This is a genomic window from uncultured Winogradskyella sp., assembly GCF_937958655.1.
Lineage (GTDB): Bacteria > Bacteroidota > Bacteroidia > Flavobacteriales > Flavobacteriaceae > Winogradskyella.
The window spans coordinates 1-57,671 of record NZ_CALGNH010000013.1 but is presented as its reverse complement, the minus strand read 5'-3'; the positions used below and the strand labels follow the sequence as shown (position 1 = coordinate 57,671).

Sequence of the window (57,671 nt, the reverse complement as noted above, 5' to 3'; positions counted from 1 at the left end):
ATATTCAGCCAGTGTATTTAGCACCCAATCTGTAATTTCTGGAGTTGGGCCATCATCAAAAGTTAAGTATATCTCTTTTTGAGTCGATTCAATACTCCAGATCAAATTTGGAAATAAGGATTTTATAAATTTTGGTGTTTTGGCCGGTATAATCTGCATGTTCTACTCTTCTGGCGCTATACTATCTTCAATGCTATCACTTAAAATGGTTTTAATATCTATATCTTCTCTAGGTTCAGCGATTTCTTCTTCAGAAGGCCCTAATAAATCCTTAAGTTCCTCTAAGTAACTATTAAAAGTTTGGGTTTCTTTGAGCGCAAAATGATTATCGTTATATAAAATTAAGACATCTACCAAAGCTCTATAGCGTTGTATGTCTAAATAGATGTCTTCAATTAAGCGCATTTTATTCCTTTTGTCCAATCCGCTGTAATACAAGATTTTTTCTTGATATTTTTTAGACACATCTTTATAAAGCGCTCTTCCTTTGTCTACATTTCCTATTTCGTAATAGGCGCTAATATAGGGTTCTAAAAGTGAGTAGTAGCCAAAGGTGTCTACAGGCATTTTTTCCATGGCTAAGTCGGCAATTTCTTCGGCTTTGTCTAATTTATCTTCATTAATAAGGGCTTCGATTAAACGTGCTAAATTTCCTCTGTAGGTAATACCATTTCTGCGTGTTTCAATATCGTGGTAAATAGCATTACCGCTTCCGCCCCAATCCCATGTTTTAACCATATTATACATTAAATCGGCATCAATTCTACCCATATCATAAGGGTTGGCTTTGTCAACAGCTGTTTTTATTGGCACCAACTTGTAACACATGCCGTCTAACTGTAAATAATCTTTAAGCCACACATAATCATCAGCACCAAATGCACCACCAGTAAAATATATTGGGCGCTCCCAGTTGTTATTAGCAATAATGTCTAGCATTAATAAACGGTTTTTGTAAATGTAACTTCCCTCAATAGTTGCATGTAATTGATCTTCAATTTTATCTGCATCTTTCTCCTTTACAATACCATTTTTAAGAACGGTTTGTTTGTCTACAGGGACACTAATATGACGCGTTGGGAAATAGTTTGTGTTTAGTAGATAACTTGGATATTGCGTTGGATCTTCACCTTGTTTTTCAAGGACGTATTTAAATTTTGTTGTTGGCTTCTCGCTAGATACAAAGTCCATAAAATCTTTAATATTTAGCGTGTCTTGAGCAATTTGTTTACTAATTTCTCTATATATTATAACATCTCTTGTACTGCCTCTATATTGATTGTGCTCTAGTTGCGAAGGAATTGGGTCACTTTCGTAAGTCTTTCTTTTCATTTGATCGATGTACCAGTCGGTTTGAAATAAACTGGTGTTAACAACACGTACATCGGTACGCACACCTTCAATTTCTTGTAAGTACCAAAGTGGGAAGGAATCATTATCTCCAATGGTAAATAATATGGCGTTAGGTGCACAAGATTCTAAATATTTACGAGCCATAGCATTGGCGGTGTATTTTCCGGAACGATCATGGTCATCCCAGTTATTTGCTGCCAATACACCAGGAACTACGATAATACAAAGTACCGTAATGGCTGGTGCCAAAAATTTAGAGCTAACACTAGTTTTTAATAAATCGTATAGCGCATAAACGCCAAATCCTATCCATATTGCAAAGACATAAAAAGAACCAACAACAGAGTAGTCCCGCTCGCGAGGTTCAAATGGTCTTATATTAGTATAGAATTGAATTGCTAATCCTGTTAATAAAAAGAACACTAGTAAGACCCAAAAGCGTTTAGCATCGGTAGACATTAAAAAGAAAAAACCAATTAGGCCTAGTAATAACGGTAAAAAGTAATACGTGTTACGCGCATTGTTTTCTAAAACATCAGTCGGTAGATTTTCTTGAGAAACACCAAGATGTAACTCGTCTATTAATTTAATTCCAGAAATCCAATTACCATTAAAATCATCGTATTTACCTTGGATGTCGTTTTGTCTTCCAGTAAAATTCCACATAAAATAACGCCAGTACATGTACCCAAACTGATACTGAAACATGTATGCTAAATTATCGCCAAAGGAAGGTTTTTCTATTTCGAGATATTGTTGCCCATAGGTTCTTAAAAATCGGTCATAATCTTCATAATCTACCTCGCCATTTCTTATACGCATTCTAAAATCATTTACAACGCGGTCTACTCTAAGTTTTTCTTGTAGAGCATACTGACTGGCTTCTTCTTCTGATAGTCCGTAATTAAGCGCCTCATTGTAAGCACGTCTTTGTAGGTTAGGGTTTACTTTAAAATTAATAAGGCCAGTAAACATCATATAATTAGCAGCATGTTCGCTACTCCACATTCTTGGTAATACCGACGCGTGCTCATGGTTGTAGTTTTGTTTTGTACCTTCCCAATCGTTAATAATTACATATTTACCAAGTTCTTCATCGCGTTCGTAATTCTTCTTGTCATTTACAAAGGGATTGTCTTTATCAGCTCCAGAATAAATTTCAGTAAACTGAGGACCATAAAACAAGTGTGTCTCTGGGTATTGCTCTAGGTTGTAATATGCCAGTAACTCACGTGCATCAGAAGGGTCGTTTTCATTAATAATAACATTAGCATTAGCTCTAATAGGTAGCATCATCCAAGAAGAAAACCCTATAAATATAAACATTAAACAAAGGACTAAGGTGTTGATGTGTATTAAGCCTTTTTGTCTTGTATAGCGCAATCCAAAATAGAATAAACCAATAACGATTAACCCAGTAATGATGGTTCCAGAGTTAAAAGGTAACCCAACAGAATTTACAAAAAACACTTCTAAGTAGCCAAATAACTTAAGTGTTGAAGGTAGAAGTAACTTAAATATAAATAACAAAATAGCTGCCGATACTACATTGGCAATTATAAAATTCTTTACCGTTATAGTTTTGTAATTTTTAAAGTAATAAATAAGCCCAATAGCAGGTATAGTTAATAAACCCATAAAGTGAACACCAAACGAAAGGCCAATAACAAATGCTATTAAAATCAGCCAACGATTCCCTCTTGGAGTATGCATATCTTGTTCCCAGCGTAAGGCTAGATAAAACATAACAGCCATAATGAGCGTTGCCATGGCATAAACTTCAGTTTCTACAGCGTTAAACCAAAATGAATCTGTAAATGTAAACGCTAAACTACCAACTAAAGCACTGCCTAATATGGCCATGCCTTTACCCGTACCAGAATTTTTATTGTGTTTTACTAATTTAACCAAAAGCATACTAATGGTCCAAAACATGAAGAGAATAGTAAAAGCACTAGCTGTAGCACTCATCATATTCATTATCATACCGATCTGAGAAGGTTCTAAAGCAAACATAGCAAAGAAGGCTCCTATCATTTGAAACAAAGGAGCACCAGGTGGATGACCAACTTGTAATTTTGCGGATGTTAAAATATACTCACCAGCATCCCAAAAGCTAACCGTAGGCTCTATAGTTAATGAATAGGTAACTAAAGCTATTGCAAATACAACCCATGCAAGGATTGTATTCCACTTTTTAAAGTTAAAATTTGTCATGAAAAAGGACTCTAATTGATGTGGGACGAATTTACTAATTATTATAATAATGCCTACACTTTTAAGTTAACGTTAAGTAAAATGAATTATTTTTCCATATTTTTTTTGCCTAAGACAAACTTTGTTTTAAATTTGCACCCTCATTTAAGAGATTGGCCTATGGTGTAACTGGCAACACGTCTGGTTTTGGTCCAGAAGAGTCTAGGTTCGAGCCCTAGTAGGCCAACAAAAATTTAAATCCTCATTCTAAACAGAATGAGGATTTTTCATTTAAGGTAGAGCTTGTGGCTCCCAGTTATTACAACTTTTAATGTTTATTTAGCTTTTAACTAGGATTATGGCTTTTGCTCTGCGGATTCATAAAAACAATTACAAGGTAAGTTACTTTGATAAGTCCTTTAAATAGTGTATATTTGCATCGTTATTTAAAGAAATAAATAAGCGAGAGGACAAAAAGTCCTCTCTTTTTTATCGTAGATGTTTAAAAGTAAGGTAGAGGATTTATTGCAAAACGCACTCAATGAGCGTCAAGATTTATTTTTGATAGACTTTACTATGTCAACTAGTAATGCTATTAAAATTGTAATAGATGGTGACCGTGGAGTTTTGGTAGAAGATTGTATTTTTATCAGTAGAGCTATAGAGCATAATTTAGATAGAGATGAGTATGATTTTTCTTTAGAAGTTTTATCATCAGGTGCGGCATCTCCATTACTTTTGCCAAGACAGTATAGTAAACATGTTGGGCGTAATTTAGAAGTTAAAACCAATAATAACACTATAGAAGGTACATTAAAAAGCATTGAAGATAACGGTATTACGTTGCAGTGGAAAACGAGAGAACCAAAACCAGTAGGTAAAGGTAAAGTAACGGTAAATAAAGAGGCATCGATAGCCTTTAATGATATTAAAGAAGCAAAAGTTAAAATAAAATTTTAATTCATAGGTATTATGGAAAATGTAGCATTAATTGAATCATTTTCAGAATTTAAGGACGATAAGTTAATCGATAGAGTAACGCTGATGGCGATACTTGAAGATGTGTTGCGTAATGCATTAAAGAAGAAATATGGCGATGATGATAATTTTGATATTATTATCAATCCAGATAAAGGTGATTTAGAAATTTGGAGAAACCGTATTGTTGTTGCGGATGGTGATGTGGAAGAACCAAATCAAGAAATTGAATTATCAGAAGCTCAAAAAATAGAACCAGATTTTGAAGTTGGTGAGGATGTGGCTGAAGAGGTAAAGCTTGTTGACCTAGGCAGACGTTCAATTTTAGCCTTAAGACAAAACCTAATTTCTAAAATTCACGAACATGATAATACTAATATCTATAAGCAATTTAAAGAATTAGAAGGAGAAATTTATACCGCTGAGGTGCATCATATCCGTCATAGAGCAATTATTTTATTAGACGATGATGGTAATGAAATTATACTTCCAAAAGACAGACAAATTCCATCTGATTTCTTTAGAAAAGGAGAAAATGTAAGAGGAGTTATAGAGAGTGTAGAATTAAAAGGAAGTAAACCATCGATTATAATGTCTAGAACATCTCCATTATTTTTGGAGAAATTGTTTGAACAAGAAATACCAGAAGTATTCGATGGACTAATAACCGTTAAAAAAGTAGTACGTATACCTGGAGAAAAAGCTAAGGTTGCTGTAGATTCTTATGATGATAGAATAGACCCAGTTGGTGCCTGTGTGGGTATGAAAGGATCTCGTATACACGGTATTGTAAGAGAACTAGGAAACGAAAATATTGATGTTATTAATTTCACCAATAACCTACAGTTATTTGTAACTAGAGCTTTAAGTCCAGCGCGCGTTACCTCTCTAAAATTAGATGAAGAAAATATGCGCGCAGAAGTGCTATTAAAACCAGAAGAAGTTTCTAAAGCTATTGGTAGAGGTGGGCATAACATTCGTTTAGCAGGCCAATTAACAGGGTACGAAATAGATGTATTTAGAGAAGGAGCAGAAGAAGATGTAGAGTTAAAAGAGTTCTCTGATGAAATTGATGAATGGATTATTTCAGAATTTAGTAAAGCAGGTTTAGATACTGCAAAAAGTGTTTTAGAACAAGATGTGAACGATTTAGTAAAGCGTACAGATCTTGAAGAAGAGACCATTTTAGAAGTTATTAGAATTCTAAAAGAAGAATTCGAAGATTAACAATCTTAACATTGAAACCACAAAGTTAGATTGATATAAACAGATTTAAGTATATTACGGCAATTTATGGCTCAAATTAGAATAAATAAAGTATTAAGGGAATTAAATATCTCATTAGATCGAGCAGTAGATTTTTTAGAATCTAAAGGCATAGAAATTGAGGCAAAACCTAATACAAAAATTTCACAAGAGGTTTACGATACGTTGTCTGATGAATTTCAGACGGATGCAACAAAACGTGAAAAAGCTCAAGAGGTTAGTGAAGCTAAGCTTAAAGAAAAAGAAGAACTTAGAATAAAGCGCGAGCGCGAAATTGAAGAAAAGGAAAAAGAAGAAGCCAGAAAAGAAGCCGTTGTAAAAGCTAAAGCAGATCTCAGTGGGCCTAAGCAGGTTGGTAAAATCGATTTAGAGAAAAAACCAACAAAGGCTGTAGAGCAAGAGAAAAATGAGACGGTTAAGGAGGAGAAAAACATAGCGTTACAGCCAGAGGAAAAACAATCAGAAAATCAAGGCCAAAAGCCTAAGTCTCTACCAAAGGTTGAAGCCGAAAATAAGGTTGAAACACCAAAAGCCGAGCAATCAAAAAAAGAAGAGAAAAAACCACTAACAAAACAAGAGAAGTTAGAAAAAGCAGATGCTTTAGGCGAACCTGCTGAAGAAACCTTAAAAACACAATATAAGAAGCTAACAGGTCCTACAACAACAGGTAAAAAAATTGACCTTTCTCAATTTAATAAACCTAAAAAGAAGAAGGACGATAAAAAAGAAACCTCAAACGATAATAATAAGCGTAAAAGACGTCGTATAAGTAAAGGCGGAAATGATGGAGGTGGAAGAAACTTTGATAATAGGCGTGGTGCTAAAGGACGCGGAAACACGAGGCCTAAAGTAGTTAAAGAGGAGCCTAGTGAAGAAGAAGTACAAAAGCAAGTAAGAGAAACGTTAGAAAAGCTTCAAGGAAAATCTAACAAAGGTAAAGGAGCCAAATACCGTAGAGAAAAAAGAGATCAGCACCGTCAGCAAACTGAGATGGATCAAGAGTTGGCAGCGGCAGAAAGCAAAACACTTAAAGTTACAGAATTTGTAACTGTAAGTGAGGTTGCTACCATGATGGACGTTGGTGTAACACAAGTAATTTCCGCTTGTATGTCTTTAGGTATGATGGTAACCATGAACCAAAGATTAGACGCAGAAACTTTAACTATAGTTGCCGAAGAATTTGGGTATTCTGTAGAATTTGTAACAGCAGATATTGAAGAGTCTATTGAGATTATAGAAGACGATCCAAAAGATTTAAAACCGCGTGCACCAATTGTTACCGTTATGGGACACGTAGATCATGGAAAAACATCGTTATTAGATTACATTAGAGAAGAAAATGTAATCGCTGGAGAGTCTGGTGGTATAACACAACATATTGGTGCTTATGGAGTACAATTAGAAGGAGGTCAAAAAATAGCGTTTTTAGATACTCCTGGTCACGAGGCTTTTACAGCAATGCGTGCTCGTGGTGCTCAAGTTACCGATATTGCTATTATTGTAGTTGCAGCAGATGATGCTATTATGCCACAAACTAAAGAAGCCATTTCTCATGCACAAGCAGCTGGTGTTCCAATTGTATTTGCAATTAATAAAATTGATAAGCCAGACGCTAACCCAGAGAAAGTAAAAGAAGGTTTAGCAAGTATGAATTTATTAGTTGAAGATTGGGGTGGTAAAATTCAGTCTCATGATATTTCTGCTAAATTCGGAACAGGTGTAAAGGAATTATTAGAAAAAGTACTTTTAGAAGCTGAATTGTTAGAATTACAAGCAAATCCTGAAAAACCAGCCAATGGTACTGTAGTAGAAGCCTACTTAGATAAAGGTCGTGGATATGTATCTACAATTTTAGTACAGTCAGGCACATTACGTGTAGGTGATTATGTATTAGCTGGTAAAAACAGTGGTAAGGTTAAAGCTATGCATGATGAACGTGGTAATGACGTAGAAGAAGCAGGGCCATCAACACCAGTTTCTATTTTGGGTTTAGATGGTGCTCCCCAAGCAGGTGATAAATTCAACGTATTTGAGGATGAACGCGAAGCTAAACAAATAGCAGCAAAACGTACCCAATTGCAGCGTGAGCAGTCTGTGAGAACACAACGTCATATAACCTTAGACGAAATTGGTAGACGTATTGCGCTTGGTGATTTCCAAGAATTAAATATTATACTTAAAGGTGATGTGGATGGCTCAGTAGAGGCATTAACAGATTCTTTCCAAAAGTTGTCCACTGAAGAAATACAAGTAAATATTATACATAAAGGAGTTGGTGCCATTACAGAAAGTGATGTGTTATTAGCGTCTGCTTCAGATGCGATTATCGTTGGATTTAATGTGAGGCCTGTAGGGAATGCAAGATCCATAGCAGATAAAGAAGAAATTGATATCAGAACATATTCCATCATATATGCAGCGATTAACGATCTTAAAGACGCTATGGAAGGCATGTTATCTCCAGAAGTTAAAGAGGAAGTTACAGGTACTGCTGAAATTAGAGAAACCTTTAAGATCTCTAAAATTGGTACCATAGCTGGTTGTATGGTAACAAATGGCAAAATTTACAGAAACTCTGGCATTCGTTTAATTAGAGATGGTGTGGTAGTACATACTGGTGAGTTATCATCGCTAAAGCGTTTTAAAGATGATGCTAAAGAGGTTTCCAAAGGTTACGATTGTGGATTGCAAGTTAAAGGCTATAATGATATAAAAGAAGGTGATATTATTGAAGCCTTCCAAGAAGTTGAAGTTAAAAAGACCCTTAAGTAAAATGGTGTTTATAGAACTAAAAAACCGACCAAAATGGTCGGTTTTTTTTGTTTAAAAATGCTTTAAATCGTATTATTTTTTGTCGAGCTTAGGTTGAAAAATAATGGCATTCATATACTTCTTTTTAATTTTAGCTAATGCTCTATCGGCTTCTAAACGTGTGGCAAAATTACCAACCCAAACTTTATAATTTGGTGTGTTCCATACAATTTCAACTGGCCATTGACCATAGGTATTAAGAAAATTAGATTTTTCGCGCTCTGCACGATCCGGATCAACACTTTGGTACACTTGGATACGGTACACTTTAGTCGTTTTTATATCCTTTTTATAGTCTAGTAATGTGTTAATATCGCTATGCTGATCTATGTTAACATCACCTTGTTGAGCATTTACCGAAAAACAAAATAATATTAAGACTAAGAGGATATTAAATGGTTTCATTTTTAGTGTCATAACTTAAGGTTTAAATGCAAAGGTATAGTATTAAACGTAAATGCTAAGAACATCTTATTTAGAATAATTATAAATTGATTATTAACAGTTCGCTAACATTTCTAAAATCGACTTTATATCTTACTTTTGCATGAGTTTTAAAAACATGTTTTTTCAGTTTTTTTATGAAAAAATCATACCAAAGTTTAGAAGTTAATTCAACTAACAATATGAAACAGGTGATCTACCGTAATTTAACCTCAAAGATTCTATATTTAGGTTTTATTTTATTATTCACGTTTTCGACATCATTAATCGCTCAAGAAGGCGATGCCGCTAATGGTAAATCATTATTTAATGCTAATTGTGCTGCTTGTCATAAGTTAGACAGGGATATGACAGGTCCAATGCTAAGGAATGTTGAGGCCAGATTAGCAGAGGAAGAAGGTTTAGATAGAGCATGGATTAATGCATGGATTAAAAACAGTGCAGGATTAATTAAGTCTGGTGACACTTACGCCAACAAAGTTTATAACGAGTGGAATCAAACGGCAATGACAGCCTTTCCACAATTAAGTGACCAAGATATTTCTGATATTTTGGCTTACACTGCTCAGCCAAAGCCTGAGCCAGTTGTAGTTAATGGTGGAGGCGGTGAAGTTGTTTCGAAAGAGCCTGGAGTAGGTAATAATTTAATCTTAGGAGCCCTAGTTGTTTTATTTGGGCTGTTAGCCTTGGCCTTAATTTTAGTAAGACGTACATTAAATCGTTTCGCCGAAGCTAAAGGTTTAGAGGTTGTTAAGGAAAAAGGTACGCCAATTTGGAAAGCCTTTATACAAAATCAATTTTTAGTATTAGTAAGTGCAATTTTTCTTTTACTAGCAAGTGGTTATTTTGTGTATGGTTATTTAATGCAGGTGGGTGTAGATCAAGGTTATGAGCCAGTGCAGCCAATACATTATTCGCATAGAATACATGCTGGTGATAACGCTATAGATTGTAAATATTGTCATTCTTCTGCGCGTGTTAGTAAACATTCTGGTATACCATCATTAAATATTTGTATGAACTGCCATAAGGCTATTGCTAATGTGGCACCAGAAACTTTAGCAGAAGGAAAAGAATATGGTGTGGATTACGATGCTGAAATACAAAAATTATACGATGCTGTTGGTTGGGACGGAACAGGATATACTGGTGAGTCAAAACCAGTAAAGTGGATTCGTATTCATAACCTTCCAGACTTTGCATATTTCAATCACTCGCAGCACGTTTCAGTGGCAGGTGTAGAGTGTCAAACATGTCATGGTCCTGTAGAGGAAATGGAAATTATGTATCAACATGCACCGTTAACTATGGGCTGGTGTATTAACTGTCACAGAGAAACCAATGTTAAAGTTAAGGATAACGAGTACTATACTAAAATTCATGAAGAATTATCAAAAAAGTATGGTGTAGATCAGTTAACGGCAGCGCAAATGGGAGGATTAGAATGTGGTAAGTGCCACTATTAAATTAAAGATACAGTTGAAGTTTAGTAATACTAATCATTATCAACTAACAACTATATAACTATAAAATATGTCATCAAACAAGAAATACTGGAAAAGTGTTGAAGAGCTAAACGAAAATAGCGCTCTTGTTGAGACGCTACAACAGAATGAGTTTGTGGAGGAAATTCCAACAGATGAATTTTTAGGTGATAAAGAAGCATTAGAGTCTTCGTCAACCTCGCGTCGTGATTTCTTAAAATACGTAGGTTTCAGTACTGCTGCGGCATCTTTAGCAGCTTGTGAAGGTCCTGTAATTAAGTCAATTCCTTATGTAGTGCAACCAACGGAAATTATTCCAGGAGTAGCTAATTATTATGCGACTACAATAGCTAATGGATTTGATTTTGCTAGTGTTTTAGTAAAAACTAGAGAAGGGAGACCAATTAAAATTGAAAATAATACAGATGCTGCTACTAATGGTATGGCAAATGCCAGAGTTCATGCTTCAATTTTAGGATTATATGATATTTTAAGAGTTAAAACTCCAATGAAGGGTGATGTCCAAATTTCTTGGGACACTCTAATGTCAGAAACAACATCGGCATTTAATAAGTTAAGCGATGATAAACAAATCGTATTTTTAACAGCAACAATGCCAAGTCCTTCAACTCACAAGTTAATTGAAGAATTTTCTGCAAAATATGGTAATGTAAAGCATATATCTTATGATGCAGTTTCAGAGTCTGCTACTTTAGATGCATACCAAGCTAAGTATGGTAAACGTGGTATGGCAAATTATGATTTTTCAAAAGCCCAAACTATTGTTTCAGTAGGTGCTGATTTCTTAGGAGACTGGCAAGGTGGTGGTTTTGAGTCTGGCTATGCTAAGAATCGTATTCCAGAAAATGGTAAAATGTCCCGTCATATTCAGTTTGAATCTAATATGTCATTATCTGGTGCAAACGCAGATAAACGTATACCATTAACACCTAGCCAGCAAAAGAAAGTATTGGCATTATTAAGTAGTAAAATAACTGGTGGTGCGGTTTCAGTTGGTGATTTACCAGAGTATATTTCTGCAGCTGTTCAATCTGCAGCAAGTGAAATTAAAAAGGCAGGGAGTAATGCGGTAGTAGTTACAGGTATTCAAGATGTAAATGCTCAAACCGTAGCTTTAGAAATAAACACTTATTTGAATAGTAAAGCATTTGATGCTTCAACAACTATTAAAACAAGACAAGGTAGTAATAGTGCAATAAAGAAATTAGTGGCTGATATGAAGGCTGGTAAGGTTGGTGCCGTTATAATGAATGGTGTTAATCCAATGTACACGCTTCCTAATGCTTCTGAATTTAAAGAAGGTTTAGATAAAGTAGATGTATCTGTAGCCTTTTCATTAAAGAAAGACGAAACTGCTTCTAATTGCGATTATATTGCAGCGGCTTCTCATAATTTAGAATCTTGGGGTGATTTAGAATTAAAGTCTGGTCATTATTCATTAATGCAACCAACAATTCGCCCATTATTTAACACAAAACAATTTCAGGAAGCATTACTAGTGTGGAATGGAAATAGTGCATCATATAGAGATTATTTAAAATCAGTTTGGACAGCAGATATTTTAAATGGAAAATCATTTAATAAAGCGGTACAAGATGGTGTATATGTAAATGTAACATCTGAAGAGGTAGAATCACCAAGTGCTAACGAAGCTTCTGAAAATGATGGTACTGATGTACAGGCGCCTAGTAGTAATGCTGCAAGAGCCTTAGCGCGTTCAGCAAATGCTAGTGGCATGGAGTTGACACTTTACACTAAAACAGGTATGGGTGATGGTCAACAAGCGAATAATCCTTGGTTACAAGAGTTTCCAGATCCAATTACAAGAACAACTTGGGATAACTATCTAACAGTGTCTAGAGCTGATGCAGAAGCATTAGATTTAGAAAACTGGAATGTGGCTAATGGTGGCTTAAATGGTAGTTATGTAAATGTTACCGTAAATGGTACGACTTTAGAAAATGTGCCTGTTATTATTCAGCCAGGTCAAGCTAAAGGAACTGTAGGTTTAGCTTTTGGTTATGGTAGAACATCAGAAGCGCTTAAGGATGAAATGAAGACAGGTGTTAATGCTTATCCTTTATATCAAAACTTTAATACAGTACAAGAAGTTACTATAGAAAAAGCTTCTGGTGAGCATGAGTTTGCATGTGTACAGTTGCATAATACCTTAATGGGTAGAGGTGATATCATTAAAGAAACAACATTAGAAATTTTTAATACTAAGGATAAACACGTTTGGAATAAAGTTCCTGAGGTATCCTTAAACCATGTAGAAACTCCTGTGACATCTCCAGATGTGGATTTATGGGATGAGTTTGATCGTTCTATAGGACATCATTTTAATCTTTCGATTGACTTAAATGCTTGTACAGGATGTGGAGCATGTGTTATTGCATGTCATACAGAAAACAATGTGCCAGTAGTTGGTAAGACTGAAATGAGACGTAGTAGAGATATGCACTGGTTGCGTATTGATAGGTATTATTCGCATCAAGACACTTTTGAAGCAGATGATTCCAAAAAAGAAGGATTCTCTGGTTTATTTGGAGACAATGGGTCTTTAGGTGGGTTTGGTCAAATGGAAAGTCCTGCGGACAATCCACAAGTAGCATTTCAACCAGTTATGTGTCAACACTGTAATCACGCACCATGTGAAACCGTTTGTCCTGTTGCAGCAACTGCTCACGGACGTCAAGGTCAAAATCATATGGCCTATAACCGTTGTGTAGGTACGAGATATTGTGCTAACAACTGTCCTTATAAAGTGCGTCGTTTCAATTGGTTCTTATACAACAAGAATGATGAGTTTGATTACTTTATGAATGATGACTTAGGACGAATGGTTATTAACCCAGATGTTACAGTAAGATCGCGTGGAGTTATGGAAAAATGTTCTATGTGTATTCAAAAAACACAAAAAACAATCCTAGATGCTAAACGAGAAGGTCGTCTGGTTAAAGATGGGGAATTTCAAACAGCGTGTTCAGCTGCCTGTGGAAATGGAGCTATGGTCTTTGGTGATATCAATGACAAGGATAGTAAAATTGCTGAATTAAAAGAAGATAATAGAGCGTATCACTTATTAGAGCATGTAGGTACAAAACCAAATGTGGTGTACCAAACTAAAGTGAGAAATACAGCTGAAGCGTAAATAATAAATTAAAGAATCAATTATATAATTATGGCGTCTCATTACGAAGCACCTATTAGAAGACCTTTAGTTACCGGAGAAAAATCGTACCACGATGTTACTTTAGATGTAGTAAGACCGGTTGAAGGCAAAGCAAACAAGGCATGGTGGATAGTTTTCAGCATAGCTTTAGTTGCATTCCTTTGGGGAATAGGATGTATCATTTACACAATATCAACAGGTATTGGAGTTTGGGGTCTCAACAAGACTGTAAACTGGGCTTGGGATATTACTAACTTCGTTTGGTGGGTTGGTATTGGTCACGCAGGTACACTAATTTCTGCGGTACTTTTATTATTCCGTCAAAAATGGAGAATGGCAATTAACCGTTCTGCAGAAGCAATGACTATTTTCTCGGTTGTGCAGGCTGGTTTATTCCCAATTATTCACATGGGTCGTCCATGGTTAGCCTATTGGGTATTACCAATTCCAAATCAATTTGGATCTTTATGGGTTAACTTTAACTCGCCATTACTTTGGGATGTATTTGCAATTTCTACCTACTTATCAGTGTCTTTAGTATTCTGGTGGACAGGTTTATTACCAGATTTTGCAATGATTAGAGATAGAGCCGTTAAGCCTTTCCAAAAGAAGATTTATTCATTATTAAGTTTTGGATGGTCTGGTAGAGCAAAAGACTGGCAACGTTTTGAAGAAGTATCATTGGTACTTGCTGGTTTAGCAACACCACTTGTACTTTCTGTGCATACCATTGTATCATTTGACTTCGCAACATCTGTAATTCCAGGTTGGCATACCACGATTTTCCCACCTTACTTTGTTGCAGGTGCGATTTTCTCAGGATTTGCAATGGTAAATACACTTCTTATCATAATGAGAAAAGTATGTAACCTCGAGGATTACATAACCGTACAGCATATTGAGTTAATGAATATTGTTATTATGATAACGGGCTCTATAGTAGGTGTAGCTTACATTACCGAGTTATTTATAGCATGGTATTCTGGTGTAGAGTACGAGCAATATGCGTTCTTAAATAGAGCAACAGGACCTTACTGGTGGGCATATTGGGCAATGATGACTTGTAACGTATTCTCTCCACAGTTTATGTGGTTCAAAAAACTTAGAACAAGTATTATGTTTTCATTCTTTATCTCTATAGTTGTAAATATAGGTATGTGGTTTGAGCGTTTTGTAATTATTGTAACTTCATTACATAGAGATTATTTACCATCATCTTGGACAATGTTCTCACCTACATTTATAGATATAGGAATATTTATAGGTACAATAGGTTTCTTCTTTGTGTTATTCTTATTGTATTCTCGTACATTCCCTGTAATTGCGCAAGCAGAAGTTAAGACCATTTTAAAATCTTCTGGAGAGCGTTATAAGAAAATTAGAGATAGAGGTGATAGTTTAGTAGGTACAGGTGCTGATGCTAGAACATCTAACACCAATACTAATACTACAGTTGCAATAGAAAATACGATAGCAGATGCTAGCGATGAAAAGGTGAGCAGCTTACTCGAATCTATTGGTTCCTTTGATGCTACAACTGATACAGCAGATGACCTTAAGAAGATAAGTGGTGTAGGCCCTAAAATGGAAGAAGTACTTAATAGTATCGGTATTTATACATTCTTACAAGTAAGTAAGATGACCAAAACAGAATACGACTTGTTAGACTCAATTACGGGATCTTTCCCAGGACGAGCTGAACGCGATGATTGGGCAGCACAAGCTAAAAATTTATTAAACAACTAATATAGTTTATGGAAGCTTCAAAAGTAATTCATGCTATTTATACAGATGATGATGTATTAATGTCAGCCGTTAAAGCGGTAAAGGCAAAAAAACATCATATTGAAGAAATATACACTCCTTTTCCTGTTCATGGACTAGATAAGGTTATGGGTTTAGCACCGACACGTTTAGCAATTACCGCCTTCCTTTACGGATGCGTTGGCTTAACCGTTGCTATTACAATGATGAATTTTATAATGATTGAAGATTGGCCACAAGATATTGGTGGTAAACCAAGCTTTAGTTATTTAGAAAATATGCCTGCCTTTGTGCCTATTATGTTTGAGCTTACAGTATTTTTTGCGGCTCACTTAATGGTAATAACATTTTATCTAAGAAGTAGAATGTGGCCTTTTAAAAAGGCTGAGAACCCAGATCCAAGAACAACAGATGATCATTTCTTAATGGAAATTGCAGTTCATAATAATGAATCTGAATTAACATCATTATTACAAGAAACAGGGGCTGTTGAAATAAATATTGTTGATAAAGACGAAGATGCACATTAATATGAAGACATCATTAAAATATAGCTTAGCACTAGTTATCTTGGTAGGATTTGTGTCTTGCCAAAAGAATTCGAGACCAAACTACCAATACATGCCTAATATGTATGAGTCTGTTGGTTATGAAGCTTATCAAGAATCGGATGCCTTTGCAAACGGAATAGAAGCACAATTACCTGCTGAGGGCACAATTCCTAGAGGTGATTTTATGCCTTACGAAATAGAAAATACTAATGCTGGATATGATTATGCTAAAGCTAATTTAACAAATCCATTGGCAGACCCTATACCATTAGACATTGTAGATTCTATAAAAGTAGATCCAAATACTCCTAGAGTAGATTATTCAGTTGGTGGACCTTTATATAGTATTTACTGTGGTATATGCCATGGAGCTAAAGGAGATGGAAAAGGAAAGCTCGTACAACGCGAAAAAATATTAGGTGTTCCTAGTTATGATGACGCTGGTAGAGCTATTACAACAGGAAGTATTTACCATGTTATTTACTATGGTAAAAATACAATGGGCTCATATGCTAATCAATTGAATGAGCATGAGCGTTGGCAAGTTGTAGCTTATGTAGAAAAGTTAAAAGCTGATTTAGAAAAATAAGATTTAGATAAAGATTATATAGATGGAATATAAAATTTCAAATCGATTAAGAATAGGCGCGATAATTATGGTGGTTCTTGGACTGCTAGGTGTTGGGCTAGGCTTCATGGATTCTTTTAGTGTTAATGAAGATAATATTTCTGAAGTCTTAGCTGCAGAACATCATGGACATGGAGATGCGCATGCTACAAATAGCCATGACAACAATCATGGTGAATTAACGCATGAGGAAGACCATCATGGTGAAAGTGCTAAAAGTGGTTTAACACATCATGAGGAACATGCACTTCATCAAATTCATAATAGACCGTATGCGGCACTATATGTAGGAGCATTCTTTTTCTTTATGATTGCTTTAGGGGTGTTAGCATTCTATGCGATACAATATGCGGCACAAGCAGGTTGGTCTCCAGTGCTTTTTAGAGTAATGGAAGGTATTACATCTTATGTTTTACCAGGTGGTTTAATAGTATTAGCAATTGCTTTTGCAGCAGATAGCCACTTATTTGTATGGTTAAAAGATGGCGTAACCGAGGTTGGCCATGAAAATTATGACAAGTTAGTGGCAGGAAAATCTGGATGGTTAAATAAAACAGGTTTCTTCATTAGAGGTATAATTTTCTTAGGAGGTTGGGTTTTATACCGTCAGTTTTCAAGAAAATTTTCTATAGCTCAAGATAATGCAGAGGATAACAGATACTTTAAAAAGAACTTTAGAATTTCAGCAGCGTTCTTAGTATTCTATATTTATACAGAGTCTATGATGTCTTGGGATTGGATAATGAGTGTAGATCCTCATTGGTTTAGCACATTATTTGGATGGTATGTATTTGCGAGTATGTTCGTAAGTGGTATTACTGTTATTGCAATGGTAACAATCTATTTAAAGTCTAAAGGTTTATTGGAGTTTGTAAACGATAGTCATATTCATGATTTAGCAAAATTTATGTTTGGTATTAGTGTATTTTGGACCTATCTATGGTTCTCTCAATTTATGCTGATTTGGTATTCTAATATTCCAGAGGAGGTAACTTATTTTGTGACAAGAATAGAGCATTATAAACTGCCATTTTTTGGTATGTTAGCAATGAATTTTATATTTCCTCTACTTCTATTAATGAATAGTGATTATAAAAGAATCAATTGGTTTGTTGTAATGGCAGGGATAGTAATACTATGTGGACATTATTTAGATGTATTTAATATGATTATGCCTGCAACAGTTGTAGAAAGATGGTTTATAGGTTTACCAGAAATAGGTTCAATATTACTATTCGGCGGCATTTTCTTACTAGTAGTGTTTACAGCGCTTGGTAAGGCACCATTACTTGCAAAGCGAAATCCATTTATGAAGGAAAGTGAACATTTCCATTATTAATTATTAAAAAAGAACAGAAACGATAATGACTGCTTTATTAACGATTATAATTGTACTCTTTGTAGCGGTTGCGATTTGGCAACTTGTAAAGATTTTTGATTTAGCTCAAGCTGGTTCAGAAAGTTCACCAGTGGCAACAGATAAGGATAATAACATAAATGGTTATTTAATGATGGGATTCTTAATCTTCATCTATGTAATTACAATTGTTTGTTTTTATTATTTAGGAGACTTACCGTTGACTTCTAATGCTGCGTCAGAGCATGGTCCAGGTATAGATAATTTAATGATCATATCCATGGTTGTTATATTCTTTGTGCAAACAGTGACTCAGTTTTTATTACACTACTACGCTTTTAAATATAGAGGCGAAAAGGGTAAAAAAGCTTTATATTTCTCTGATAATAACACTTTAGAAGCCATATGGACAGGTATTCCGGTTATAGTTTTAGCGGGTCTTATCATATATGGGCTTTTTACTTGGAATGATATAATGGACTTAGACGATCAAGAAGATCCTCTAGTGGTAGAACTATATGCACAACAATTTAATTGGAAAGCTAGATATGGTGGTGAGGACAACGTGCTAGGTAAAGCCAACGTAAGACTAATAGATTTAGATAGAGCTAATATTTTAGGTGTTGCAGAAGATGACCCTAATGCACAAGATGATGTTATAGTAACAGAATTACACTTACCTGTAAACAGACCAGTTCTATTTAAAATGCGTTCTCAAGATGTATTGCACTCTGCATATATGCCTCATTTTAGGGCACAAATGAATTGTGTACCTGGTATGGTTACTCAATTTGGGTTTACTCCCACGGTCACCACAGAAGAAATGCGTCAGAACCCAGACATAATAGATAAAGTTCAAAATATTAATGAGCACAGGGTAGGAAGACAAGCGGAAATTGAAGAAGCTGGGCAAGATTTAACTTACCAGTTCGATTATCTTTTATTATGTAATAAAATTTGTGGTAGATCACACTACAATATGCAAATGAAGATCATCGTAGAAACTGAGGAAGAATTTAATGCCTGGATGGCAGAGCAAAAAACATTTGCTAATTCTTTAAACAAATAAAAAAATCATTTTAAGAAATAGATAAGCGATTATGTCAGCAACAGTAGATACACACGGTCACGACGATCACGACGTACATCATCATAAAGAAACTTTTGTAACTAAATACATATTTAGTCAAGATCATAAAATGATTGCTAAGCAGTACTTAATAACTGGTGTTTTAGTTATGGGTATTATTGGTATACTTATGTCTTTAATGATTCGTATGCAAATTGCTTGGCCAGAGCAAGCTAATATTGTATTTGAAGCCTTGTTAGGTAAGTGGGCACCAGACGGTGTGATGGATGCCGATATCTATTTGGCCTTAGTAACAATCCATGGTACTTTAATGGTGTTTTTTGTGCTAACAGCAGGGTTAAGTGGTACGTTTAGTAACCTTCTTATTCCATTACAAATTGGAGCACGAGATATGGCATCTGGTTTTTTAAATATGGTGTCTTATTGGTTATTCTTTTTGTCTTGTGTTGTAATGATTTCTTCGTTTTTTGTTGAGTTTGGACCAGCAGCAGCAGGATGGACAATCTACCCTCCATTATCTGCTTTGCCTATGGCTCAACCAGGATCGGGATCGGGTATGACCTTATGGTTGGTATCAATGGCTATATTTATTGCCTCATCCTTACTAGGATCATTAAACTATGTTGTTACCGTAATTAATCTACGTACAAAAGGTATGTCTATGACAAGAATGCCATTAACAATATGGGCCTTTTTTGTAACAGCTGTTATTGGTGTAATATCATTCCCAGTGCTATTATCAGCGGCATTATTACTTATTATGGATAGAAGTTTTGGAACTTCATTCTTTTTATCAGACATTTTTATTCAGGGAGAAGTTTTACACTATCAAGGTGGATCACCAGTATTATTTGAACACTTGTTTTGGTTCTTAGGTCACCCAGAAGTTTATATCGTATTATTACCAGCCTTAGGTATCACCTCAGAGGTTATAGCTACAAATTCTCGTAAACCTATTTTTGGATACCGTGCTATGGTGCTTTCAATTTTAGCCATTGCATTTTTATCAACTATAGTTTGGGGTCATCACATGTTTATTTCAGGAATGAACCCATTCTTAGGATCAGTATTTACATTTACAACATTGTTAATTGCTATTCCTTCAGCGGTTAAAGCGTTTAATTATATAACCACGTTGTGGAAAGGTAATCTACAAATGAATCCTGCGATGCTCTTTTCCATAGGATTAGTTTCTACCTTTATTACGGGTGGATTAACAGGTATAATTCTTGGCGATAGTGCCTTAGATATTAATGTACACGATACGTATTTTGTTGTGGCACACTTCCATTTAGTAATGGGAATATCAGCATTGTATGGTGTGTTTGCAGGTATTTATCACTGGTTTCCAAAAATGTTTGGTCGTATGATGAATAAAAACTTAGGCTATATTCATTTTTGGGTAACAGCAGTTTGTGCTTATGGTGTCTTCTTTCCAATGCACTTTATAGGTATGGCAGGTCTACCAAGGCGATACTATACAAATTCTAATTTTCCACTTTTTGATGATACTATAGATACACAATCTGTGATCACAATATTTGCATTATTAGCAGGTGCAGTACAGTTAGTATTCTTGTATAATTTTATTTACAGTATCTTTAAAGGCAAGAAAGCTGAGCAAAATCCTTGGAGATCTAATACTTTAGAGTGGACAACACCAGTAGAGCATATCCATGGTAATTGGCCAGGAGCTATTCCTCATGTTTACCGTTGGCCATACGATTATAGTAAACCAGGGCATGACGAAGATTTTGTACCTCAAAATGTTCCAATGAAAGAAGGTGAACAAGAACTCCACCATTAAATCTTTTTAAAAAAAGAGATCTTACAAAAGAATAGAAAAGACCTTTGGATAGCTGATAGTTTCCAAAGGTCTTTTTCTTTATATTTGTTTAGGCAGATTTTATTTAACTAGTTGTTATGGCTGTCATTCTTAACTGTTACGCTAAGCTTGTCTAAGCGTTGCTTTAGAATTTTTAATATATAATTTATAAAGATTCCTACTTTCTCAGGAACTAAAGATGAACGAAAATCTAAATCCATCCAACGATAACTTTAGCCCAGAAGAGCTAGATGTAGAAAAAAAGTTACGTCCGTTAACTTTTAACGACTTCACTGGACAAGATCAAGTATTAGAAAATTTATTAGTTTTTGTTCAAGCTGCAAATCTTAGAGATGAGGCATTAGATCACACACTCTTTCATGGCCCGCCAGGATTAGGTAAAACCACATTAGCACATATTCTAGCTAACGAACTTAGCGTAGGTATAAAAGTGACTTCTGGGCCAGTGTTAGATAAGCCAGGTGATTTAGCAGGTTTATTAACAAACTTAGACGATAGAGACGTACTATTTATTGATGAAATCCATCGGTTAAGTCCTATAGTAGAGGAATACCTATATTCTGCAATGGAGGACTATAAGATTGATATTATGATTGAATCTGGTCCAAATGCTAGAACGGTTCAAATAAATCTTAACCCTTTTACTTTAGTTGGCGCTACAACTCGGTCTGGTCTACTAACAGCGCCAATGCGTGCTCGTTTTGGTATTAGTAGTCGGTTACAATATTATAAAACAGATTTATTAACGACCATAGTACAACGTAGCGCATCAATATTAAACATGCCTATATCTATGGAAGCCGCTATTGAAATTGCAGGACGCAGTAGAGGCACGCCAAGAATAGCAAATGCTTTGTTAAGGCGAGTGAGAGATTTTGCTCAAATTAAAGGTAATGGTAAAATAGATATTGAAATTGCCAAATTTGCGCTAGAAGCCTTAAATGTAGATGCCCATGGATTAGATGAAATGGATAATAAAATATTAACCACAATAATCGATAAATTTAAGGGAGGACCGGTTGGTATTACCACTTTAGCAACAGCGGTTAGTGAAAGTGCCGAAACCATAGAAGAAGTTTATGAACCTTTTTTAATTCAGCAAGGTTTTATAATGCGAACACCGCGTGGACGAGAAGTCACAGAACAAGCTTATAAGCATTTGGGTAAAATAAAAGGTCCAATACAGGGAGGACTTTTTTAAAGCTCATCCTTAGCTTCCCAAAGGGAAAGAAATTCTATAATCTTTAAATTATGAGTAAGCGAAATGCAACCAGTCTGAGTTCTCTTTCCCTTGGGGAAAGAGCTAGAGAAAGGGCTTCACTCATCAAAACCGAAGCCAAACGTCTCGGTTTTTTGTCTTGCGGCATCAGTAAAGCTGAATTTTTAGAAGAAGAAGCACCAAGATTAGAAAAGTGGCTTAACCAAAATATGCACGGGGAAATGCGCTACATGGAAAACCACTTTGATAAACGCTTAGACCCAACCTTGCTAGTAGAAGACTCAAAAAGTGTGGTGTCCTTGTTGCTAAATTACTATCCAAGCCAAGAGCAAACGGCAAATAGCTATAAGCTGTCTAAATATGCCTACGGAACAGACTACCATTTTGTAATAAAAGACAAACTGAAACAATTACTCCAATTCATACAAGAGGAAATAGGTGAAGTCCACGGTCGTGCATTTGTAGATTCTGCTCCAGTATTGGATAAAGCTTGGGCAGCAAAATCAGGATTAGGTTGGGTAGGGAAGCATTCTAATTTATTAACGCAACAAGTTGGCTCGTTTTACTTTATAGCCGAATTGATTATCGATTTAGAATTAGCCTACGATACACCCGTAACGGATCACTGTGGCACATGTACCGCTTGTATAGATGCATGCCCAACCGAAGCTATAGTAGAGCCTTATGTGGTTGACGGCAGTAAGTGTATTTCGTATTTTACGATAGAACTTAAAAACAATATTCCAACAGAATTTAAAGGTAAATTTGATGATTGGATGTTCGGTTGTGACATTTGCCAAGACGTTTGCCCTTGGAATAGGTTTTCAAAATCACATAATGAACCACTCTTTAATCCACACCCTGATTTGTTATCCATGACCAAAAAAGATTGGGAGGAGATTACAGAAGACACCTTTAGAAAAGTGTTTAAAAAGTCAGCTGTTAAGCGGACTAAGTTTTCTGGGTTAAAGCGGAATATTGAGTTTTTAAATTCTTAGAACTAAAACAATCTTAATTTTCATAACCATAATCAATGTGTATCTTTGCGGTTCAATTCTACTGAGATATGAGTAAACAGAGCAAACGCATAGAAGCCTTAGTATACCACGCTAAGCCCACACCAGGAAAGATAAAAGTTGTACCTTCAAAAAAGTACGCATCTCAACGCGATCTATCTTTAGCCTATTCACCCGGTGTGGCTGAGCCTTGTTTAGAAATAGAAAAGGATGTGAATAACGTTTATAAATACACAGCTAAAGGAAATTTAGTTGCTGTAATTTCTAACGGTACAGCAGTTTTAGGATTAGGTAATATAGGACCAGAAGCTTCTAAGCCAGTGATGGAAGGTAAAGGTTTGTTATTTAAAATCTTTGCAGATATAGACGTTTTTGATATTGAAGTAAATACAGAAAATGTTGATGAATTTATAGAGACTGTAAAGAATATTGCTCCAACTTTCGGTGGTATCAATCTTGAAGACATTAAAGCACCAGAAGCGTTTGAAATTGAACAGCGCTTAAAAGAAGAGTTGGATATCCCTGTGATGCACGATGATCAGCATGGAACGGCAATTATTTCGGCAGCAGCGCTTATCAATGCTTTAGAACTGGCAGATAAAAATATTGAAGACGTAAAAATTGTGGTTAGTGGTGCCGGTGCGGCAGCAATTTCATGCACACGTTTGTATCAGGCATTTGGCGCTAAAAGCGAAAATATAGTAATGCTAGATAGTAAAGGCGTAATACGTAAGGATAGAGGTAATTTAACATCGCAGAAAGCAGAATTTGCTACAGATAGAAAAATAGATACCTTAGATGAAGCTATGGCTAATGCAGATGTATTTATAGGATTATCTATGGCAGACATTGTAACACCAGAGATGCTAAAGTTAATGGCAGCAAATCCTATTGTATTTGCTATGGCTAACCCAAACCCAGAAATAGACTATAAACTTGCCATAGATACTAGAGACGATATTATTATGGCTACAGGTCGTAGTGATTATCCTAATCAGGTAAATAACGTACTTGGATTTCCTTTTATTTTTAGAGGAGCTTTAGATGTAAGAGCCACTAAAATTAACGAAGCCATGAAAATGGCTGCCGTTAAGGCCTTGTCTAATTTAGCCAAAGAACCAGTGCCTGAACAAGTAAATATTGCCTATTCAGAAACCAAGCTAACGTTTGGTAGAGATTATATAATTCCAAAACCTTTTGATCCTAGGCTTATTGCTGAAGTACCTCCTGCAGTGGCAAAAGCGGCCATGGAAAGTGGTGTAGCAAGAGAACCTATAGAGGATTGGGAACGTTATAAAAATCAATTATTAGAACGATTAGGCTCAGATAATAAGCTAGTGCGGCTACTTTCTAATAAAGCAAAAATAAGCCCTAAGCGTGTGGTATTTGCTGAAGCAGATCAGTTAGATGTATTAAAGGCAGCACAAATTACATATGATGAGGGCATAGCAATACCCATTCTTCTAGGAAGAAAAGATACCATAGAGGTATTAAAAAAAGAGATTGAGTTTGATGCCAAGGTTGAAATTATCGATCCCAAATCTGATGAAGAGTTAGAGCGAAAAAATAAATATGCAGATGCCTATTGGAAAAGTAAAAAGCGGAAAGGGGTTACTCAGTATTTTGCCAGAAAAATTATGAGAGAGCGCGATTATTTTGCGGCTATGATGGTAAATGAAGGAGATGCAGATGCCTTAATTTCTGGTTATACCACAAGTTATCCTAAAGTGGTTAAGCCAATGTTAGAACTCATAGGAAAGGCCAAAGGTGTTACCAGAATTGCAACCACAAATATTATGATGACTCAAAGAGGACCTATGTTTTTAAGCGATACAGCAATAAACATAAATCCTAGTGCAGATGATTTGGCTAAAATTGCCTATATGACATCTAAGGTCGTTAAAATGTTAGGGATTCAACCTGTTATTGCAATGCTCTCGTATTCTAATTTTGGATCATCAGATAATCCAGAAGCAAAGAAAGTGAAAGAAGCCGTATCCTATTTGCATAATACCTATCCAGATATGACAGTTGATGGTGAATTACAAATAGATTTTGCACTAAATTCTAAAATGCTTCAAGATATTTTCCCGTTTTCTAAACTCGCAGGTAAACAAGTAAATACGCTTATCTTTCCAAGTTTGGGGTCAGCTAATATTACGTATAAGCTTTTAAAGGAGCTCAATAAAGCAGAATCAATAGGTCCAATAATGATAGGTTTAAATAAGCCTGTTCATATATTACAATTAGGGGCAAGTGTAGATGAAATTGTAAACATGGTAACTGTTGCGGTAGTGGATGCGCAAGAACGCAAAAAGCGTCAACAAAAAAAGTAAATCCTTAGTTATAAAGTCCATAACTAAATGTAAATAATTTTATTACATTTGGACTTCTAACTATCACTATTCATGATTACTCACATAGAGGGGAAACTTGTTGAAAAAAATCCTACAGATGTTGTTATAGATTGCAATGGTGTGGGCTATTTTATAAATATATCCTTACATACCTTTTCTCAAATCCCAGATAGAGAAAACCTTAGATTGTACACGTATTTACAAGTAAGAGAAGATGCTCATAGTTTATTTGGTTTTTCGTCTAAAGTAGAACGCGAAATTTTCAAATTACTAATTTCTGTTAGTGGTATAGGTGCCAATACGGCACGCACAATGCTATCATCCTTAACGCCAGAACAAATAAAAGATGGCATTGCTTCAGAAAACGTAGCATTAATCCAAAGTGTTAAAGGTATTGGAGCTAAAACAGCACAACGTGTTATCTTAGATCTAAAAGATAAAGTGTTAAAAGTTTATGGAATAGATGAACTTTCTTTAATACCAAACAATACTAACAAAGATGAGGCGTTATCTGCATTAGAAGTTTTAGGGTTTAATAAAAAACAGTCCGAAAAAGTTGTGGATGCTATAGTTAAATTTGAACCAGAAGCACAGGTTGAGCAAATTATTAAAGAAGCTCTCAAAAAGTTATAATGATATTGAATAAAACTAACTATAATCAAATTAAGTCTTTTAGTTGCTTATGCCTTTTGGTGTTGATTTTGCTAGTGTCCTTAAGCTCTAATGCTCAAGAAACCGAACAAATACAAGACTCTACTAAGACCATATTTGCATTTGGTAAATTAAAAATGCCAAACCCAAATAGTATTGTTTCAAAATATACGTATGACCCTATTTTAGATCGCTATGTCTACACAGAAAAAATAGGAAATTTTAATATCAATTATCCCTTAATACTAACACCTGACGAATTTCAGAAATTAGTTTTACAAGAAAAATTAAAAGACTATTACAAGCAAATGGCAGATGCTGCTGCCGGACAAAAAGAAGGCTCAGAAGAAGCTCAAAAGAATCTATTACCAGAATTCTATGTAAATTCAGATTTGTTCGAAACCATTTTTGGTGGTAATACCATTAGTGTTATTCCGAGTGGATATGCCGAGGTAGATTTAGGCGTGCTATTTTCTAGGCAAGATAACCCTTCATTTTCGCCAAGAAACAGAACCAATTTTACGTTTGATTTCGATCAGCGAATAGGTTTAAGTTTACTAGGTAAAGTTGGTACAAGATTACAAGTTACCGCAAATTATGACACTGAGGCTACGTTCGATTTTCAGCAACTCGTAAAGTTAGAATATACGCCAACGGAAGATGATATCGTAAGAAAGATCGAGGTTGGTAATGTTAATATGCCATTAAACAGTTCTTTAATTAACGGTGCGCAGAGTTTATTTGGTGTAAAGACTGAATTACAATTTGGTAAAACACGAGTAACAGCTGTATTTTCTGAGCAGCAATCACAGTCACGGTCTGTTACAGCACAAGGAGGAGGAACGTTAGAAGAGTTTGAGTTTTTTGCAAGGGATTACGACGAAAACAGGCATTATTTCTTAGCGCATTATTTTAGAGATACTTACGATAAAGCACTTTTACAATATCCATTTATAGATAATCAAGGTTTACAAATTACCAGAGTAGAAGTCTGGGTTACTAACAGAAACAATCAAACGGAAAATGTAAGAAATGTTGTGGCTTTTCAAGATCTTGGAGAGTCAGAACCCGTCAATATCGGATTAGATCCGCAACCTGCTGGCTTTGTTAATGTAGCTTCAGGAGCCTTGCCAGATAATGGTAATAACGAATTTGATCCAACAAATATAGGCGGTTCAGGTTCTTTATTAACAGATGCTGTTAGAAATATTACCAATGTAGAAGCTGGTGTGCAAGTACCAGTAAATGAGGGGTTTGATTTTGGAAAATTGGAAGCAGCTCGTAAACTTATTGAAGGCCAAGACTACGTATTACACTCCGAGTTAGGGTATATATCGCTTAACCAAAGGCTTCTTAATGATGAAGTATTAGCGGTTGCATTTCAATATACAAGAGGAGGAGAAGTTTTTCAGGTTGGTGAATTTGCCAATGATGGAGTAGATGCAACTCAAGTTAATAATGATGTTGAAAATGGTAACCAAGTTGTAAATAACCAAAGTTTAGTCTTAAAAATGCTAAAGAGTGCAGTAACCGCTGTAGATCAGCCAATTTGGGACTTAATGATGAAGAATATCTACGATACTGGTGCATTTCAACTAAGTCAGGAAGATTTTAGATTAAATATATTTTATACAGAGGCCTCACCAGTAAATTATATTCTACCTGTAGAAGGAACTCAATTTCCAACGTTTGATAACAATACACCTTTTGATAGTGATGACTCGGCTATTAATGAAACCCCTTTAATACGCTTATTTCATTTAGACCGACTTAATTTTAATAATGACCCACAAGAAGGTGGTGATGGCTTCTTCGACTATGTGCCTGGATTGACGGTACTTACACAAAATGGAAAGATAATTTTTACTAAAACTGAACCATTTGGACGTTATTTGTTTGATGTATTAGATGATGATAACAATCCAAGTAATAACGAAGTAGATTACGAGCAAGATACCTATCCCAATGAGAACCAAGAAAAATATGTATACGATTTATTATATAAATCAACCAAAATAGCCGCCTTAGACGAGGCAAAGAAAAACAAGTTTCAAATTAAAGGACGTTTTAAGAGCAGTGGTGGTGATGGAGGTATTCCTATAGGAGCATTTAATGTACCAAGAGGCTCTGTGAGAGTTACCGCAGGTGGTCGTGTTTTGGTAGAAGGTGTAGATTATACCGTTAATTATCAGCTAGGCCGAGTAGAAATATTAGACGAAGCCTTAAAAGCATCTAACACACCAATAGATGTTTCTGTAGAAAACAATGCTGTATTCGGACAGCAAACCAGACGATTTACAGGTTTAAATATAGAGCACCAGTTTAACGAAAATTTCGTACTGGGAGCAACGTTATTAAATCTTAATGAACGACCAATTACTCAAAAAGCAAACTTTAACTCAGAACCAATTAACAATACCATTTTTGGATTTAATGGTAATTATTCTACTGAGGTACCGTTTCTAACGCGTTTAGCAAATAAACTGCCAAATATAGATACGGATGTGCCTTCTAATTTATCGTTAAGAGGTGAGTTTGCGTATTTACTTCCAGGTGCACCTAATGGTACCGATTTTAATGGAGAAGCAACAGCATATATTGATGATTTTGAAGGAACACAAGGTTCTATAGATTTATTGAGTCCATTGTCTTGGTTTTTATCTAGTAGACCAACAGACTTAGATGGTGATGGTGTAGATGACCCAGAGTCTGCCGCAGGTATAGAAAATGGTTTTAACAGAGCCTTTTTAAATTGGTATACAATTGATCCCATCTTTTTTAGTAATCAAAGACCAGACGGGATTACGGAAGATGATATATCTAACTTATATACCAGACGTGTATTTATTGATGAAATTTTTCCAGAAATTGATATAGTACAAGGGCAAACCTCAGTTATAAATACTTTAGATTTAGCGTATTACCCAACCGAACGTGGGCCTTACAACTTTGATCCTATGGCTGCTAATAATATGCCTTTAGACCCTACTGAAAGCTGGGCAGGTATAACCAGACAGATTGCATCTACAGATTTTGAGCAAGCTAACGTTGAATATATTGAGTTTTGGGTACAAGATCCATTTTTAGATAACCCAAATAATCAAGGTGGAAAATTACTCATTAACCTTGGTAATATTTCTGAAGATGTCCTTAAGGATGGCAATAAACAATACGAAAATGGTTTGCCAGAAGATGGTGATGTTTCATTTCTAAATCCAACCGTTTTTGGTGGTGTTGTGCCACAAAACCAATCTTTAATATACACATTTGCTACTACAGGAGATGAAAGAGCGAACCAAGATGTTGGTTATGACGGTTATGACGATGCCGAAGAAATTGCTGCCTTTGGAGCCCAATTTGGAGAAGATCCATCCAACGACAACTATAATTATTATTTAAATACGGAAGGTAATATTTTTGAGCGTTATAAGCGTTATAATGGGCAGCAAGGGAATACGCCAGATGTGTTCACCGATACCAATAGAGGTGCAACAACCCAACCAGATGTAGAAGATATCAATAGAGACAACACCATGAATACTATTGATAGTTATTTTGAGTATGAGGTGGAAATGAATCCAAATAACCTTAATATTAATAACCCCCAGATTAACGATATAAAGCAGCGCACAGTCACCTTACCTAATGGCGACCAAAGGGATGTTACATGGTATCAATATCGGTTGCCAATAAATGAAGAAACAAGGCGTATAGGTGGTATTAGTGATATAAGATCTGTGCGTTTTGCACGTCTATTTTTAAAAGAATTTACTGAAGAAACGTTTTTACGTTTCGCTACTTTAGATTTAGTGCGTAGCGACTGGAGACGCTATACTTTAGATTTAGATAATAACCCTGCAAACAATAGTGCCGATGCAGAATTTAATGTAGCTATAATCGGAGAACAAGAAAATGGAGATCGCTATGTTATTCCGCCTGGAGTTAGACGAGAAGAACTAAATAACAATAATAATATTATAAGACAAAATGAGCAGTCTTTAGTATTGCAAGCCTGTGATTTAGAACGCCAAGATTCTAGAGGTGTATTTAAAAATATTAATGTAGATATGCGTCAGTATAAAAACTTGCGTATGTTCTTACATGCAGAAGCACAAGAAGGAGAAACACTTGAGCCAGGAGAGTTAGTGGCTTTTATTAGAATGGGTAATGACTTTACACAAAACTTTTATCAAATAGAAGTGCCATTGCAACCCTCAGATTTTGTAGATTCTAGTCTTCCGTTAGATCAGCGTATATGGCCAGAAGTCAATGAAATAAACATGTCATTAGAGGTGCTTCAACGCATTAAATCCGAAGGCATATCTAACCAAACACTTGCCGAGGAAGATCCAACATTTTACGATGTTATTAATGGAGAGTTAAATACAACTCCGGTATTAGAGTTTGCACCTTTACCAATTGGGCAGCAACGTGTTGCTATTAAGGGAAATCCTAATTTTGGTAATATTAGAGTCCTCATGGTAGGTGTTAAAAATTCTGGTATTGGTGGTAACGCTTGTGGTGAGGTTTGGTTTAATGAGTTACGTATGTCTGGTTTAGAAAATGAAGGAGGTTGGGCAGCCGTAGTGAGTATGGATTCAAACATCGCAGATTTTGCAGATATAAGTGCAACTGGCAGACGAAGTACTATAGGTTTTGGAGGTATAGACCAAGGGCCAAACGAGCGCAGCTTAGAGGATGTGCAACAATACGACGTTGTTACTAATGTACAATTAGGACAATTATTACCCAAAAAATGGGGTTTGCAAATTCCTTTTAATTACGCACAAAGTGAAGAATTAGTAACACCAAAGTTCGATCAGTTTTACAATGATCTAACCCTAGAGTCGCGCTTAGATGCCGCAGATACTGCCGAAGATGAAGAACGGATTAGAAACCAGTCCGAAGATTATACCAAGCGAAAAAGCATCAATTTTATTGGAGTACGCAAGCAAAAAACAGGTGAGGCTAAAAAGAACTTTTATGATGTAGAAAATTTAACCTTCAACTATTCCTACAATAAAGTAGAACACCGCGATTTTGAAATTGAAAATTCTTTAGACCAAAATATAAGAGCAGGGGTTAATTATAATTATGCGTTTGAACCTCTTAAGATAGAACCATTTAAAAAGAATGATTCCCTATTTACTGGCAAGTATTGGAAAATTTTAAAAGACTTCAATTTTAACCCAGTACCAACAAATTTTTCTGTAAATACAGATATAAACAGACAGTTTAGTAAACAACGATTTAGAGAAGTAGAACTTGGTGGTAATAATATTGGTATAGAAGAACTGTTTAGAAGAAATTACACCTTCGATTTTCAATATGCCATAAATTATAACCTTACGGATGCCTTAAGTCTTAATTTTACTGCAGCAAATTCTAACATTGTTAGAAACTATTTTATTGATAATCGTATTAATGGTAGGCAAGACCCATCATTAGACGTCTGGGATGGTTTCTTTGATTTAGGAGATCCAAATTTTCAAACCCAACAGATTCAGGTTAACTATGAACTGCCCTTATATAAAATACCAGCATTAAGTTTTTTAAGAACGACTTATGCTTACAATGGCTCGTTTCAATGGCAAAAAGGGTCTGATTTAAATGAAGGTTTGCAGCTCGAGGATCCTAATAATCCAGGTACCTTTAATTCTTTTAATTTAGGACATTCTATTCAGAATTCTAACACCCATAATATTAACTCAACGCTTAATATGGAAACCTTTTATAAGTCTATTGGCTTAGTTAGAAAAGGAAATCAGCGTGGCAGAGGACGATCTAGAGGAGCAACTCCGGCAAAGCGAGGGACAAATAGAGATTCTAAAACAGTTGCAGATAACGCTAAAAAACCAAATAAACTGAGTTCGGGTAAAAAAGCTTATAATACGTTGGTGGATATTATTACCATGGTTAAGCGTATACAATTTGGGTATACAGAAAATAATGGAACGTTTTTACCAGGATACTTACCAACTCCTGGTTTTGTAGGGACACTTCGACCAACTTTAGGTTATACGTTTGGTAGTCAGCGTGATATAAGAGATGTGGTGGCCAGAAATGGTTGGCTTACAACGTTTGGTCAGTTTAACCAACAATACACTGAAATTACTAACAAAGCATTAGACTATTCTGTAAATATTGAACCAATGAGAGATTTAAAAATCGATTTAATTGGTAATAGGACTTATGCTGAAAATCTTACAGAAAATTTTAGAGGATTAGACACTAACAATGATGGCCTTAGCGATGAGTATGATGACCTTGTAACAAATTCATTTGGTAATTTTAATATATCAACAGCCTTAGTAAAAACAGCATTTAGTAAAAGTGACGACACACAATCTGCTACGTTTGATGATTTTAGAGCAAATCGTTTAATTATAGCCAATAGGTTGGCCAGAGAATTCTACGGTAACACACCGTTTGGTACAGATGCAGAAGGCTTTCCAGAAGGTTTTGGTAAAAATAGCCAGCGTGTATTAATACCCGCTTTTTTATCGGCATATCAAGGTACAAATCCAGACAAGATCACTACAAGTGCATTTAGAGATATTCCAATACCAAACTGGACGTTAAAGTATACCGGTTTAATGAAAATTCCGTGGTTTAAGAAAACCTTTAGACGTTTTTCTATACAACACGGATACAGATCTCGATATACTATAAATCAGTTTAGAACTAATTTAGATTTTGAAGACTATAATCTAGATGCTGCGTTTAACTCACCAGAAAATGCGGATGCTTTAGACCAAGCTGAAAATATTAAAGCGAGAACAATCTTTAGCAATATTAATTTAGAAGAACAGTTTAGCCCTCTAATTCGATTAGAATTTGAGATGAAGAATTCAATTAAAGTACTAGCCGAAATCCAAAAAGATAGATTATTATCACTCAGTTTTGATAATAATTTAATGACCGAAATACAAGGGCAAGAGTACACACTGGGATTAGGGTACCGTATAAAGGATTTAAGAATACGTTCTGCACTTGCAGGCGCAAAACAGGTGATTAAGAGCGATTTAAATATGCGAGCAGATATCTCCGTAAGAGATAATAAAACCATTATAAGGTATTTAGACTTAGAAAATAATCAAATAACGGCTGGTCAGACTATTTGGGGCCTAAAGTATACTGCAGATTATGCATTTAGTAAAAACTTAACCGCTATTTTCTACTTTGATTACACGTTTTCAGATTTTGCAATATCTACCTCTTTTCCTCAAACTTCTTTAAGATCTGGGATAACGTTAAGGTATAATTTCGGAAATTAAATTCATAATAATTTTTGAATACCATCAATTAAAAATTTACTTTTGTTTAATTAAAGTTTATATGCATAAGATGAATATACCGTCAGAATTAAAGTATACTAAAGATCACGAATGGATAAAAATAGATGGCGATATTGCCACTATTGGTATTACAGATTTCGCTCAAGGAGAATTAGGTGATATTGTATACGTAGAAGTAGAAACGTTAGACGAAACTTTAGATGCAGAAGAAGTCTTTGGTACTGTTGAGGCTGTAAAAACGGTTTCAGACTTGTTTCTTCCGTTATCTGGTGAGATCGTTGAGTTCAATGAAAGCTTAGAAGATGAACCAGAAAAAGTAAACACAGATCCTTATGGTGATGGGTGGATGATAAAGGTAAATATTTCTGATGCTTCTCAAATCGATAGTTTACTTTCTGCTGAGGATTACAAAACCCTAATAAGTGGTTAAAAAACTAGGTTTACTAGTAACTATAGCATATACTGTTTTGCTATTAGTTTATAGTTTAGTAAACATAAGTAGCGTTCCTAGTTTAGGATCTTCGTTTGATGATAAGATTTATCATTTTATTGCCTACGTAGGATTAGCCTTTTTGTGGATTACCTATTTTAAATTTTTTCACAAACAACATCGTCTTAAGTATGTATTTTTAGGTGTTTTTTTATTTGGTGTGTTATTAGAAATGGTACAGCATCAATTAAATACTAACAGAACATTTGATGTTTTTGATATGCTAGCAAACTGCCTAGGTGTTTGTTTTGGTACACTAGTTGCGGTAAAAAACACCATTATAAAGTTAAAATAAACCGAAGTCTTGTTTTTTTAATGATTATTTAATTAAATTAGCAACACGTTTAAACAAAGAATTATGGAACCTAAAAAGAATCCAAAATCAGATGTAAGTAGAAACAGCTCGTTATTTTTTGCTGTTGGTCTTGCCTTAATGTTAGGTGTTACTTACATGACGATTAATTATAAGACCTATGATAAGAGTGATATCGCTATAGATTCATTAAATCTAGACGATGAGTTAGAGGAAGAAGTGCCAATTACTGAGCAGATTTTTACTCCACCGCCACCGCCACCACCGCCACCACCAGCGCCAGAAATTATTGAAGTTGTTGAAGATGAAGAGGAGATTGAGGAGACTGTGATTGAGTCTACTGAGACTGAAATGGATACAGAGATAGTTGAAGTAGAAGAAGTAGAAGTAGAAGAGGTAGAAGAAGATTTAGAAGTGCCTTTCAGTGTTATTGAAAATGTTGCTGTGTTCCCTGGTTGCGAAAAGAAAAAGGGAAATGCTGCGAAGAAAAAATGCATGAATGAAAAAGTAAATAAATTTATTAATAGAAAATTTAATACAGATTTAGCAGGAGATCTTGGGTTGCCAGCTGGTAGAAAGCGAATCTTTGTACAATTTAAGGTAGACAAAACAGGTAATATATCGAGTATAGTTGCTCGTGGTCCACATCCTGGGCTAGAAAAAGAAGCTAAGCGTGTTATAAGTCAATTACCAAAAATGAAACCAGGTAGACAAAGAGGAAAAGCTGTAGTAATGCCATTTTCTATACCAATTGTGTTTCAAGTGCAAGACTAGTATAATAAATTTTACATATCATAATAAAAATCCCGTTCAAAATTAATTGGACGGGATTTTCTTTTTGGTATGCTTATTGCGACTTTACCATAATATTAACATTTTAAATTAAATATATTATGAAAAATTCTAAAAAGAATTTCAATAGTGTTGGTCAGAACACTACTGAAGTAAAGAAACCACAAAAGCATGATGCAAACTTACAAAAAAACTCGACCTTATATTTTCAGATAGGGTTGATTCTTTGTTTGCTTGGTACCTATGCACTCTTTGAAATGCAATTTCAAGATAAAATAATTACTGTAGATAAAGAAATTGCCCAATCAGACCTTATTAAGATAGATTACGTAGAGCCGTTTGTTGTTGAAGTTATTAAGCCAATAGAACCAGAGCCTGCACTAAGTAAAGATTTAACGGATGTATATACACCTGTTAAAGATGATACACCAATTATTGAAACTATAGTAAAAACTCCAGAAGAACCAAAGGTAAGTGATTCACCAATATCAAAACCTGAGGATATTAGGGTAGATAAACCAGAAGAAGATGTCGTTGTTTCTTTCATTAAAATTGAAAAAGTACCTGTGTATCCTGGTTGTGAAAAATACAACACTAATAGTAAGCGCAAGGAGTGCATGTCAAATAAAATTAGTAAATTGGTACGTAGAAAGTTTAATGCAGAGATTGCTAATGAAAACGGCCTTAAAGGTGTACTTACTATACAAACGCAATTTACTATAGATAAGTCTGGTAATGTTACTGATATAAAGACCAGGGCACCACACCCAGCGTTAGAGAAAGAAGCTATACGTGTTATAAATAAGCTTCCAGAAATGCAACCAGGTGTTCAGCGAGATAAGCCTGTAGGTGTTATTTATACATTACCTATTAAATTTAAAGTTAGAGACTAAATTCAATAAATTTTTACACTAGCCGTTATCATGTTTTGGTAACGGCTTTTTCTTTAGGCTTACTCAAAAAATAAGTATCTTTCGAACAATAAAAATAATCTACTTAATGAAGCATTTTTGGTTTACTTCAATGTTATTAATTTGCCTTTTTGGTTATAATCAGACCTTATCTACTTATGAGAAACCACCAGTTTTTAATGAATGTAACACAATACCTATAGACAATTTAAAATCGTGTTTTAATTTTACACTCAATAGTTTTGTTTATAAGAACTTTAAAGTGCCTCAAATAGTAAAAGATGAAAATTACAGAGGCGAAATTCAAATTTTATTTGAAGTAACAAAAGAAGGTAGATTTAATATCATATATATAGATGCAATTTATGATAAGCTTAAGTACGAAACTAAACGTGTTTTTGGTTTGCTACCTCAAATTAAGCCAGCAGCATACAATGGTAAACCTACCTTTGTTCAATATAGTCTTAGTTTAAAAATACCATTGGTTCAACCAGAGCAGGAAACAAGTTTAAAAACCAATTTTGAGATTGCTCCAAAAGATAGTATTAACGCAACATTGTCTAATGAATACGATAAGGTTAATGCAGAAATTAAACCTTATGAAAAATTAGAGTATTCTAGTGAGCTTAACATACCTTTTACACATTCTTATTACGCACGTTTTGATGATGAAATGAATGCTGTAGGTACAAATAGTCACACAGCAGCAAAACCATTTATTTACACTGATGTTGCTAAATATTACGATATTAAAAATGAAAAAGATAAGTTAACTAAAGCAGCAGAATCGTGGGTAGGCAGAAAGCTTTATAATGAGCATTTAGTACAGGTACAAGGTAAAGATTACTGGTTTACGGTTGATCCTATTTTAGATTTACAAGTAGGTTCCGACTCAGAAGCAGAAGATGGCACTTGGAATAATACTAGAGGCGTTTTTATACAAGCTGGTTTAGGGAAACGTTTTAATTTATCTTCATCTATATATGAAAGTCAGGGACGTTTCGCAGATTACTTTAACAGATATGCGGAGAGTTTAAAGGCTTTTGGTCCAGATCCTGCGATAATTCCGGGTAGAGGTATAGCCAAACGATTTAAGGAAAATTCGTATGACTATCCTGTCGCTGAAGCCTATATTTCATATACACCAGCAGATTTTTTAAATATTCAGTTTGGTCATGGCAAAAATTTTATTGGTGATGGTTATCGCTCACTTTTTCAAAGTGATGTAGCTAGTCCCTATCCTTTTCTTAAACTTAATACCAGTTTCTGGAAAATAAAATATACAAGCACTTGGATGTGGTTAAAAGATGTTAGAGATGCTGTTGTGGAAGATGGCGCATTTTTTACAAAATACATGGCTAACCATTACTTAAGTTGGAATGTGTCTAAACGATTAAACATAGGTTTGTTTGAGTCTGTAATGTGGGCAGATACTAACGGTAGAGGTTTTGATGTTAATTATTTAAATCCTATAATATTCTTTAGAGCCATTGAATTTCAAACTGGGCAAGATGCTGGTAATGCTATATTAGGGTTGAGTGCTAAATATAAATGGAATAATAAAGTTAATTTATATGGTCAGTTTATTGTTGATGAGTTTTCCCTAAGTGATATTACTGGAGGGCAAAAAAGCTGGAAAAATAAATTAGGTTTTCAACTAGGTGCAAAATATTATAATGCATTTAATGTAAATAACTTGTTGTTACAAGCAGAGTACAACCAAGTGAGACCATATACGTATTCCCATAATTCTATAATATTAAATTACGCACATTTTAACCAGCCAATGGCGCATTTGTGGGGTTCTAATTTTAGAGAATTGGTACTTATAGGACGATATAATTATAAGCGGTGGTTTGCAGATGCTAAAGTAGTAATGGGTAAAAGAGGTTTTGATTTTAATACACCAGAAGATAATTTTAATTATGGTGGTGACATATATGGAGATGAAGATAACCGAGTAGCAAATACTGGGATTACTATTGGCCAGGGTAATGCAACCAATAGTTTTATGACAGAGCTACAGGCTGGTTATGTAGTAAATCCGGCTACAAATCTCAGACTTTTCACAAATATTATTTATAGAGATTTTGATCCGCAACAAATAACGCCAACAACTACAAGTTCCAATACCTTATGGTTTAGTGTTGGTGTGAGAACCGATTTATTTAATTGGTACAACGATTTTTAAGATTTATCTTTTACTAAACTCTTGTAAAATGTTAAGCGGATACGCTCGCTGTTTATAAAGCCCGTACCGTAATCTAAATCATCATACGTTTTGGTTATGGTAGAATCAGCTTTTACGTCATCTTCGGTTTTACCATTATCAATTGCTTTTTGTACATTACTGCGTATAGTTTCGAGCATGGTTAAAAAGTCTTTATACGCTTTTTTGTTTGAGACTTTACCATGACCTGGAATAATCTTAGTGTCTTCATTAATAACCATTAGCCCTCTCTTAACGGCTTCAATATAACCGTTAACAGATCCACCAGAGTTTAAATCAATATACGGATAACGTCCGTTAAAATAAGTATCTCCCGTATGTAATACATTACTTTCTGTAAAGTATAAAATAGCATCGCCATCGGTATGGGCATTTTTAACGTGGAATACAGCAATACTTTCGTTATTAATGAAAATATTTAATTTATCATTAAATGTAATTACAGGTAAAGCTTCTTTTGGTTTGTAACTTCCATCTCTTTGCTTTTCCTCCAAACGTTTTTTTACATTGTTGTGTGCTATAATTGTTGCTCCTGCTTTGGCCATCTTTACATTACCACCAGAGTGATCACCATGATAATGTGTGTTAACTAAGTATTTTAGTGGTTTATCACTTACTACTTTTATGGCATTTAGAATTTTATCAGATAAAGGTGCAAACTGGTCATCTATTATAAAAACACCGTCGTTACCAACAGATATACCAATGTTACCTCCTGCACCTTCTAGCATATAGGTATGGTCTGAGAGTTGTGTCGTTTTTATAACAACATTATCAAATCGGCCTTGCGAAAAGAGCGAGAAACTGAATAGGGAGACAACTAAGGTCGTATAGATTTTCATGATGAGAGATTTTAGTGTTAAGTCTCATAAAATTAAACAATCTTACAAACTTATTTTAACCAATAATTAAAACAGATTCTGCGTTGGTAATAACTAATTTTCAGAGTATCTTTGCACACGCTAATAATTATAGTAGAACTACACGATTTGAGTCGTAATAAAACTTCGATATCACAAGCATCTATCCTAACTGATTTTAAAGAAATCACAAAAATGGGATTGTCTATAAGTGTTGTGTTTTCCGCCCTTGCAGGTTATCTTCTTGGTGCCGATACCTTAGACGTTAAAACGCTAGTATTGTTGGCTTTTGGTGGTTATTTTATGGTTGGTGCATCTAATGCTTATAATCAAATCATAGAAAGAGATCTTGATGCTTTAATGGATAGAACTAAGAACAGGCCAATACCAGCTGGTCGTATGTCTGTTAATATGGCTTTTATTATTGCGGCTTCTTTTACGCTTTTAGGTTTAATAAGCTTATATATCATTAATCCTAAGACTGCAATGTGGGGAGCTATTTCAATATTTCTTTACACTAGTATTTATACACCACTTAAGACCAAAACCCCTTTGGCTGTCTTTGTAGGAGCATTGCCAGGTGCTATTCCTTTTATGTTAGGTTGGGTTGCCGCTCAAAATTCATTCGGAATAGAACCAGGAACATTATTCGCCATTCAGTTTTTTTGGCAATTTCCACATTTTTGGGCTATCGGTTGGTTTTTGTATGAAGATTATGAAAAAGGAGGGTTCTTTATGCTGCCTACAGGTAAACGCGACAAAGGTACGGCCGTGCAAATTGTAATTTATAGCGTGTGGACGGTAATTGCTTCTATAATCCCTGTTTTTGGTTTTACAGGTAAATTAGAGCTGTCTATACTTGGAGCATCTGTCGTTTTTTTACTTGGAGTAATGATGGTTGTTTATGCCTTTAGATTATTTCAACAACGCACTGCTAAGGCCGCAAAAGAATTAATGTTATCGAGCGTATTTTATATCACTATGTTGCAAATTATTTATGTTGCAGATAAATTTTTAAGATAAATGGATTTAACACAAGGAACAGCGCAGGAAAAGAATTCAAGGTCAAAAAAAATGATGTTATGGTTTGGTATTGGTTCTTTAATTATGTCTTTTTCTGCCATCATTAGTGCCTTTATAGTTAGCGCAAAACAGAGACAAGATAAAGATTGGTTGAGTAATTATGAATTACCAAACGCATTTTTAATAAGCGTAGGCGTTATTTTGTTGAGTAGTTTAACATTTATACTGGCAAAAAAAGCTTTAAAGCAAAAAAATAGTAAAATGACCATGATTTGGTTAGTCGTTACTTTTATTTTAGGAATTGTGTTTGTATTTAGTCAATTTGTAGGGTTTCGTCAAATTATAGAAGCAGGTTATAATTTTACAGGCCCTACGAGTAATATTACCATGTCTTATATTTATTTAATAGCTGTTGTGCACATAGGACACGTTATTGCTGGGTTAATATGCTTAATTGTTGTTATTTATAATCATTTTAAACAAAAGTATAATGTCAATAATATGTTGGGTTTAGAACTGGCTGCCAATTTTTGGCATTTCATAGACCTACTTTGGCTTGCGCTCTTTTTGTTTTTATATTTTTTTAGCGATATAATTTGATTATTTTTGTCCAATCTTAAAAATTAAATAATTTCTATGGATTCTACAGTAGCAAGTACTGGCACAGAAGGAAAAACCTGGGGAGGCGGAAATAAGCCTCTAGTAGCAAGTTATGGAAAAATGATGATGTGGTTTTTCATCGTTTCTGATGCACTAACATTTTCTGGTTTCTTAGCGGCTTATGGCTTTTCGAGATTTAAATTTATTAAGGAATGGCCTATAGCAGATGAGGTGTTTACACACGTACCTTTTTTGCATGGTCAAGAATTACCTATGATCTATGTAGCCTTTATGACATTTGTACTTATTATGTCTTCTGTAACTATGGTGCTAGCTGTAGATGCAGGTCACCACATGAACAAGGTCAAAGTAACATTGTACATGTTTTTAACCATTATTGGTGGAGCTATTTTTGTTGGATCACAAGCATGGGAATGGGCAACATTTATCCAAGGAGATTATGGTGCAGTACAAACAAAAGGTGGAAATATTTTGCAATTTGGAGAATATGTAACGGTAGATGGCGAAGATAAATTTAAACGCATTTCAATAGATGACTTTGCAGTACATCACTCAACCGAACGCACGCAACACCAAAGAAAGAACGGCTTATGGTTTGTTACCGAAGATCCTTTACCACCTTATAGTGTTAATGAAATTTACGAAGGTTTAGCTGCTAATAGTAATATCTTAGTAAGAACTCAAGAAATAAATGATGAAGGTCACAAAACAGTACTTTCTAGAGAGGAATCTCTTAAGTGGGTTAAAAATAATGGACAGCTAGTAGTTAAAGGTGCTAATCTTAAGGTTAATGAATATGGTACTGCGTTGTTTGCAGACTTTTTCTTTTTTATTACTGGTTTCCATGGATTCCACGTATTTTCAGGAGTCGTTATCAATATCATTATCTTTTTCAACGTTATTCTAGGAACTTATGAGCGAAGAGGAAGCTATGAAATGGTTGAAAAAGTTGGACTTTACTGGCACTTTGTCGATTTAGTTTGGGTATTTGTATTTACATTCTTCTATTTAGTATAACAGCATTTAAGAATAAGTTATGGCACACGAGCATAAATTAGAAATATTTAGAGGACTTTGGAAATTTAAGTCTAATACACAAAAAATATGGGGAGTATTAGCCTTCTTAACTTTTGTTACAGCAATAGAAGTTGTATTAGGTATTTACAAACCAGATGTGTTAATGCACACTTGGATAGATCCTCTCGAAGGTGGATTTTTTGCAACAATTGGTAATATTATTTTGTCACCATTTGTTTACATGAAGCCTTTAAATTTAATCTTCATCCTTTTAACTATTGTAAAAGCGTATTACATCACATGGGACTTTATGCACATGAGAGATGAGACCAAAGCCCTTAGACGCATGGTAGTTTGGACATCAGTCTTTTTAATTTGCTACTTAATATTTATCTTATTACAAGAAGGGGGTTATGTATATGAGGTTTATTTTACAGAGGACGCATTAATAAAACGTGATTTTTAAACTCAAAATATTGAGTTAAATAATAGTAAAAGGTGGTTTTTTAAAACCACCTTTTTTATTTTTGTAATATGCAAGTAAGTAAGCAAAGTCGCTATTTAATTCTAAGTATATTATTCTTTCTTCCCGTAGCTTTTATTATAGTGATGCTACTTTCTAAGGATAACTATAATCCACTAGATATCGTAAAAGAGAATATTACGGAGTTAGCCAACAATAAAAATAATATTCAGCTTAAAGACCATTTAACGGTACTCTCTTTTTGGGGTAAAAAACCAAATGATCATGCAACAGCAGCATTAAATTTAAAAGAGCTTGTTTACGATATAAATAAAGGTTTTAAATCCTTTCAGGTTGTAGTATTGTTGCCACCCGAAGCCAAATTGGAAGCCGAGGCATTGCTTAAAGAAATAAAGTCTTACGAAGATCTTAGGTTTTGGCACCTACTATACACAGATGAAAGGGAAATAAGAAGCATTTTTAATGCCCTGCGATCAGAAGTTCAACTCACTTCAAACTTAGGAACTAATTCAGTTTATATTGTAGATAGAGACCTAAATCAAAGAGGTAGAATTGATGATAGAACCGAAAAAGAAAAGGAAACTAAGGTGCCTATCTATGGTCTTTTTGACTATGATTGCACACAAGTATCTGAGTTAAAAAATAAAATGGCAGCAGAAGATATGCGTGTTTTATTTAAAGAATATAGAGACAAGCGCAAAGGCGATTTTGATGAATCCAACAAGAGACGCGAAAAAGATTTAATAAACAATGAGTAAAACAACAAATTATTCTTACGGCGGTATCGCATTTATACTCTTAGTATTTGGGATAATATTTATTCCAAAAATTATAGATCGCGTAAGTAAAGATGATATTACAAGAGATGAAAGTCGAAGCCAAGAATTATCGACCTCAACTAGGACCAATAAAAGTGATTTAGCTTATTTAGAGATTAACAACCAGCCTAAAAAAGTACCAGCGTTTAGTTTTGTTAATCAAGACGGAAAAACAATTACCAATGCAGATTATTTAGGTAAAGTTTATATAGTGGAGTTTTTCTTTACAACCTGCCCAACAATTTGTCCAAGAATGAGTAGAAACCTAGTTGATATTCAAGATGAGTTTAAAGATTTTAATGATTTTGGTGTGGCATCATTTACCATCAACCCAGAGATGGATACACCAGAGGTGCTTAAGGCGTATGCAGAGAAATATAAAGTTTCCAATCCCAACTGGCATTTTATGACAGGTAAAGAGAAGACTATATACGATTTAGCTAATAATGGGTTTACCATTTATGCAGGTAAAAATGCAGAAGTTGAGGGTGGATTTGAACATTCGGGTAATTTTGCACTAATAGATAAAGAGGGTTTTATAAGAAGCCGAAAAGATGCCTTTGGCAATCCAATGATATACTATAGAGGTGTGGTAAGTGAGGAAGAGCAAGAAGATGATGGCGAAAAAGAACAAATATCAATCTTAAAAGAAGACATTGCTAAATTATTGAATGAGTAAACATGAATGAGGTTAATTTAGAAAAAGAAAAAAAATACAATAAATGGATTGTTATTTTATCTGTAGTAATCCCTATTGCAGTAGCTTTGTTGTTTGGAATTAACTTAAAACGCCTAGGCTTTGATGTTGAACCGTTACGTTTTTTACCGCCAATCTATGCATCAGTAAATGGGCTTACAGCAATTGTATTAGTTATTGCTGTAGTAATGATAAAAAAGGGGAATAGAAAATTACACGAAAAGCTAATGAAGTTTGCCATTGCACTTTCGGTATCTTTTTTAGTAATGTATGTAGCGTACCACATGACGAGTGATTCCACAAAATTTGGAGGAGTAGGAGTAATTAAATACATATATTATTTTGTGCTAATCACTCATATTTTACTATCAATAGTGATTATACCATTTGTGCTTATAACCTATGTAAGAGCAATAACTAATAATATAGAACGACACAAAAAAATTGCAAAGATTACATTTCCACTTTGGCTATACGTAGCCGTAACAGGAGTTGTCGTTTACCTTATGATTTCACCTTACTATGCTTAGTTATGTATCGTAAAATTATTCTTACTGTATGCGCAATGCTCTTTTTTATAAAGACCAATGCCCAATGCGCTATGTGCAGAGCAGTTTTAGAAAGTGGAGAAGACCAATCCGCAGCAGAAGGTATTAACGATGGTATAATGTTTCTTATGGTAATGCCATACGTCTTAGTAGCAACTATAGGGTATTTTGTATACAGAACCTACAGTAAATCTAGTACCGCTAAAAAATTGGATTAAAAACTGTAACATTTTTTATTCTCAATAGTCTTACTAACATAGTCGTTGTAAGTAATTCTTAACAATTACTTAGCACAAGTCAGGTAATGTTTTGTGTATTATTGCATCAATCAACCATCATCACATGATACAAATTAAAGATTTACACAAATCTTATCAAATGGGAAGCAATTCGCTTCACGTTCTAAAAGGTATTAATTTTAATGTTGAAGAAGGAGAACTAGTTTCAATTATGGGATCTTCAGGCTCAGGAAAATCTACCTTACTCAATATTTTAGGAATGCTTGATGAGGCTGATGAAGGTCAATATGTTTTAGACAGTGTGCCAATAAGAGGTCTAAATGAAAAAATAGCCGCAAAGTACAGAAACGAATTCTTAGGTTTCATCTTTCAATCTTTTAACCTTATCAATTACAAAAGTGCGCTAGATAATGTGTCTATGCCACTATACTACAAGGGTATAAAAAGAAATGAACGTACAGAAAAAGCTATGCATTATCTAGAAAAAGTGGGTTTAGCAGATTGGTCTCATCATTTACCAAGCGAACTCTCAGGTGGGCAAAAACAACGTGTAGCAATAGCCAGAGCTTTAGCCAGTGACCCAAAAGTACTACTCGCAGATGAGCCAACAGGTGCTTTAGATACAAAAACCTCTTATGAAGTTATGGATTTAATACAAGGCATAAATGATGAAGGTAAAACGATATTAGTAGTTACGCACGAGCCCGATATTGCACAGATGACAAAACGTATTGTTAATCTTAAAGATGGTGTTATTATAGACGATAGTAAAGTAGAACAAGTTAGAGCCTCAGCACATGTTTGATATTGAGCGTTGGCAAGAAATATTTGAGACCTTACGTAAAAATAAATTACGTACGTTTCTTACAGGGCTTTCCGTAGCCTCTGGCATATTTATTCTTGTCATCCTACTTGGTTTTAGTAAAGGTATAGAAAATGGTGTAAGATCGGAGTTTGAGCAAGATGCCACTAACAGAATTTCGGTATGGACAGGTGTGACTTCAAAAGGTTACAAAGGCCTTAATCCGGGTCGGAGGATTCAATTGAAAAATTCAAGTTTTGAAGCTGTAGAGCAAAAATATGATCACCAATTAGAGTACAGAACTAGAGATTATATGATTTGGGGCGGTTCAGTTAACTATAAAAACGAAACAGGTAACTACCGTATTAGAGGGACATTGCCAGATAATCAATTTATAGAGAACGCAGATATAGGTACTGGTCGTTTTATAAACGAATCTGATTTAGCAAATCATAAAAAAGTGGCTGTTATTGGTAATAAAATGAAGAAAGACTTATTTAAAGATGAGGATGCTATAGATAAGAACATTCAAATTTTCGGAATCAACTTTAAGGTAGTTGGTGTATTCTTTGACCCAGGTGGTGACAGAGAAGAAAGTCAAGTTTATATTCCGGTTTCAACAGCGCAACAAATATTTAATGCAGGAGATAATATTAGGAACATGGCATTTACCGTAAAAATGGCGGATAATTTTGACGAAGCTGTAGCCCAATCTTATGCTATTGCCGAAGGAATAGAATCTCAAATTAAAGAAATTCATACTATATCTCCAGAGGATCAAAGTGCAGTAAGAGTTAATAATACTTTAGAAGAAGCCAAAAAAATATTCTCTTTAATAGCTACTATTCAGGGAGTATTTTGGTTTGTTGGTATAGGTACAATTATAGCAGGTATTGTAGGAGTTGGAAATATTATGCTAATTATTGTAAAAGAACGTACAAAGGAAATAGGTATTCGTAAAGCATTAGGAGCACTTCCCATGTCTATTGTAAGTATGATTTTACAAGAGGCTGTATTTGTTACTATGTTCTCAGGTTTATTTGGATTAATATTTGGATTGGGACTTTTAGAAGTTGTCGGCCCTCAAATAGATAGTGATTTTATAAAATACCCTCAGGTAGATTTTAACATAGCACTAACCACGGTTTTTCTTCTTGTTATCGCTGGTGCAGTAGCTGGTTTTATACCAGCCTATCGCGCAGCAAAGATAAAACCAATTGTAGCCTTAAGAGACGAGTAATATGTTTAACAGAGATCGTTGGGACGAAATATTAGAAGCCTTAAATGCTAACAAATTTAGAACAGCATTAACCGCATTTGGTGTTTTTTGGGGTATAACTATTTTAGTTTTACTACTGGCTTTAACTAATGGTTTAAGAAATGGTGTTACCGCAGATTTTGGTGATTTTGCCACAAATTCTATGTTTATGTGGACTCAAGGCACTTCTAAGCCTTATAAAGGTCTTCCAAAAGGCAGATATTTTAATTATAAAATAGGAGATGTTGCCGCCATTAAATCTGAGATTCCAAATCTTAAGTACGTATCTCCGAGAAATCAATTAGGCGGCTTTAGAGGTAATAATAATGTTGTTAGAGGGACAAAAACTGGTGCATTTGAGATTTATGGTGATTATCCAGAATATATTAATCAGCAACCTATGGATATTCTTCAAGGGCGGTTTTTAAGTTATTCAGATATAAACAACAAACGAAAAATTTGTGTTATTGGAACAGGTGTAGTAAAAAGTCTTTATGATAAGAACGAGGATGTTTTAGGAACTTATGTAAAAATTAATGGAGTTAACTTTTTAGTTGTAGGTACTTTTAAAATGACTAACAGTCAAGGTGACGACGAGCAAGATGCAAGTACAATCTATACTCCTTTTACAACCTTTGGGCAAGCCTTTAATAGAGGTGAGAGCGTTGGGTGGATGGCCATAACTGCTGTAGACGGTGTGTCTATTACCAGTATTAAAAAACAGGTTTTCGATTTAATGAAGTTTAGACACAAAATCCATCCAGAAGACGAACGGGCTATTGGTCATTTTGATTTATCAGAACAGTTTGGTCGTATTAATGGTCTTTTTTCAATACTATCTATAGTCGGTTATTTTGTAGGAGCTTTGGTCCTTATGTCTGGTATTATTGGTATTAATAATATTATGCTCATTGTAGTTAAGGAACGTACAAAAGAGATCGGAGTAAGACGTGCGTTGGGAGCGACTCCATGGATGATAAAAGGTCAAATACTGCAAGAAAGTTTAGTGCTAACCATACTGTCTGGTATGCTCGGAGTATCATTTGCCGCACTAGTTATTTGGATAATGAATACAATTTTAGATAATGTAGGTCCTGTAGAAAATTTTGCTAATCCTAGTGTTAGCATGCAAGTAGTTTTTACAGCTTTAATAATATTAGTGGTTTCGGGTTTATTAGCAGGATTAATACCAGCCAATAGAGCTACAAAAATGAAACCTGTTGACGCATTAAGAACAGAATAAAATAATTAATCAATAATCAATGAAACGAACAAAAACCATAATCTTACTCATCATTATTGTTGTAGCATTTGGTGCAGCATTATTTTACTTGTGGCAAAAAAACCAAGAAGATCCAATAACCTATGCATCAGAGTCTGCAACAGAGCAAACCATAGTCGTAAAAACCGTTGCGACGGGTAGTATCGTTCCAAAAGAAGAAGTTTTAATAAAGCCAAATATCTCTGGCGTAGTGGAAGAAGTTTATGTTGAAGCTGGTGAGTATGTAAAGCAAGGCGATTTAATTGCACAGATTAAAGTAATACCAAACGTCTCTAATTTAACCAATGCTAAAAATAATATCGCATCTAATAGAACAGCTTTACAAACTGCTGAAATTAATTTCAAAACTCAAAAGGCAATTTACGATCGTCAGAAGGAATTGTTTGATAAGGGAGTGATTGCAGCCAATGAATTCGACCAAGTTAATAATACCTATCTACAAGCTAAGCAACAGGTAGAACAGGCAAGAATTAGTGTTAATCAGGCCCGTCAAAACTATGATATTATTAAAACAGGAACAACCTCTGGCCTCGGTAATATTGCACAAACCCAAGTAAGAGCAACGGTTTCTGGGATGGTTTTAGATGTGCCAGTAAAAGCAGGAAACCAAGTCATTGAAGCTAATAATTTTAATGAGGGTACCTCAATAGCATCTTTGGCAAATGTGAAAAAAATGATTTTTGAAGGTAAGGTAGACGAAAGTGAAGTTGGTAAGATAAAAGAAGGTTTGCCATTAGAAATCACAGTAGGCGCTATTGAAAACGAAAAATTTGATGCGGTTTTAGATTACATTGCCCCAAAAGGAGTTGCAGAAAACGGAGCCATTCAGTTTGAAATAAAAGGCACCTTAAAACAAATAGACTCCATATTTATTAGAGCTGGTCTTAGTGCAAACGCTTCTATTATTTTAGACAAAGCCGAAAAGGTATTAGCTATTAAAGAGGCTTTAGTTCAGTACGATAAGGAAACAAAAGAACCTTATGTAGAGATTGAAGTTGGCGATCAAAAGTTTGAAAGGAAAGACGTAGATTTAGGTATAAGCGACGGCATTTTTGTTGAGGTAAAAAGCGGTATATCTAAAGAAGACAAAATAAAAGTTTGGAACCAAGTACAGGGTATTCCAAAATATGCACAACAATAATTTTAATCGTTAGTGTAACACATTATAGTTTTAATAGACAAATAAGCATCATGAAAAAATCAATCATTGCACTTATATTTCTTTTTGGAGTATTTTCTCAGGCACAAAATAAAAAATGGACACTATTAGAATGTGTCAATTATGCTTTAGAGAATAACATATCAATTCAGCAGTCAGAGTTAGATGTTGATCTTGCCAATATTGATAAAAATCAGGCCATAGCTAATTTTCTGCCTAATTTAAATTCTAATGCGTCCTTTAATATAAATACAGGTGCTAATATTAACCCAGCTACAAACCAGTTTGAAAATAGCACCTTTAGGTCGGCAAATGGAGGTGTAAGTTCAGGTGTTAATCTTTTTTCAGGTTTTGCCAATTGGAAAACCCTACAAAGAGCTAAAATAAACCAGATTGCTTCACAATATCAATTAGATAAAATGAAGGATGATATTTCTTTAATTGTAGCCAATTCCTTTTTGCAGATTTTAGCCAATAGAGAACAGTTAAGAGTGCTTCAAGGCCAAAATGCAGTTACAAAAGAGAATATTAAAAACACTCAAGAGCTAGTAGATGCAGGCGTATTACCTCGTGGAGATTTATTAGAAATACAAGCTACAGACGCTACACAATCACAGCAGATTATACAGGCTGAGAACAATCTATTTATTTCAAAATTTGGTTTAGCGCAGACGCTTCAACTAAAAGATTATGAAAATTTTGATATAAGTGATGAAGATTATGGTTTGGTTGCAGCAACCATTTTAGATAAAGAGGCCTCGGAGATTGCTAAAAAAGCGAAAGAAGAAATAAATGATGTAAAAATTGCTAGAACAAGTGTTGAATTGGCTCAGAAAGATTTAGAATTGGCACGAGCTAATTATTTTCCTACACTACGAGGATTTGTAGGGTATAATACACGTTGGGCAAGTTCTCAAGTTAATCCTTTTACAGGCGAAGAAATCTCTTTTATAGATCAATTGTACCTTTTCGATGGTACGTCTATCGGTGTGCAATTAAATGTACCAATTTTCAATAATCTCAATGTTAGAAATAACGTAAAACGCAATAAGGTACGTGTAGAACGTTTAAAATATCAATTAGAACAATCAGAATTAGATTTAGAATCAACAGTATACCAAGCTTATAACGATGCAAAGAATTCTAAGAAAACATACGAAGCTGCATTGCAAACCGAAGAAGCTCGTAGATTAGCATTTGAGTATGCTAAAGAACGTTATGATGTTGGTCTTTCAAATGCTTTCGATTTTAATCAGTCTAGAGCCGCGTACGAAAATGCACAGTCTGATGTCGTAAGAACAAAATATGACTATATATTTAGACTTAAAATTTTAGAGTTTTATTTTGGTCTACCAATAACTGACTTAAACTAATACCTTATGAGCAAAACAGTAAAAATAATAATCGGAATCGTTGTCCTTGCCCTTATTATGATGATAGTAGGATCTAAACTAGGATGGTTCGGTAAAAAAGGTAACTTTAAAAAAGTTACAGTTAAGGAGGTGACTTTAAAGGATATTGTTGAAACGGTTTCTGCAACGGGAAAAATTCAACCAGAGGTTGAAGTAAAAATTTCTTCTGAAGTCTCAGGTGAAATTTTAGAACTTCCGTTTAAAGAAGGACAAGAGGTAAATAAAGGTGATTTATTAGTAAAAGTAAACCCAGATTTAATTCAATCTGCGGTAAGTAGATCTCAAGCATCTTATCAAAACGTAAAAGCAGGTTTACAACAAGCAGAAGCTAATTTAAAACAAGCAAAAGCAGATTACCAAAGAAGTAAGAGCTTATTTGATAAAGGCGTTATATCAAAAGCAGATTGGGACAGAGCTATTGCAAATTATGAAACAGCACAAGCCAGTAAAAGTTCAGCGTACTACAATGTTCAAAGTGCCGCAGCAACTGTAAATGAAGCTAAGGATAATCTAAACAGAACCACCATTTATGCACCAATGAGCGGAACCATCTCCAGGCTTAATGTAGAATTAGGTGAACGTGTTGTGGGTACACAACAAATGGCTGGTACAGAAATTTTACGTGTTGCAAATCTCAACAATATGGAGGTTGAAGTTGATGTTAATGAAAATGATATTGTAAAAGTTAGTATTGGTGATTCTACAATTGTTGAAGTAGACGCCTACTTAAAAAAAGAGTTTAAGGGAGTGGTTACAGAAATAGCAAACTCAGCAGCTGGTAACTTAGCCGCAGACCAGGTTACAAATTTTAAGGTGAAGGTTAGAATTTTAGAAGAGTCCTATAGAGATCTTACAGAAGGGAAACCAGAAAGTTATTCGCCTTTTAGACCAGGTATGACGGCTACCGTAGACATTATAACAAAAACAAGAAAAGATGCAATTTCAGTCCCTATAAGCTCAATTGTAATAAAAACAGATACAAGTTCAGTAAAAAAATCATTTGGTAAAAAGACAGAGGTTAATGACGCTGATAACGTTGAAAAAGAAGAGAAGTTTGAATGTGTATTTGTAAATAATAACGGAAAGGCTAAATTAAAAATTATTGAGACAGGAATACAAGATGATACCAATATTGAAATTGTTTCAGGCTTATCTAAAGATGATGAGATTATTACTGGACCTTATAATATAGTATCTAAAACATTGAAACCTGGTGATTTAATTGAAGTAAAGAATAAAAAGAAAAATACTTCAGAAGAAAAGGATGAGTAGTTTTATCTTTTAAGCCATGGCGTTAATTCTAAATATTGAAACAGCAACGACTAACTGTTCCGTCTCTTTATCTAATGATGGAGAGACTTTGGTTTTAAAAGAAGATAATAATTCTGGTTATTCTCATGCTGAAAAGTTACACGTGTTTATAGATGAAGTTTTTAAGCAAGCAAAAGTAAGGCCAAAGGATATTCATGCTGTAGCAGTAAGTAAAGGCCCAGGGTCTTACACTGGATTACGGATAGGAGTTTCTACAGCTAAGGGATTATGTTATGCCCTAGATAAACCCTTAATTGCGATTAATACCTTAGAGAGTTTAGCGCATCAAGTTAACGTTAATGATGGTTTTATTGTACCTATGTTAGATGCTAGACGTATGGAAGTCTATTCCGCTATTTATAATTCAAAGTATCAGCAACAAAGAGAAATAAAAGCAGAAGTTTTATCTGAAGATAGTTATAGCGCTTTGCTTGGTGATCACAAGGTTTATTTTATAGGTAATGGTGTTGAAAAAACGAAAACACTAATTGCAAACTCTAATGCTATTTTTATTGATAATAAATTACCATCTGCTAATGAAATGGTAATATTATCAGAATTAAAGTATCAAAAAAGCGACACTGAAGATGTCGCTTATTTTGAACCTTATTATTTGAAGGACTTTGTAGCTATAAAAAAGAAAAATTAACCTTCTTTTTGTATTTCAACAGCATGTGGGTATGGGATTTCTATACCAGCTGCGTCTAGAGCTTCTTTTACATCTTCAGTTATACCAAAATAAACATCCCAGTAATCGTTAGTATTACACCATGGTCTAACAACAAAATTAATAGAACTATCTGCAAGCTCTGAGACTGCTATGGTTGGTGCTGGTTGACTCAATACCAGAGGATGAGATTCCAAAACTTTATTAAAGACTTCTTTTGTTTTCTTAATGTCAGAATCATATCCTACTCCAAACACTAAATCTACTCTACGTGTGCCTTCTGTAGTAAAGTTTATAATATTTCCGTTAGATAATGCTCCATTAGGAATAATTAATTCTCTATTAGATAATCCAGTCAATTTAGTTGTAAAAATTTCAATTTCCTTTACAACACCAATTTCACCTTGAGCTTCAATTAAGTCACCAATTTTAAATGGTTTAAATATCATTATTAAAACACCGCCTGCAAAATTACCAAGAGAGCCTTGAAGTGCAAGTCCAACAGCTAAAACTGCCGCAGCTAATATAGCAGCAAAAGATGTTGTTTCTATGCCTACTGTACCAAGAACAACTAAGATTAATACAATCTTAAGTATCCAACTAATCAAATTAAGTAAAAACTTTTTTAAGCTTTCCTCATAATTGGCCTTAGTCATCGCTTTTCTAATACCCTTAATTATTATTTTTAATATCCAGCCACCAATAATCCATATAAGTATTGCTGCAATAAGTTTAGGGCCGAACTCTACGATAAGGTCATATCCCTTATCAATCCATTTTTGTGTATCCATGTTTGCTTAATTTTTTTAAGGTTATAAAAAAAGCTCGGAAAATTATCCGAGCTTTTTGTTTATTTTACTTCAAAAGTTAATTTAAGATTCACTCTAAATTCCGTAACCTGACCATCTTTAACAATTGCACTTTGGTCTTGTACATACACAGAACGTAGGTTTTTAACTGTTTTAGAAGCTTCTTTAACTGCCTTTGTTGTTGCGTCTTCCCAACTCTTATCAGAGTTAGATAATACTTCAATTACTTTTAATACTGCCATGATATTTTGTTTATTTATAACTATTGGAAACCAATTTTTTATAATGGTCACTTAAAATTAAATAAACTTTACCTAAACATAGGTAAAAATATCAATTTAAGACTGTAAGCTTATTAGTTTATAGTGTACTTAAATAGTCTACAATTTTAATTAAATCTTCTTCGTTTTTAGGGTTGAGTTTATTTTTTTTAATAAAAGATTTAATATTAGATCCATGCTCTGGAAAGACCTTAATCAAATCTTTCTTCTTTTGAGGTACTAGTTTTGTTTCACCATTCAATTCAAGATAAAAAGTATCACTCTCTCTTTTAAAACTTGCAGGTTTATCCTGCTGGTATGTAGATGCAGCCAGGACTTTGTCGTAATATTTTATAAATTCTTTTTTGTAGAGATTATGGCGCTCAGAATCATCTACTAAAACCAAAAATCCGCGTCTAGAGGTTCCATTTTTATTGGGGAAGTTAGTCGTTACATAAGTTTTGTTGGTTTGTGTAAATATCAAAGAATAATCTGCGTTAACGTCTAATGCTACAATTTTTCCATCCGAAAGTCTTATTTCCATTTCGTCATTGTAGGCGTTATATCGTCCAGTATATATTTGGTCATTAAACTGTTTAATTCTTACAGGATTAAAACTTTCATTTATATACGGCGAGCCAATGGCATTGATTTTTTTACTGGCAGCTTTAGACATTAAGCCGCGTTCAGTGGCCATATCTATATTAACGCTTTGAGCATAACAGTTTCCAATAAAAAGTGATACAATGAAATAAAGTGCAATGTTCTTCATGGTTTTTTTATTTTTAATTTTAACAACATTATTCAAAAATTGTGCCGTTGGTGTATATAAGATTAGAAATTGAAAAATTAGTTTCTCAAAAATATGTATATCAATGGTATTTTTTTAAATAATTTAACGAATTAACTATTCATTAACGGCATGTACAAAAATTGTAGTATTGTTTAACATCTCTCGCAACATATTTTCTATTCCATTTTTCAGAGTAAAAGTTGAAGAAGGGCAACCACTGCAAGCTCCTTGAAGCAACACTTCTACTTTAGATGTTTCATTATTGTAAGATATAAATTCAATATTACCACCATCACTTGCTACGGCAGGTTTTACATATTCTTCTAATATATTAACTATATTTTTAGAAATATCGTCTAGCGCATCAAACTGCTTTTCTTTGGCCTTTTCAGTTTTGTTAAGCTGGGCAGGTGCATCATCATTTAGAATAACTTTATCATCTTCAACATAAGATTTAATGAATTCTCTTAGTTGAAGTGTTATTTCTTCCCATTCCACGATATCAAATTTTGTAATTGAAATAAAGTTTTTTTCTAAATAAACATTTTTGATAAAAGGAAATTGGAATAAAGATGTTGCAAATGGTGAATGTTTAGCAGTTTCAATTGATGTAAATTCAAACTGATTTGGAACTAATAATTTATTACAAACAAATTTTAAAACATTTGGGTTTGGGGTGCTCTCTGCATATACAGTAACAGCTGATTTAGGTTTGCTAGCATCTTCATTAACCACAGTCTGACCACTAGATAGGTATTTTGAAATTTGTTCTGCTACCTCGTCTTTAACATCATTCCAGTCTACAATGTTAAAACGTTCAATAGCTATGAAATTAGATGCGATATAGATTTTTTTTACAAATGGTAAATAAAATAATTCTTTGGCTAATGGTGAGTTTTTGGCTTCATCTATATTGTTAAATTCAAAACTATTATGATTGGTTAAAAACCGATCTGCTTCAAATTTTAAGATACTATCATTTGAAGTTGGAACTATTGAAATCTTTGTCATTTATTTTTTTTACAAAAATAAGAAATATCATTATTAAACGTTAACCTAAAGAATGTGTTTTGTGACTAAATTCTTAACTAAAATGATCGTTTTTAATTAAATTTTCAATACTTTTCAAAAAAAGATTTTTTGATAAAAAATGGTGTTTTAGACCAATACTTAATGAGTTAAAGTTGTTGAAAGTAATTGCAGTCTGATTGGTCATAGAAACACAATATGGTTTTATTCCTTTAAGTAATGAAAAAGATTATTTCTATAGTAATAATATTGTTTTCCTTAGTTGGTGTGGCACAAGACATATCAATGGCGAATGGATCGTTTAATCGATGTGCACCCGATAAGTTCTTTGATTCTGGTGGTGAATTTGGAAATTACGGACTTAACGAAAATTTTGTAACAACGATATGTTCACAAAATACTGGTGAATTTATAATTTTAGATTTTACCACATTTATTACGCAACAAGGGCCAAATGCCGATACTATGAATATTTATGACGGTGATGATACCACAGCGCCATTGTTAGGGGCATTTGAAGGGCCTGTAGGGCCATTTACCGTAAGTGCATCCGCAGCAAATATTTCGGGTTGTCTTACCGTTGAGTTTATATCTTCCGATGCAGGGAGTGGCAGTGGCTGGGAAGCTAATATTCTTTGTGCTGCACCTTGCCAGACCATTACAGCTTCTATTGATAGTACGGATCCAGAACCTAACGGAACAGGAGTAATTGGCATAGTGCCAGGTGATACGGTAGATTTTACAGGAAGTGCTGTGTTTTCAGATGATAATACAAATGCAACATATACCTGGGATTTTGGAGATGGTAATACGGCTAATGGATCAAACGTGTCTAATACATTTTTAAACCCAGGGACGTATACAGTCAATCTTACAGCTAGTGATGCTAATCCGCAAGGATGTTCTGATACAGTTAGTATTATCGTTTTTGTTTTAGGTGATAACTTGGTTGTTGATCAAGATTCCTTTACTGTAGAGCAATTGGTGCAAGATGTCTTGGTTAATAGTCCATGTGCTTCTGTATCAAACATAACGTCTTCAACAGGTGTTGATTTTTCAACTACAGAACCCAATGGTATAGGATATTTTTTTAGTAATGGTGTCAGTTTCCCCTTTGAAGATGGTTTACTATTAATGTCTGGTGACGCAAGTCAGGCAGAGGGTCCCAATACGGGTACGCTAAGCGAGGGCACTAATATTTGGCCTGGTGATGCAGACTTAGATGCAGAACTTGGCGTAGATTCTCGTAATGCTACGTTTATTCAGTTTGATTTTGTGCCTCAAGCAGAAACCTTCAGTTTTGAGTTTTTAATGGCTTCTGAAGAGTATGATATGGGTACCTTTGAGTGTACATTTTCTGATGCTTTTGCTTTTTTATTAACCGATTCAAATGGTGTTACCACAAATTTGGCTGTAATACCAGGTACTAATACACCAATTTTAGTTACTAATATCCACCCTGATAATGGAGCTGCTTGTGGAGCGGCTAATCCACAGTTTTTTGGTGAGTATACACCATTCAACCAACCTCCAATCGGTTTTGATGGTAGAACGACAGAGTTTACAGCAACATCAACTGTTGTGTCTGGAGAATTATACACTATAAAACTTGTTGTGGCTGATGATAGAGATAATGTATTTGATACTGGAGTTTTTATAAAAGCAGGTAGTTTTAATATTGGTGGAAGTTTAGGGGAAGACTTTACCATAGCGGCAGGTACAGCCTTGTGTGACGATACGGAAATTGAATTAGATACAGCTCTTGAAACAGCAATCCATATCTGGTATAAGGATGATGAGGTAATTCCGGGTGAAGTATCTTCTACCTTAACCGTAACCGAGCCTGGAGTTTATTTTGCAGAAATAGACATCGACGGAGTTTGTGAAGGTACCACTGATCCTATAGTTATTGAGTTTAGAGATAACCCTACAGCAGAGCCTGCTGTGGATTTAATAGGGTGTAGCGTTACTGGCTTCACTGAATTTGATTTAACAGAAAATGATACTAACATTTTAGGAGCTTTAGATCCTGCGGATTATACAATAACGTATCATCTTACAGAAGATGATGCTAATAATAATGTTGGTGTTTTGCCAACAAATTATACAAATGTCGCTAATCCTCAAGTTATTTGGGCTAGAATGGCAGAAGCAACACAAGTTTGTTTTGATACAGTATTCTTTGAGATATCTGCGTCCACACAACCCGAGATCAACCCTGTAGGTGCGATATCCCTTTGCGATGATGAGAGCAATGATGGTATAGCGGAGTTTGATTTAAGCACTCAGACTGCTGGTATTTTAGGAGCACAATTAGCTACAGAATTTACGGTGAGTTATC

45 protein-coding genes and 1 tRNA gene (1 of these 46 running past the window's edge) are annotated in these 57,671 nt (G+C 34.6%); 38 read left to right on the top strand and 8 right to left on the bottom strand.

All coding sequences use genetic code 11. From position 1 onward, the window contains the following. Together Q0800_RS02785 and Q0800_RS02780 are read right to left on the bottom strand one after the other, a co-directional pair. A protein-coding gene (locus Q0800_RS02785; protein WP_299127426.1) for a polysaccharide deacetylase family protein crosses the window boundary here: on the bottom strand, positions 1-159 show its beginning. Its footprint begins 492 nt before the window's first position; the window shows 159 of its 651 coding nt (coding positions 1-159); it begins with the start codon at positions 157-159; the stop codon falls past the left edge of the window. 3 nt (positions 160-162) lie between these two features. Further along, positions 163-3,570, bottom strand: coding sequence for a DUF2723 domain-containing protein (locus Q0800_RS02780; protein WP_299127424.1), 3,408 nt, complete (start codon positions 3,568-3,570; stop codon positions 163-165). Positions 3,571-3,723: 153 nt separating this feature from the next. Here Q0800_RS02780 and Q0800_RS02775 point away from each other — a divergent pair. The 4 genes from Q0800_RS02775 to infB all read left to right on the top strand — a co-directional run bounded on the left by Q0800_RS02775 (position 3,724) and on the right by infB (position 8,565). After that, positions 3,724-3,796: transfer RNA gene (locus tag Q0800_RS02775), tRNA-Gln, on the top strand. A gap of 251 nt (positions 3,797-4,047) precedes the next feature. Continuing rightward, positions 4,048-4,509: a ribosome assembly cofactor RimP gene (rimP, locus tag Q0800_RS02770; RefSeq protein ID WP_299127421.1), complete on the top strand. Its 462-nt coding sequence runs from the start codon at positions 4,048-4,050 to the stop codon at positions 4,507-4,509. A 12-nt stretch (positions 4,510-4,521) separates the two neighbouring features. Further along, on the top strand, positions 4,522-5,754 hold the full coding sequence (nusA, locus tag Q0800_RS02765) for a transcription termination factor NusA (protein WP_299127418.1): 1,233 nt from the start codon (positions 4,522-4,524) through the stop codon (positions 5,752-5,754). Between the two features lie 66 nt (positions 5,755-5,820). Continuing rightward, on the top strand, positions 5,821-8,565 hold the full coding sequence (gene infB / locus Q0800_RS02760; protein WP_299127416.1) for a translation initiation factor IF-2: 2,745 nt from the start codon (positions 5,821-5,823) through the stop codon (positions 8,563-8,565). Positions 8,566-8,637: 72 nt separating this feature from the next. On the opposite strand, the gene Q0800_RS02755 is transcribed toward infB, so the two are convergent. Beyond that, positions 8,638-9,021 (bottom strand): SPOR domain-containing protein, encoded by a 384-nt coding sequence (locus Q0800_RS02755; protein WP_299127415.1) that lies wholly within the window; start codon positions 9,019-9,021, stop codon positions 8,638-8,640. Between the two features lie 209 nt (positions 9,022-9,230). On the opposite strand from Q0800_RS02755, the gene Q0800_RS02750 reads away from it, so the two are divergent. From Q0800_RS02750 to Q0800_RS02665, 18 genes are all read left to right on the top strand, one after another. Next, on the top strand, positions 9,231-10,514 hold the full coding sequence (locus Q0800_RS02750) for a c-type cytochrome (RefSeq protein ID WP_299127500.1): 1,284 nt from the start codon (positions 9,231-9,233) through the stop codon (positions 10,512-10,514). 67 nt (positions 10,515-10,581) lie between these two features. Then, on the top strand, positions 10,582-13,707 hold the full coding sequence (locus tag Q0800_RS02745) for a TAT-variant-translocated molybdopterin oxidoreductase (RefSeq protein ID WP_299127414.1): 3,126 nt from the start codon (positions 10,582-10,584) through the stop codon (positions 13,705-13,707). Between the two features lie 30 nt (positions 13,708-13,737). After that, positions 13,738-15,474 carry an NrfD/PsrC family molybdoenzyme membrane anchor subunit gene (gene nrfD / locus Q0800_RS02740; RefSeq protein WP_299127413.1) on the top strand — a complete coding sequence of 579 codons (1,737 nt, stop codon included), beginning with the start codon at positions 13,738-13,740 and terminating at the stop codon, positions 15,472-15,474. Positions 15,475-15,482: 8 nt separating this feature from the next. Next, a complete protein-coding gene (locus Q0800_RS02735) occupies positions 15,483-16,022 on the top strand; it encodes a DUF3341 domain-containing protein (RefSeq protein ID WP_299127411.1) in 540 nt (179 codons plus the stop codon). 1 nt (position 16,023) lies between these two features. Continuing rightward, positions 16,024-16,632 carry a cytochrome c gene (locus Q0800_RS02730; protein ID WP_299127409.1) on the top strand — a complete coding sequence of 203 codons (609 nt, stop codon included), beginning with the start codon at positions 16,024-16,026 and terminating at the stop codon, positions 16,630-16,632. A gap of 22 nt (positions 16,633-16,654) precedes the next feature. Then, positions 16,655-18,010: a quinol:cytochrome C oxidoreductase gene (locus Q0800_RS02725; RefSeq protein ID WP_299127408.1), complete on the top strand. Its 1,356-nt coding sequence runs from the start codon at positions 16,655-16,657 to the stop codon at positions 18,008-18,010. Between the two features lie 25 nt (positions 18,011-18,035). Next, complete coding sequence (locus tag Q0800_RS02720; RefSeq protein ID WP_299127406.1) at positions 18,036-19,097, top strand: cytochrome c oxidase subunit II; 1,062 nt, start codon at positions 18,036-18,038, stop codon at positions 19,095-19,097. A 31-nt stretch (positions 19,098-19,128) separates the two neighbouring features. Next, the gene (locus Q0800_RS02715) at positions 19,129-20,925 is read left to right on the top strand and encodes a cbb3-type cytochrome c oxidase subunit I (protein ID WP_299127405.1); all 1,797 of its coding nucleotides are present in this window, start codon (positions 19,129-19,131) and stop codon (positions 20,923-20,925) included. Positions 20,926-21,142: 217 nt separating this feature from the next. Continuing rightward, positions 21,143-22,165: a Holliday junction branch migration DNA helicase RuvB gene (gene ruvB, locus Q0800_RS02710; RefSeq protein WP_299127404.1), complete on the top strand. Its 1,023-nt coding sequence runs from the start codon at positions 21,143-21,145 to the stop codon at positions 22,163-22,165. Between the two features lie 50 nt (positions 22,166-22,215). After that, positions 22,216-23,181 carry a tRNA epoxyqueuosine(34) reductase QueG gene (gene queG, locus Q0800_RS02705; RefSeq protein ID WP_299127402.1) on the top strand — a complete coding sequence of 322 codons (966 nt, stop codon included), beginning with the start codon at positions 22,216-22,218 and terminating at the stop codon, positions 23,179-23,181. Between the two features lie 68 nt (positions 23,182-23,249). Further along, a complete protein-coding gene (locus Q0800_RS02700; RefSeq protein ID WP_299127400.1) occupies positions 23,250-25,535 on the top strand; it encodes an NADP-dependent malic enzyme in 2,286 nt (761 codons plus the stop codon). 72 nt (positions 25,536-25,607) lie between these two features. After that, complete coding sequence (gene ruvA / locus Q0800_RS02695) at positions 25,608-26,189, top strand: Holliday junction branch migration protein RuvA (protein ID WP_299127398.1); 582 nt, start codon at positions 25,608-25,610, stop codon at positions 26,187-26,189. Further along, entirely contained in the window at positions 26,189-33,484 is a 7,296-nt protein-coding gene (gene sprA / locus Q0800_RS02690) for a cell surface protein SprA (RefSeq protein WP_299127397.1), read from the top strand. The genes ruvA and sprA overlap by 1 nt, the downstream gene beginning before the upstream one ends. A gap of 70 nt (positions 33,485-33,554) precedes the next feature. Further along, positions 33,555-33,935, top strand: coding sequence for a glycine cleavage system protein GcvH (gene gcvH / locus Q0800_RS02685; protein ID WP_299127395.1), 381 nt, complete (start codon positions 33,555-33,557; stop codon positions 33,933-33,935). After that, positions 33,928-34,290: a VanZ family protein gene (locus Q0800_RS02680; RefSeq protein ID WP_299127393.1), complete on the top strand. Its 363-nt coding sequence runs from the start codon at positions 33,928-33,930 to the stop codon at positions 34,288-34,290. The genes gcvH and Q0800_RS02680 overlap by 8 nt, the downstream gene beginning before the upstream one ends. A gap of 63 nt (positions 34,291-34,353) precedes the next feature. Further along, positions 34,354-35,082: an energy transducer TonB gene (locus Q0800_RS02675; RefSeq protein ID WP_299127391.1), complete on the top strand. Its 729-nt coding sequence runs from the start codon at positions 34,354-34,356 to the stop codon at positions 35,080-35,082. Positions 35,083-35,201: 119 nt separating this feature from the next. Beyond that, the gene (locus Q0800_RS02670) at positions 35,202-35,993 is read left to right on the top strand and encodes an energy transducer TonB (protein ID WP_299127390.1); all 792 of its coding nucleotides are present in this window, start codon (positions 35,202-35,204) and stop codon (positions 35,991-35,993) included. 106 nt (positions 35,994-36,099) lie between these two features. Further along, positions 36,100-38,202, top strand: a complete 2,103-nt coding sequence (locus tag Q0800_RS02665; protein WP_299127388.1) for a gliding motility protein RemB — start codon at positions 36,100-36,102, stop codon at positions 38,200-38,202. On the opposite strand, the gene Q0800_RS02660 is transcribed toward Q0800_RS02665, so the two are convergent. Beyond that, complete coding sequence (locus Q0800_RS02660) at positions 38,199-39,083, bottom strand: MBL fold metallo-hydrolase (RefSeq protein WP_299127386.1); 885 nt, start codon at positions 39,081-39,083, stop codon at positions 38,199-38,201. The two genes, Q0800_RS02665 and Q0800_RS02660, sit on opposite strands and share 4 nt — an antisense overlap. A gap of 147 nt (positions 39,084-39,230) precedes the next feature. Here Q0800_RS02660 and cyoE point away from each other — a divergent pair, with 147 nt between their 5' ends. The 15 genes from cyoE to tsaB all read left to right on the top strand — a co-directional run bounded on the left by cyoE (position 39,231) and on the right by tsaB (position 52,421). Beyond that, positions 39,231-40,124: a heme o synthase gene (gene cyoE, locus Q0800_RS02655; protein WP_299127383.1), complete on the top strand. Its 894-nt coding sequence runs from the start codon at positions 39,231-39,233 to the stop codon at positions 40,122-40,124. Continuing rightward, a complete protein-coding gene (locus Q0800_RS02650; protein ID WP_299127381.1) occupies positions 40,125-40,724 on the top strand; it encodes a cytochrome c oxidase subunit 3 in 600 nt (199 codons plus the stop codon). A 36-nt stretch (positions 40,725-40,760) separates the two neighbouring features. Next, on the top strand, positions 40,761-41,762 hold the full coding sequence (locus tag Q0800_RS02645; RefSeq protein WP_299127380.1) for a cytochrome c oxidase subunit 3: 1,002 nt from the start codon (positions 40,761-40,763) through the stop codon (positions 41,760-41,762). A gap of 19 nt (positions 41,763-41,781) precedes the next feature. Beyond that, complete coding sequence (locus Q0800_RS02640; protein ID WP_299127379.1) at positions 41,782-42,228, top strand: cytochrome C oxidase subunit IV family protein; 447 nt, start codon at positions 41,782-41,784, stop codon at positions 42,226-42,228. Positions 42,229-42,296: 68 nt separating this feature from the next. Then, the gene (locus Q0800_RS02635) at positions 42,297-43,004 is read left to right on the top strand and encodes a hypothetical protein (RefSeq protein WP_299127378.1); all 708 of its coding nucleotides are present in this window, start codon (positions 42,297-42,299) and stop codon (positions 43,002-43,004) included. After that, positions 42,997-43,743 carry an SCO family protein gene (locus Q0800_RS02630; protein ID WP_299127377.1) on the top strand — a complete coding sequence of 249 codons (747 nt, stop codon included), beginning with the start codon at positions 42,997-42,999 and terminating at the stop codon, positions 43,741-43,743. Before Q0800_RS02635 ends, Q0800_RS02630 begins: the two co-directional genes overlap by 8 nt. A gap of 2 nt (positions 43,744-43,745) precedes the next feature. After that, positions 43,746-44,291, top strand: a complete 546-nt coding sequence (locus Q0800_RS02625; protein WP_299127376.1) for a DUF420 domain-containing protein — start codon at positions 43,746-43,748, stop codon at positions 44,289-44,291. Between the two features lie 2 nt (positions 44,292-44,293). After that, positions 44,294-44,527, top strand: a complete 234-nt coding sequence (locus tag Q0800_RS02620) for a hypothetical protein (RefSeq protein WP_299127375.1) — start codon at positions 44,294-44,296, stop codon at positions 44,525-44,527. A 124-nt stretch (positions 44,528-44,651) separates the two neighbouring features. Then, positions 44,652-45,353 (top strand): ABC transporter ATP-binding protein, encoded by a 702-nt coding sequence (locus Q0800_RS02615; protein WP_299127374.1) that lies wholly within the window; start codon positions 44,652-44,654, stop codon positions 45,351-45,353. Then, positions 45,346-46,590 carry an ABC transporter permease gene (locus Q0800_RS02610; RefSeq protein WP_299127372.1) on the top strand — a complete coding sequence of 415 codons (1,245 nt, stop codon included), beginning with the start codon at positions 45,346-45,348 and terminating at the stop codon, positions 46,588-46,590. Before Q0800_RS02615 ends, Q0800_RS02610 begins: the two co-directional genes overlap by 8 nt. Before the next feature lies 1 nt (position 46,591). Next, positions 46,592-47,851, top strand: a complete 1,260-nt coding sequence (locus Q0800_RS02605) for an ABC transporter permease (protein WP_299127370.1) — start codon at positions 46,592-46,594, stop codon at positions 47,849-47,851. A 19-nt stretch (positions 47,852-47,870) separates the two neighbouring features. Beyond that, positions 47,871-49,031 (top strand): efflux RND transporter periplasmic adaptor subunit, encoded by a 1,161-nt coding sequence (locus Q0800_RS02600; RefSeq protein WP_299127369.1) that lies wholly within the window; start codon positions 47,871-47,873, stop codon positions 49,029-49,031. A gap of 50 nt (positions 49,032-49,081) precedes the next feature. Beyond that, positions 49,082-50,422 carry a TolC family protein gene (locus tag Q0800_RS02595; RefSeq protein ID WP_299127368.1) on the top strand — a complete coding sequence of 447 codons (1,341 nt, stop codon included), beginning with the start codon at positions 49,082-49,084 and terminating at the stop codon, positions 50,420-50,422. A 6-nt stretch (positions 50,423-50,428) separates the two neighbouring features. Further along, entirely contained in the window at positions 50,429-51,733 is a 1,305-nt protein-coding gene (locus Q0800_RS02590) for an efflux RND transporter periplasmic adaptor subunit (protein WP_299127367.1), read from the top strand. 16 nt (positions 51,734-51,749) lie between these two features. Then, positions 51,750-52,421, top strand: coding sequence for a tRNA (adenosine(37)-N6)-threonylcarbamoyltransferase complex dimerization subunit type 1 TsaB (gene tsaB, locus Q0800_RS02585; protein ID WP_299127365.1), 672 nt, complete (start codon positions 51,750-51,752; stop codon positions 52,419-52,421). Here tsaB and Q0800_RS02580 read toward each other — a convergent pair. From Q0800_RS02580 to Q0800_RS02565, 4 genes are all read right to left on the bottom strand, one after another. Continuing rightward, the gene (locus Q0800_RS02580) at positions 52,418-53,230 is read right to left on the bottom strand and encodes a mechanosensitive ion channel domain-containing protein (protein ID WP_299127364.1); all 813 of its coding nucleotides are present in this window, start codon (positions 53,228-53,230) and stop codon (positions 52,418-52,420) included. The two genes, tsaB and Q0800_RS02580, sit on opposite strands and share 4 nt — an antisense overlap. 59 nt (positions 53,231-53,289) lie before the next feature. Continuing rightward, entirely contained in the window at positions 53,290-53,490 is a 201-nt protein-coding gene (locus Q0800_RS02575) for a dodecin family protein (RefSeq protein WP_299127363.1), read from the bottom strand. A 118-nt stretch (positions 53,491-53,608) separates the two neighbouring features. Then, entirely contained in the window at positions 53,609-54,280 is a 672-nt protein-coding gene (locus tag Q0800_RS02570; protein WP_299127362.1) for a hypothetical protein, read from the bottom strand. 135 nt (positions 54,281-54,415) lie between these two features. Next, the gene (locus tag Q0800_RS02565; RefSeq protein ID WP_299127360.1) at positions 54,416-55,312 is read right to left on the bottom strand and encodes a NifU family protein; all 897 of its coding nucleotides are present in this window, start codon (positions 55,310-55,312) and stop codon (positions 54,416-54,418) included. Between the two features lie 237 nt (positions 55,313-55,549). Between Q0800_RS02565 and Q0800_RS02560 the strand changes: the two genes are divergently transcribed. Further along, the coding region (locus Q0800_RS02560; protein ID WP_299127358.1) for a choice-of-anchor L domain-containing protein at positions 55,550-57,671 on the top strand (2,122 nt) is incomplete at its 3' end.

Excerpts from the sequence above, each read along its gene's own strand:
- Q0800_RS02780 (WP_299127424.1), bottom strand. The coding sequence starts at position 3,570 with ATGACAAATTTTAACTTTAAAAAGTGGAATACAATCCTTGCATGGGTT.
- rimP (WP_299127421.1), top strand. The coding sequence starts at position 4,048 with ATGTTTAAAAGTAAGGTAGAGGATTTATTGCAAAACGCACTCAATGAG.
- nusA (WP_299127418.1), top strand. The coding sequence starts at position 4,522 with ATGGAAAATGTAGCATTAATTGAATCATTTTCAGAATTTAAGGACGAT.
- infB (WP_299127416.1), top strand. The coding sequence starts at position 5,821 with ATGGCTCAAATTAGAATAAATAAAGTATTAAGGGAATTAAATATCTCA.
- Q0800_RS02755 (WP_299127415.1), bottom strand. The coding sequence starts at position 9,021 with ATGACACTAAAAATGAAACCATTTAATATCCTCTTAGTCTTAATATTA.
- Q0800_RS02750 (WP_299127500.1), top strand. The coding sequence starts at position 9,231 with ATGAAACAGGTGATCTACCGTAATTTAACCTCAAAGATTCTATATTTA.
- Q0800_RS02745 (WP_299127414.1), top strand. The coding sequence starts at position 10,582 with ATGTCATCAAACAAGAAATACTGGAAAAGTGTTGAAGAGCTAAACGAA.
- nrfD (WP_299127413.1), top strand. The coding sequence starts at position 13,738 with ATGGCGTCTCATTACGAAGCACCTATTAGAAGACCTTTAGTTACCGGA.
- Q0800_RS02735 (WP_299127411.1), top strand. The coding sequence starts at position 15,483 with ATGGAAGCTTCAAAAGTAATTCATGCTATTTATACAGATGATGATGTA.
- Q0800_RS02730 (WP_299127409.1), top strand. The coding sequence starts at position 16,024 with ATGAAGACATCATTAAAATATAGCTTAGCACTAGTTATCTTGGTAGGA.
- Q0800_RS02725 (WP_299127408.1), top strand. The coding sequence starts at position 16,655 with ATGGAATATAAAATTTCAAATCGATTAAGAATAGGCGCGATAATTATG.
- Q0800_RS02720 (WP_299127406.1), top strand. The coding sequence starts at position 18,036 with ATGACTGCTTTATTAACGATTATAATTGTACTCTTTGTAGCGGTTGCG.
- Q0800_RS02715 (WP_299127405.1), top strand. The coding sequence starts at position 19,129 with ATGTCAGCAACAGTAGATACACACGGTCACGACGATCACGACGTACAT.
- ruvB (WP_299127404.1), top strand. The coding sequence starts at position 21,143 with ATGAACGAAAATCTAAATCCATCCAACGATAACTTTAGCCCAGAAGAG.
- queG (WP_299127402.1), top strand. The coding sequence starts at position 22,216 with ATGAGTAAGCGAAATGCAACCAGTCTGAGTTCTCTTTCCCTTGGGGAA.
- Q0800_RS02700 (WP_299127400.1), top strand. The coding sequence starts at position 23,250 with ATGAGTAAACAGAGCAAACGCATAGAAGCCTTAGTATACCACGCTAAG.
- ruvA (WP_299127398.1), top strand. The coding sequence starts at position 25,608 with ATGATTACTCACATAGAGGGGAAACTTGTTGAAAAAAATCCTACAGAT.
- sprA (WP_299127397.1), top strand. The coding sequence starts at position 26,189 with ATGATATTGAATAAAACTAACTATAATCAAATTAAGTCTTTTAGTTGC.
- gcvH (WP_299127395.1), top strand. The coding sequence starts at position 33,555 with ATGAATATACCGTCAGAATTAAAGTATACTAAAGATCACGAATGGATA.
- Q0800_RS02675 (WP_299127391.1), top strand. The coding sequence starts at position 34,354 with ATGGAACCTAAAAAGAATCCAAAATCAGATGTAAGTAGAAACAGCTCG.
- Q0800_RS02670 (WP_299127390.1), top strand. The coding sequence starts at position 35,202 with ATGAAAAATTCTAAAAAGAATTTCAATAGTGTTGGTCAGAACACTACT.
- Q0800_RS02665 (WP_299127388.1), top strand. The coding sequence starts at position 36,100 with ATGAAGCATTTTTGGTTTACTTCAATGTTATTAATTTGCCTTTTTGGT.
- Q0800_RS02660 (WP_299127386.1), bottom strand. The coding sequence starts at position 39,083 with ATGAAAATCTATACGACCTTAGTTGTCTCCCTATTCAGTTTCTCGCTC.
- Q0800_RS02650 (WP_299127381.1), top strand. The coding sequence starts at position 40,125 with ATGGATTTAACACAAGGAACAGCGCAGGAAAAGAATTCAAGGTCAAAA.
- Q0800_RS02645 (WP_299127380.1), top strand. The coding sequence starts at position 40,761 with ATGGATTCTACAGTAGCAAGTACTGGCACAGAAGGAAAAACCTGGGGA.
- Q0800_RS02640 (WP_299127379.1), top strand. The coding sequence starts at position 41,782 with ATGGCACACGAGCATAAATTAGAAATATTTAGAGGACTTTGGAAATTT.
- Q0800_RS02635 (WP_299127378.1), top strand. The coding sequence starts at position 42,297 with ATGCAAGTAAGTAAGCAAAGTCGCTATTTAATTCTAAGTATATTATTC.
- Q0800_RS02630 (WP_299127377.1), top strand. The coding sequence starts at position 42,997 with ATGAGTAAAACAACAAATTATTCTTACGGCGGTATCGCATTTATACTC.
- Q0800_RS02625 (WP_299127376.1), top strand. The coding sequence starts at position 43,746 with ATGAATGAGGTTAATTTAGAAAAAGAAAAAAAATACAATAAATGGATT.
- Q0800_RS02620 (WP_299127375.1), top strand. The coding sequence starts at position 44,294 with ATGTATCGTAAAATTATTCTTACTGTATGCGCAATGCTCTTTTTTATA.
- Q0800_RS02615 (WP_299127374.1), top strand. The coding sequence starts at position 44,652 with ATGATACAAATTAAAGATTTACACAAATCTTATCAAATGGGAAGCAAT.
- Q0800_RS02610 (WP_299127372.1), top strand. The coding sequence starts at position 45,346 with ATGTTTGATATTGAGCGTTGGCAAGAAATATTTGAGACCTTACGTAAA.
- Q0800_RS02605 (WP_299127370.1), top strand. The coding sequence starts at position 46,592 with ATGTTTAACAGAGATCGTTGGGACGAAATATTAGAAGCCTTAAATGCT.
- Q0800_RS02600 (WP_299127369.1), top strand. The coding sequence starts at position 47,871 with ATGAAACGAACAAAAACCATAATCTTACTCATCATTATTGTTGTAGCA.
- Q0800_RS02595 (WP_299127368.1), top strand. The coding sequence starts at position 49,082 with ATGAAAAAATCAATCATTGCACTTATATTTCTTTTTGGAGTATTTTCT.
- Q0800_RS02590 (WP_299127367.1), top strand. The coding sequence starts at position 50,429 with ATGAGCAAAACAGTAAAAATAATAATCGGAATCGTTGTCCTTGCCCTT.
- tsaB (WP_299127365.1), top strand. The coding sequence starts at position 51,750 with ATGGCGTTAATTCTAAATATTGAAACAGCAACGACTAACTGTTCCGTC.
- Q0800_RS02580 (WP_299127364.1), bottom strand. The coding sequence starts at position 53,230 with ATGGATACACAAAAATGGATTGATAAGGGATATGACCTTATCGTAGAG.
- Q0800_RS02575 (WP_299127363.1), bottom strand. The coding sequence starts at position 53,490 with ATGGCAGTATTAAAAGTAATTGAAGTATTATCTAACTCTGATAAGAGT.
- Q0800_RS02570 (WP_299127362.1), bottom strand. The coding sequence starts at position 54,280 with ATGAAGAACATTGCACTTTATTTCATTGTATCACTTTTTATTGGAAAC.
- Q0800_RS02565 (WP_299127360.1), bottom strand. The coding sequence starts at position 55,312 with ATGACAAAGATTTCAATAGTTCCAACTTCAAATGATAGTATCTTAAAA.